Origin of the sequence: Microcoleus sp., from assembly GCF_041354475.1 — a bacterium.
GTDB lineage: Bacteria > Cyanobacteriota > Cyanobacteriia > Cyanobacteriales > Microcoleaceae > Microcoleus.
In genome coordinates, this window is record NZ_JBGJZU010000053.1 from 1 (window position 1) to 44,573 (window position 44,573).

A 44,573-nucleotide genomic window follows, 5' to 3' on the forward strand; every position below is an offset into this window, starting at 1 on the left:
AGACTGCGCCAACCGTTATTTCCTGAGCTTTGTTGTAGAGATTAATTCCGATATTGTCGAAGCTAAAAACCACAGCATCGGCATCGATCTGGGTATTAAAACCTTTGCAGTGATGAGCGACGGAAGAGCGGCTAAAAGTCCAAGCTACAAACAGTTAGACCGAAAAATTCGCAGACTGCAACGCAAGTTGGCAAGGCAGCCCAAAGACTCAAAGCGCCGCAACAAAACTCGCATTCAGATTTTGATACCCATAACTTGCCAAAAGAGGCGATCGACCCCCCACAGCAAGCGCAGGGTCGTGACACACTCTTGAATAGGGCGGTCAGGATGATTCAGACCCCAGACAGTTGTATTTTAATCGCTCAACAGCCACAATTGCTGGCTATGTTTAGAAAAAACGATATTGTAAAAACAATTGCTAGCAAAATACCTCTTTTAGATGTGGCTATATATTTAACCAGGCTTGTGATGCAAAGTACCTTGCAGCCAACCTTAGATCCACCAAAAATGCAAGGGAAAGTCAAGGTTTTGCAGCCCATAGTTGCCGAAAAAAACCAGGAGTCGATCGCAGTGAACGAACAATTGCAAAAAGAAACGAGCCCAAGCCTAGAAATAGCAGAAGATTTACGGCTTTTAAATGAAAATTTAGAAGCACAAATTAAGCAGCGAACTTTAGAATTAATCAGTGCCAACAATCAATTGAAATCCGAAATACAAGAGCGTGCCGCCGCAGAAGCCGAAGTGCGACGTCTCAATGCCGAACTCGAACAACGAGTCCTGGAACGCACCGCTGAGCTAGCATTGAGCAACGAAAAATTGCAGCAAGAAATTAACGATCGCCAATTGCTCGAAGCAAAGTTGCACTTTTCTGAAAATAAAGTCCGCGCCGTGTTTGAAGCGATGACAGACATCGTACTCGTCCTCGATAGCCAAGGGAATATAGAAGTTTTGCCGACAAATACGGCGGGGTTTGCCGAAGCAGATAGCGATATTGTCAGCCTCACCATAGAACATTTTTTTGACGACGAAAACCCCGATGATTGGTGGATGTTAATTCAACAAGTTTTAAAGACTGAGCAAACACTTAATTTCGACTACAGCTTCACAGTGGGCGATCGCGAACTGTGGTTTACAGCCTGTATTTCTATGTTTTCCAAAGATGCGGTGATTTGGGTAGCCCGCAATATTAGCGATCGCAAACTAGCGGAGTCTGTTTTATCAAAAAGAAATGAAGAACTCGCTAACACTCTTCAAGAACTCAAGCGCACCCAAAAAGAACTGGTTCAATCCGAAAAAATGGCTGCTTTGGGACAGCTAATAGCCGGAGTTGCTCACGAAATCAATTCTCCTCTGGGTGCAATTCGATCATCTGTGCAGAATATCGGCGAATTCTGGGCAGAAAATCTGGCTCAGTTACCAAAATTTTTCCAGCAACTGTCCCTAGAACGCCTGGAGGATTTCTTTGCTCTCCTAAACAGATCCAGTCAAGAACAAGATACATTATCTAGCAAAGAAAAACGTCAATTAAAAAAAGCAGTACAACGCCAGTTAGAAACCGAAGGAATTGAAAGCGCTGACAGCCTTGCTTGTACTTTATTGGATATCGGTATTGGCAGTGATATAGCACCTTTTTTAGATTTATTTAAAGCTCCCGATAAACACCAAATTTTACAAACAGCTTATCAATTTGCTACAGTACAAAAAAGCACTAAAAATATCGCGACAGCGATAGATAGGGCGGCGAAAATAGTCTTTGCTTTAAAAAGCTACGCTCGCTATGACCAATCGGGGACCAAGGTCATCGCTAAGATCACGGACGGTATAGAAACAGTATTGACCCTTTACCATTATCAAATCAAACACGGAGTAGAAGTAATTAGAAACTATGATACTAATTTACCTTATGTGTTATGCTATCCTGATGAACTAAATCAAGTCTGGACCAATTTAGTTCACAATGCTTTACAAGCGATGGATAATAAAGGAGTGTTAAAAATTGATGTCAGGTACCGAAATAATGCAGTCTCAGTTAGCATTACCGACAGTGGCAAAGGTATTCCCCCAGAAATTATGCCCCGAATTTTCGAGCCTTTCTTTACCACTAAACCTCCTGGGGAAGGTAGTGGCTTGGGATTGGATATAGTTCTGAAAATTATTGACAAACATGAAGGTAAACTGCAAGTAGAAAGTGTACCTGGTAAAACGACATTTAGTGTATCCTTACCAGTGTCCACCACCGACGGTAATTAAGGAGAAAAAATTTTATGGGCAAATCCACAATTTTCATAAAATCACAGGGATAAAAGTTTATGAGAAAACCAGTAATTTTGTGTGTTGACGATGAAACAGTTGTTTTAAACAGTTTAAAAATCCAATTAAAAAAAGAATTTGGGGATACTTACCTTTATGAAATAGCAGAAAATGCCGATGAAGCTATGGAAATTATTCAGGAAATTGAAGAAGAAGCCGAAGCCAGTCATATTTTGGTAATCGTATCTGACTGGTTAATGCCCGGTATTAAAGGAGATGAATTTTTGATAGATGTCCACAAAAAATATCCGAACATTGTGAAAGTCATCTTGACCGGTCAAGCCGATGCCTTAGCCATAGAACGGGTAAAAAAACAAGCAAATTTGCACCGATGTTTATATAAACCCTGGGATGGCAAAGAATTAGTAGAAACAATAAAATCTGGTTTAGCAAAAGCATGAACAACAAACCTGTGATTATTTGTGTCGATGACGAACCTATAATCCTTGAAAGTTTAAAGATTGAGTTAAAAAAAGCCCTCGGAGAAGAACATTTATTAGAAACTGCTGAAGGTGGCGAAGACGCTTTGGAATTGGCCGAGGAACTGCTTGCAGAGGGAAGTGAAATTGTGGCGGTGATTTCCGACTATTTGATGCCTAATATCAAAGGGGACGAGTTACTAAAACAGATTCACCGCATTTCACCAAAAACTATCAAAATTATGCTGACAGGACAAGCAGACCTGGAAGCAGTAGCGAATACTATTAAACACGCCAAATTGTACCGCTACATAGCGAAACCTTGGCAGTCAGAAGACTTGAAGTTGACCGTAAAAGAAGCGATTAATAGCTATTTTATGGAAAAACAATTAGCGGAACAAAACACTAAACTACAAAAATTAAATCAAGAATTAGAAAGTTTAGTAGAAGAACGGACTGCACAATTGCGTTTTTCGGAAGAAAAGTTTGCTAAAGCTTTTCGTTCTTCTCCTAATCCAATTACGATTACCAGACTTAAAGATGGCAGCCACCTGGAAATCAATGATGCTTTTTGCCAAACCATAGGTTATTCGGCAGCCGAAATAATTGGTAGAACTGCTCTTGACTTGAATATTTGGGTCAGCCAAGAAGCTAGAAACAACTTATTTTTAATCTTAAAAGAAAAAGAAATAGTACGTAATTATGAGTTGAATTTTAGAAATAAAAAAGGTGACATAAGAACGGCTTTATTGTCAGCAGAAATAATTGAAATTAATAATGAAACCTGCGTAATTTCTGTGAGTCAGGATATTAGCGATCGCAAATTAGCAGAAGAAAAACTCCGGGCTTTAGCTACTTCTCTCGCCGCAGCCCAAAGACTGGCCCACGTCGGCAATTGGGAATGGGATTTGTCCACAAACACAACTATTTGGTCCGAAGAATTATCCCGCATTTTTGGTCTGGATTCAAGCCAGCCAGCACCCACAGTAGCTGAGTTTGCTCAATACGTTCATCCAGACGATCTAGAAAAGTGGCAAAGCAGCATCAATGCTGCGATGACTACTGGGGAACCATACACGTTGGAATATCGAATTTTGCAGCCGGAATCAATAATTACCGATGGTAATTTACCTTCCCAAACCAATCAAGGAAGCTTCATTCGCTACATCGAAGCCAGAGGAGAACCAGTGGTAAACCCGCAAGGAGAAGTGACAAATATCTTCACAACATTGATGGATATTACTCTGCGCAAGTTGGCAGAAATAGCCCTGGTTGAAAGTGAAGAAAAATATCGGCACTTAGTCGAAACTTCGCAAGATATCATTTGGTCTTGCGATGCGACAGGACACCTTACTTTTGTCAACCAAGCAGTAAAACAGATTTATGGTTATGAACCTGAAGAAATGATTGGTTGTTCTTTTAGCGATTTTTTTGCACCGGAATCAACAGCTCCCGATTTGGAACTTCAGCAGTATTTATTGACTGGTAATTCAGTATTTCAGTATGAAAGTATTGTATTAGGTAAAGATGGCAGAATAATTGATATAAATACCAAGGCGATCGCCCATTTAAACTCCGAAGGAAATGTCATGGGTGCGACAGGTACTGCCAGTGATATTACGGAAAGAAAACAAGCAGAAATAACTTTGCGGCAAGCCAAAGAAGAAGCGGACAGAGCAAATAAAGCTAAAAGTGAGTTTCTCTCGAATATGAGTCATGAATTGCGTACTCCTCTCAACGCGATTCTGGGTTTCAGTCAACTGCTATCTCGCGACACAGGCTTGGGTGAAGAGCAACAGCAATACTTAAGTATTATCATCCGCAGCGCCGAACATTTGCTGATTTTAATTAATAATATTTTGCAAATGTCAAAAATTGAAGTGGGTCTGGTGACAGTTAACAACAGCACTTTCGATCTGCAAAAAATGCTGAATAATACAGAAGAAATGCTGAAAATGCAAGCACAAAAAAAAGGATTGCAGTTAATTTTTGATTGTGCACATAATTTGCCTAAATATATAGAAACAGACGAAAGTAAATTGCGTCAGATTTTGATTAATATTATTGGTAATGCCCTCAAGTTTACCTCGGAGGGTGGGGTGAATTTAAGGATTAAACATGAAATATTAAACAGCGAGTATACACTTACTAATTCACCACAGATTAATGATTGCTGTTTGCTATTTGAAGTAGAGGACACGGGACCGGGAATTTCTCCTGAAGAAATGGATAGTTTATTTAAACCTTTTGCACAAACTGAAAGCGGGAGAAAAGCTCAAGAAGGAACTGGTTTGGGCTTGCCAATCAGCAAACAGTTTGTGAATTTAATGGGAGGGGAAATGAGTGTGGTGAGCACTGTGGGTGAGGGCAGCATTTTTAAGTTTGATATTAAAGTTTCTCTCCCTGATACAGTGGAAATTCAGATAACCCAAACAGCTCGTCGTGTCGTCGGTATTGAGCCGGGACAGCCGGAATACCGAATTTTGGCTGTTGACGATCGCCTGGAAAGTCGCTTATTGCTAGTGAGAATGCTTTCATCTTTGGGTTTTGCGGTTCGGGAAGCGGAAAATGGGGTTCAGGCGATCGAGGTTTGGTCGAGTTGGGAACCTCATCTGATTTGGATGGATATGCGGATGCCCGTGATGGATGGTTATGAAGCTACGAAACGGATCAAAGCGCATTTGAAAGGTCAAGCCACCGTAATTATTGCTTTGACGGCTAGTGCTTTTGATGAGGAGCGATCGGTGATTTTGTCTGTGGGTTGCGATGATTTTGTCGCGAAGCCTTTTCGAGAGCAGGTGATTCTGGAAAAGATGGCAAAATATCTGGGAGTCCGCTATGTTTACGATCGCGAACTTGCGGGTAATTCTCACGGTAGCCAGTCTGCTGGGGGTTTGTTTAGTGGCGAAATGGGTGAAAATGAAAATATGGGAACAGCGGATTTACCTTTTACGCTGAGTGCTTCGTCCTTTGAAGTGATGCCTGGTGAATGGATTGATAAATTGTATGAGGCGGCGGAAGAAGTGGACAATGATTGGATTTTCCGGTTAATTTTGGCGATTCCTCCTATTCATGCTAATTTCGGCAGCGCGATCGCAGAACTGGCTAATAACTTCCGGTGCGATCGGATTATTGATTTAATTGAAGAATTGAGAAATTATTAAAATTAGAAATATGCCAGAATAATTACAGCTTGTGCTATGATATCCAATTGATAACTTTTTTATACTGGCAATTACATAACAAAAATCAACAATCGATGACTCAAAATATTACCAAAGAGAATAGAGGCAACATATTAATTGTTGACGACACTCCAGAAAATTTGCACGTTTTATCAGCCACACTGTTAGATCGCGGATATAAAGTTCGGGGCGTAATCAATGGTAAAATGGCAATTAGAGCTGCCAAATCTGGTTCTCCCGATCTAATTTTACTCGATATCAAAATGCCGGAGATGAACGGCTACGAAGTCTGTGCCAAACTCAAAGCCGATGGGGAAACAGCAGAAATTCCTGTGATTTTTATTAGCGCTTTAGATGAAGTTTTAGATAAAGTAAAAGCCTTTCAAATTGGTGGGGTGGATTACATCACCAAACCATTTCAGGTAGAAGAAGTTTTAGCAAGAGTTGAACACCAACTGACTATAAAAAGATTACAAAAAGAACTAATCGCTCGCAATAATCAACTGCAAAAAGAAATAGTTGAACGCAAAAAAGCCGAAGAACAAGCAGCCGCAGCTTCTCAAGCAAAAAGTCAATTTGTTGCCAATATGAGCCACGAATTAAGGACTCCCCTGAATGCGATTCTGGGTTTTAGTCAAGTAATGAGTCGTGATTCTTTACTGAGTAATGAAAATATCGAAAATCTCAGAATCATTAACCGTAGCGGTCAACATTTGCTGGAATTAATTAATGATGTTTTAGACTTGTCAAAAATTGAAGCTGGGATAGTTGCCTTAGATGAAAGTAGTTTTGATTTGTATCAACTCTTAGACACTTTGGAAGAGATGTTTCAAATCAAAGCGGAAACTAAAAATTTGCACCTCAAATTTTCCGTGCAATCCCAGGTTCCCCAATATATTAAAACCGATGAAAAAAAACTGCGCGTCTGCTTAATTAATCTGCTGGGAAATTCCATAAAATTTACTGAAAACGGTGGTGAAATTTTGCTAAGAGTGGGTCTGGAAACAGTTCCATTCCAGTCAGAAGAAACAGAAATTGATTCTAACTCGATTTCCAACGAACGATGTGTAATATTTTTTGAGGTTCAAGACACGGGAGTTGGCATAGCAGCCGAAGAAATGGAGACTTTATTTAATGCTTTTGTGCAAACTGAAGCGGGGAAAAAAGCTGCTGACGGCACGGGTTTGGGTTTAAATATTACCAAAAAATACGTGGAAATTATGGGGGGTAATATTGAAGTAAGTAGTATTTTAGGTGAGGGAACTACTTTTAAATTTAATATTAAACTATGTGCGGTGGCTCCCTCAGAAGTAAATATCACGAGATTGCAACGGGTGCTGGGGCTAGAACCAGAGCAGCCAATTTATCGAATTTTAGCAGTGGATGATAATACTGAAAATCGACTGCTGCTAATTAAAATGCTCGCACCCATTGGCTTTGAAGTCAGAGAAGCTGAAAATGGTAGACAAGCAATTGAAATCTGGGAAAATTGGCAGCCGGATTTAATCTGGCTGGATACGCGAATGCCAGTAATGAATGGTTTTGAAACTGTGGCAGAAATTAGAGCTAGGGAGACAAATACTCGATCGCATACTGTAGTTATTGCTCTGACTGCTAGCATTTTTGAGGAAAGAAGAGGCGAAATTATCGCAGCAGGCTGCGACGATTTTGTGCGTAAACCTTTTCAAGAACAAATCATTTTTGACAAGATTGCTCACTATTTGGGAGTGCGCTATATTTATCAAGAGTTGTCTGTACCTTTTGGGGTGGGAGGGAGGCGTTATTTGAACGGCGAAAAACCCGATTCATTTTTTTTACCACTGTTGGCAGAGATGCCTAAAAGTTGGTTAGAGGAACTGGACGAAGCTGCTAATGATGTTAATGAAGAGTTGGTGATTCAAGTTGTCGATCGCATTTCCGAAAGTCATCCAACTTTAGCTAATGCTTTAAAAGATTTACTTGAGGATTACCGACTTGACAGAATAGTGAATTTAACTCAATCAATTTTAGAATAAATGGATAATAGCGGAATTAAAATATTGATGGTTGACGATCAACCGATTAATCTGCGTTTTTTATCTAATTTACTAAGCTCTCATGGCTATCAAGTTTACAGAGCTATTTCTGGACAACTAGCTTTGAATGCTGCCATCGCCTATGCTCCTGATTTGATTTTGTTGGATATCCGAATGCCAGAAATGGACGGATATGAAGTCTGTGAGAGGCTAAAAAAAATACCAGAAACAGCGCAGATTCCGGTGATTTTTTTAAGCGTGTTAGATGATATTAACGATAAAATAGAAGCTTTTCGAGTGGGCGGATTAGACTACATTACTAAACCTTTTCAAGTGGAAGAAATTTTAGCAAGAATCGAAAAGCAAATTGATTTACAAAAACTGCAACAGCAATTAAAAAAGCAAAATGTTCAACTGCAACAGTCGCAATTATTGCTAGCAAGCGTCTTGAATAGTTCCCTAGACGGTGTGGTAGCTTTTTCTGCTGTTCGCAACAGTCAGGGAAATATTGTTGATTTCAAATGGATTTTGCTGAACCGGGCTGCGGAAAAAATGCTGAGTATGGTGTCTCAGGATTTAATAGGAAAGTATTTGTTAGAAGAAATTCCTCAAGTCTGCAAAAATGGTCTATTTGATGTCTACGTTTCTGTGGTAGAAACAGGAGAAACTTTAGAGCGAGAATTTTATTACGAACACAATCGCAAATTCAGTGCTTGGCTGCACATTGTCGCTGTCAAATTAAATGACGGTTTGGCTGTCACATTTCGGGATATTAGCGAACGCAAACAAGCAGAAATTTCTCTCACTCGCTATGCTCAAGAATTAAGTCGATCTAATGCAGAATTACAACAGTTTGCTTATATTGCTTCCCATGATTTGCAAGCACCTTTGGGAACGATTTCGGGTTACGCTAAATTATTAGAAAGGCGCTGTCAAGACCAATTTGATTCTCAAACTTATAAATTTATTAGTAATATAATTAGTTCTTGTACAAGGATGCAAAACTTGATTGATGATTTACTGGAATATTCACGAATTGGCAGAAGCCAGAAACCTTTTGGCTTGACTGATTGCAATTTAGTTTTTGAGGATGCTTGTGCTAATTTACAGTGGGCTATTCGTAAGAATCAAGCTATTGTTAGTAGGGCGGATTTGCCGATGGTTGTGGCTGATAGTTGTCAATTAGTGCAACTATTTCAGAATTTAATTGGCAATGCTATTAAGTACCGGGGGGGCGATCGACCGATGGTTCACGTAAGTGTTTCCCGACAGGGGGATAACTGGCTGTTTTCTGTAGAGGACAACGGTATTGGTATTGCAGAACAGTATCAGGAGAGTATTTTTCAGATTTTTCAGCGCTTGCATACTCAAAAAAACTATTCGGGAACGGGTATTGGTTTGGCGATTTGTAAAAAAATTGTCGATCGCCACGGCGGTCGCATTTGGGTGCAATCAGTACCCAATCGAGGAGCGATTTTTTATTTTTGTCTTCCTGTAGGGGAGTGAAGGTAGAAGTTATAAGCTATAAGCTATAAGCTGCTGCGGTTTGGCTCCCCTTAAAAATCCGGATGGAGGAAGCAACAGAAAGGAAATAGTAATTTATTTAGTGATTTTGGGGGATTATTTATATTTACTTTACAGAATTGCGATCAAAATGTAGCATATTTACTGATGACAAAAAACAAATAAAGAGTTCATAATCAATTTATTAACTCAAATCTTGTAAAAGTTAAACATCAGCGGTGCACGGCATAATTTTCAATTTATTTCAACTGTATCGAGAGTATCTGACTTTCCCCTACAGTAATTTAGAGTATATTTCGGAGGCAAGCCTTGGCGATAGTTCTAGTTGTGTGGGTTGTGCATTTTTTAAAGAAATGCTAAGTGAAACAAGCATTAATGACAAAGGTTTGCCTGCAAGGCAAACAAAAGAATTTTTGCTACACACACTCAGCCTGGTTGGTCAAACCAGCAAAATTAGGACAACAGATATTGGCATATCCTCGGATATTTGTGCAATTTATACCAGGTCACAGCATTCGTTGGTAGTGAGTCAAAGCAGTGAATAATCAAAACAAAACATTCACTATTTTAATGGCTAATGATGACGAAGATACCCGCTTTTTCGTGCAGGAATCACTCCGAGAGATTCCCATAGCAATTAGAATCGAATTTGTGGAAAATGGGGAACAAATGCTAGACTATTTATACTGTCGCGGCTCCTATGCTGAGGCTAGCAATTGGCGCTTCCCCGACCTGATACTTTTAGATCTGAATATGCCGAGGCTTGACGGGCCAGAAGCACTAACTTTGATTAGATCGGACCCCGACTTGCAACATCTCCCGGTCGTGATACTGACTACATCGCAAAGCAGCGGAGATATTTTGCTTTGTTACCGCTTGGGTGCGAATTCTTTCATATCCAAACCAGTGACTTTTGAAGGATTGGTTGAAGTAATGAAGACTTTGTGTCAGTATTGGTTTGAAATCGTTTCGCTCCCGTCGGAGGCTCTATAAGCTAAGTTGTAGGGGTAAGGATTCGGGGAATTAATCTCTGAGTAAAGCCCAAAGTTTTCTGCCCCCATCCAATTTTCCCTAGGGGAGGTTTCCAAAAATGAGATGGTTTCTATTGCTAGTGGCTATGTCGGTTATTAGTTAGAATTTCTAAATAGTTGTTGTCAACCCGCTCGAATTGCTATAGTTGTGTTAACGTCTAACCACTCGATAAAAGTTTTGTTGGTGGAGGATAACCTCGCAGATGCGACTCTGATTGAAGACCTTTTAGGGTCATTCAGTGACGCTACATTTCTTCTTGAAATTGTTAAGTCTATGGAGCAGGGAATACAATGTCTGCAAACAGCAGAGTTTGATGCCATACTATTAGATTTGTCCGTGGAAGATTGTTTGGAGGGAAGCGATCCGATCGCGATGCTGAAAGCCCGATCGCCCACAGTGCCAATTGTGGTACTAACAGATATGAATGATGAACATACGGCACTGTCAGTATTGCGATCGGGCGCTCAAGATTGTTTGGTGAAGGGCAGATTTCATAGAACTCTTCTGGTGCGGGCAATCCACTATGCGATCGAACGGCAACGCATAGAGGAACAATTGCGACAACAAGCCCAAAGAGAGCGACTTTTGGCTAAAATGATCGAAAATATTCGATCGTCCATCGACGTTACAAGTATTCTCCACAGTACCGTGGCAGAAGTACGTCAATTTCTGAAAACAGACCGGGTTTTAATTTATCGCTGTCACAATTCTGGGACACAACTCGACAGCGAAGAGCAAAAATGTGAGATTGTCGCAGGTGACGGATTGCCACAAGGTTATATTGAAAACCAAAATATTTGTTCTGCTTTGGCGGTATCCTGTCTTTTTTTGGCGGAGTCTCAGTCGGTACAAGCAATATCTGATGTGAGTGGGACGGAATTGACGGGTAGTTGTAAAAAATTGCTGACTGATTGTGAAATTGCAGCAGTTTTAAGCGTTCCAATTTGGCAATTTGAAGACAAGGAAGCGACAAAGAAAATATCTTCAGGCTCTAGGGGGGAAGAAGAACAAGAGGAGGATTATCCCGAAGATTTAATGACGCTGCTGTGTGGTGGGACACCGCAGAGAATGCTCAAAAATGAATCTGAGTCGGGTACAGAAAATAAAAATTATTTGTGGGGAATCCTGACAGCATATAATTGTACTGGAGCTAGGCAGTGGCAGGCATGGGAAATAGAATTTTTAACACATTTGGCAAATCAAGTGGCGATCGCGATCGAACAATCTGAACTTTACTGCAAGTTAGCAATTGCCAACCAAAAATTGCAGCAACTAGCAACTACAGACGCACTGACACGGATTGCTAACCGCCGCCAGTTCGATCGCATTTTGATGTTGGAGTGGCGTAGGCTAGCAAGAGAGGAATTGCCACTGTCTTTAATCCTGCTTGACATCGACTTTTTTAAATCTTACAACGACTTTTACGGGCATCTTGCCGGCGACGACTGCTTGTATCAAGTGGCTGGGGCGATCGCCTCTGCTGTCAAGCGGGCTGGAGATTTGCCAGCCCGTTATGGTGGCGAAGAATTTGCCGTACTACTACCCAACACTGGAGCCGAAGGAGCCCACGTTGTCGCCCGGACAATTTGCGATTGCCTCGATGCGCTAAAACTCCCCCACGCGCGATCGGAAATCGATCCCTACGTTACCCTCAGTTGTGGGATTGCTACCACGATTCCTGCTCCCGATCGCTCTCCCGACAGCCTAATTCACAGTGCTGACAGTGCTCTCTATCAAGCTAAAACTGAAGGCAAAAACCGCATTTGTCACGCCAGCAGCAACCCTCACTCCTCGGCTAACAAACCCCCAGATTTATCCCTAGAGTCCGTTTCTTCAATCTGAAATCTCAAATCCCTCGACTGTCTAAAATCTGAAATCACAAATCTAAAATCGCTTGACGAATCGGTATTTCGATCGCAAATTCTGTCCCCACCCCTAACTGAGAATTACACTCCAAAGTTCCGTGATGTTTTTCAACTACGATTTCATAACTAATAGCCAATCCCAATCCCGTACCTTTTCCCACAGGTTTCGTAGTAAAAAAAGGATCGAACAACCGCTGCTTTACTGATTCGGGAATGCCAGTACCGCTATCTGTAAACGTAATTCTCACCCGCTCCTCCTCCACAACTTCTGTGTGAATCTTAATTGTATAAACAGAGGATTTATCCTCGGCAGATTCCAGTTCTTTAGCCTTTTCTTCCAAAGCATCTATCGCATTGCTCAACAAGTTCATAAACACCTGATTTAATTGACCAGAGTAACATTCAACCAAGGGTAAATTGCCGTACTCTTTAATTAGCGAAATAGTAGCTTGTTCCCGTTTTTGCTTCAAACGGTGAGCCAAAATCATCAAAGTGCTGTCAATGCCTGCATGAATATTAACCGCCTTAAATTCTGCTTCGTCAAGGCGAGAAAAAGTCCGTAAAGATTTAACAATTTCCTGAATTCTCTCGGCTCCAACTTCCATGGAATCCAACAGCTTCGGCAAATCTTCACGGATAAAATCTAATTCGCATTCTTCAAGTTCTGCCTCAATTTCTGCCGTAGGTTTAGGGTAAGCTACACGGTAAAGTTCCAGAATTTTTAGCAAATCCTTGGTATAATCTTTGGCATAGGTAATATTACCAAAAATAAAACTGACAGGATTATTGATTTCGTGGGCGACTCCAGCAACCAATTGACCCAAGGAAGACATTTTTTCACTTTGGACGAGCTGTGCTTGGGTATTACCGAGAGTGTTAAAAGCTAATTCTAATTCCACTGCTTGTTCTCTGAGTCTAGCTTCGGATTCTCGCAGTGCCATTTCTGCTGCTGTGCGCTCGGTAACATCGACACCAATTCCCCAAAAATCCCAGCCGGGAACCGAAAATTCAGCGGAAATATTAGACCAAGCAATTGTTTTTACAGTCCCGTCAGCGGCCTGTATTTCTACTTCTAAATCTCGAAAATTATGTTCGAGTTTGACAACTTCTTTAAACACTTTTTGGCGGTATTGAAAATCCGGTATTAGTAGTTGTATTGCTTGCTGATTGGCGACCATTTCTGATGTACTGTAACCCAAAACTTGTTCGCATTCTCGGTTCCAGACTATGATATTGCGTTCGGCATCAACAGCGCTGAGCATGACTGGCATATTTTCGAGAATTAAGCGTAGCCTTGCTTCACTTTCCCTGAGAGCTTCTTCAACTCGCGCCCTCTCCGTGATGTCCACAGAAACAGCAATTAATCCTAGAATTTCTCCTTTTTCATCGAAGATTGGGGTGCCACGAGTTTCGTAAATGTGACCAGAGAATTCAGCCGACCAAATTTTTTCTTCGCCAGCCAAAACCAAATTAATATTTTCGATAATTTGGGGGTACTTTTCGTACAGTCCGTAAACCGATAAGCCCACTACTTGTGCTGGAACTAATCCTAAAGGTTCTAACCCTTTTCCTTCCGAAAGTGTAAAGATGCCTCGGCGGTCAATGCAAGACAAAATTATGGGTGCATTGTTGACAACGGCACGGAGGCGTTTTTGACTCATTTGCAGGGCTAATTCTGCTTGTTTGCGATCGGTAATATCGAGGGCCGCTCCGAATAATTTGATGACTTCCCCTTGATGGTTTTGGACAATTTGTCCCCAACCGATTAGATATCTCATTTCTCCGTTTAAACGGTAAATGCGGTGGTCAATTTCGTAGGGTTGGCGGTGGGCGATGGCGTCGTTTATAGTTTGTTGAAAGCGTTCTCTATCGTTAGGATGAATTTGTTGCACCAGTTCTGGATAACTTGGTGTTGGTGCGTTTATTTCTAGATCGTAAATTCTTTTTAATTCATCAGACCAAGTAACTTCGCCAGTAGTGAGGTCGAATTCCCAGTTGCCGATATGGGCAACTTTTTGAGTTTCTTCTAATTTTTGCTGGTATTCTAAGAGTTCGTTAGTGGCTTTTTTACGTCCGCTAATATCCGTCGCCGTACCTATAAATCCTTGAAATTTACCTGCTGGTGTCAATTTAGGAACTACTGTTTCTTCAATCCACCGATATTCGCCGTCGGCTCTTTTTAGGCGGTATTCTCTCTGGAATTTGCTAGGGGAATTCCCAGCAGTTGCATATATTTGTTCCCAGCTATCTAAATCTTCGGGGTGGATGTTTTGCGTCCATCCGCGGGCTGAAATTTGTTCCTGACTAAGCCCTGTAAATTCTGTCCACTGAGAATTAAAGTAATGACAATTGCTATCTGCATCTGCTATCCACAGCATGGTTGGTACTAGATCTGCCCACTCGCGCCAAGAATTTTCGCCGACATCTGAAAAATTGGCGATCGGGGCTTGTTTGGGTAGTTTAGCTTCCCTGGGAGAACCAGTCATAACTTGACAAGGGGTAAGTTGACATTTGCTGTTTTTATTGTGACACTGAGATGCAATTTCATGTAAAAAATTATCGGCTTTTCATAACCAATATATCAATCCAAATTCCTCTAGGTTAAATTTTGCTGGACTGGAATCTCAACCAAAAACTCCGAACCCTCTCCCACCGTGGAACTACAGCTCAATTTGCCACCATGTCGATCGACTATAATTGAATGAGAAAAAGTATACCTACGAGCTGGTCCTAAATTGCAGTGAATAAAGCTGATAGGATTATTTATTTCATGAGCTACACCAGCAACTAACTGCCCCAAACTTACCATTTTTTCATTTTGCACAAGCTGAGATTGAGTTGTTTTGAGCTGCTTAATTGCTGTTTCTAATTCTAGGGCTTTGGAACGTTCTCGCGCTTCCGATTCCTGCAAAGCAAACTCTGCTTGTTTGCGATCGCTAATATCTTGATGAGTGCCGTTCATCCGCAGTGGTGCGCCCCATTCGTCGTATTCTACTACCTTACCCAAAGCCATAATCCATTGCCAATTTCCCGATTTATTTAGCATCCTAAATTCAATTTTATAAATATCATTTTCCCCTTCAAAATATGAATTTAAAGCTGCCATCACCTTGACTTTATCTTCGGGATGTAGCAAATCTTCCCAATATTTAACATTATTTTCAATTTCATGTTCTTCATAACCAATCATTGCTTTCCACTGCGAGTCAAAATAAGTAGCGCCTGTAGCAATATTCCAATCCCACAGCCCCAGGGAGCTGCCAAACACTGCTAATTGCAATCTTTCTTGACTAAGTTTCAAGGCGGATTCTGTACGTTTTAGTTCTGTGAGATCGGCAATAATTGCCATCATTCCTATGGGTTGATTACTGCTTCCTTCCCCCCTTGGGGGGGATGACTTCTTCCTTCTTGGTTCCCCCCTTGGGGGGGGTAGGGGGGGTTCTTCTTCCTTCTTCCTTCTTGCTTCTGCCTCCTTCTGTCTTCAATCTTACTGCCGTTTTGGCAACACAACTGTAAATATGCTACCCTTGCCGAGATTACTGCTAATAGCAATCTCGCCCTTAAAAGGTTTTAGCAGTTCAATACAAGTATAAAGTCCCAGACCAGTTCCTGTGGGTTCACCCTCTTTTTGTTCCTCGCCTTTAGCGGGTTTTGATGTGTAAAAAGGATCGAATATTTTTGACAAATCTTCTGGTGCTATCCCGCATCCAGTATCCGCAATCTCCAGATAAATTTTCGATTCATCTTGTCGAGTCACAATAGTTAGTTCTCGGCTTTTTTTATCCCACATAGCATCCATTGCATTATTTATTAAGTTGTAAAATACTTGAGAAATATAGGAATAAATTAAGGGAATATTTTGCATTTTATCGTCATAAAAATATTTTTTCTTGATTTTATTTTTAAAATACAGATTTCCTTCCAATAGCTGAATCTCTCGCTGCACTAATTCGTTTATATTCACAGGCTGCAAATCTTGCTCTTGCTCCTTTCTGCTTTTCACCATCAGAGTGTCCATAATCTGATTGACTTTTGTGATGGCTTGTAAAATATACTTAGTGTAACTAAAAAACGAGTAGTCGTTAATTTTTGTGGCTTTTGTTTCAATGAGATCGACGCTAGTCTGCATAACTTGCAGCGGACTTTTCAAGTTGTGTACCATGCCCTGAGTCAAGCGACCGATGATGGCAGTTTTTTCTTGGTCGATGAGTTGCTTACTTTTTTGTTCGACAAGTCTTTCGAGATTTTGGTTGAGGTGAGCAAGCTCTTCGTTTTTTTCTTCGAGTTTTTTTTGTAAACTACGAATAGTCAAGTGAGTTTCAATTCGGCTCAATACTTCTTCGTGCTGGAACGGCTTAGTGATGTAATCAACTGCTCCTGTTTGAAAGCCTTTTACTTTGTCAAGGGTATCGGAAAGGGCGCTCATAAATATGATGGGAATGTCTTGCGTCGGCGGGTCTGCTTTCAAGCGACGGCAAGTTTCAAACCCGTCAATTCCCGGCATCATGATATCTAAAAGGATCAGGTCTGGATGGATATATTCAATTTGCTCGATCGCACTTTCGCCGTCCTGGGCTACTAATACCTTAAACCCATAATTTCTCAACAACTCGAAAAGTACATCCAGATTGGTCTGGTTGTCATCGACAATTAGTATAATGCTTCTTTCGGAATTTTTATCGTTCATATTCAAGGAAAAAAATCAAGTTGAATAGTATAGTTGTGAATTTTGACTTGTGAAGTGTGACTTGTGAATTAAAATCCCCGTCGAATGATTTTGATTTGTTGGTCACAATCTTGACTGTCAACTTACAAAGTTTTACATAACTTTAATCCTAAGACAAATGTTCCTTCAAAAAAGATCGAATTTGCTTGATTTGAAATCCCTTAGCTAGTTGGCGGACGTGGTGAGCGAAAGGCACTAATTTCGGGTCAGAATTTTCAAGTTTAGCAATTTCCTCCAGAATAGCTTCTATATCGCCCATTGCACACAGTCTTAACAAAGCCAAGACTGACTCACAGGCGGGAGATGGGATCTTGTCCGCAGCAGCCAAGTCTGATGCTGTTTTTGGGGTTGGAGCTTTGCGTTTGTTAGCCGATGCTCCGTCTTCGTAAACCCATTCTAGTCCCAAATTAACTCGCAACGATTCTAAAAGCTCGTTGTTTTGAAGAGGCTTACTGAGAAAACCATTGCAGCCTGCAAGTATGCTCTCTTGCCTGGTAGTCTCATAAACACTAGCAGACAAAGCAAGGATAACCGCATCTTTTAATTCCGGCAAGTGTCGCAGCCGCCTGGTAGCTTCCCAGCCGTCCATTACTGGCATCAGCAAGTCCATTAAAATTAGATCGGGTTGAAATTCCAGTGCTTTGTGCAAACAGTCTTCGCCGTCTGTGGCTTCTACAATTTCCAAGCCCAAACGAGAGAGCATTTTATGCAGCATTGCCCGATTTGCTTCGTTGTCGTCTACTACCAACACTTTGCGCTTGAGGCCTACGAAACCAACAATCCGATGTTTTTCGGGTGGAGAGGGGATTTCTGAACACTGGGCGACGGCGGGCAAATCTATATCTAACCAAAAAATGCTGCCTATGTCGGAGGTACTTTCGACGTGAATTTGGCTGCCCATCATGTTTACTATTTTTTGACTGATGGAAAGGCCCAATCCGGTACCTTCCACCACGTTGCTACGATCGCCCACTTGATGAAAGGGCAAAAATATTTCTGCTAATTTGTTCTCTCTGATACCAATGCCGCTATCTTCGACTTGGAAGCGGATTTTAGTTGGTGGTAATTTTGCTAAGTTTGGTGCTTCTGTGGCGTCACCAGGGGCGATGGACTGCTTCTGTGGTTCTAGATTAGGGGTCAAAGTTGCCATTCCATCACGATTTGCCGCCGTTAAACTGGAATTTATGGAGTTGATGGGACTGGCATATTCAGCGACATTATCCACGTAACCGACTTTCAATGTCACTCCACCACGATCGGTGAACTTAACAGCATTGCTGAGCAAATTAATCAAAACTTGTCGGACTCTTTTTTCATCAGCTAAAACGTAGTTAGGCAGAACAGATAGCTCCTCGTAATTAAATGCAATTCCTTTTTGATCGGAACGCATCTTAAACAAGTCAACAATGTTTTTGATTAAATTTCTAAAATCTACCTCGCTCACAGAGAGTTCCATTTTATTAGCTTCTATTTTTGCCAGATCTAAAATGTCATTAATCAGCGTCAGTAAGTGATTGCCACACTGTAGAGCGTTAGTCAGGATATCCAGTTGTTCCGTTGTTAAATTCCGATCGTTTTTGAGGAGTTGAATGTATCCTAAAATGCCGTTCAAAGGTGTCCGCAATTCGTGGCTCATATTGGCGAGAAAGTCGCTTTTAGCGCGGTTAGCAGCTTCAGCGGCTTCTTTAGCTAATTGCAGGGCGGCTTCTGCTTGTTTGCGATCGGCAATTTCAGTTTGCGCCTTTTGAAACAAAGTAGATTGTTGGATGGCGATCGCCAACTGCACGGCTAATTGTTGCAGACACTCTGCCTCAAATTTCTGCCAAGGACGGGGGCCCGTGCAGTGGTGGGCAATTAGCAGCCCCCACAATTTTTCGCCTTGCAAAATCGGTACTACCAGATTAGCTCTGACCTGTAGCTCAGTTAACAGATTCAAGTAGCATTCAGCGATACCAGCGTTGTAAACATCATCTGTAGCTCTAATTCTGCCATCTTTGTAAAGGTCAACGTAGGCTTCGCCAAAACAGGGGTCGTAAATTTCCCTTCCCGCAATTGCCATGCAATCTTCCTTTACCGACTCCACAGCGATAAACCCGCTCCAACTAGGAGTAAATTGGTAAATCACTGTGCGGTCTACTTGCAAAAATAGCCGGACTTCTTCGACAGTTGTGGTTAAAATTTCTTCTAAGTTTAAAGAAGCTCGAATGCGTTCGAGCATGGCAACTGCTAGTTGCTCCCGATTTAATTGCTGGCGCAAAGTTTTTTCTACTTTTTTGCGTTCGCTAATATCGGTAATTACTCCCACAGAACCGATAAAATTGCCATTTTCATCCTTGATATTATCGGCTCTCACCAGAGTAGTTACTGCTTCACCATTCTTAGTTTTTAGTTCAATTTCATCACTCCATGACAAGCCGGTGCGAATGGTTTTATAGATTTGTTTATAAATTTTAGGTTGGACGTACATCACCTCGGCTGCATTAAGCGTGTTGAGTTCTTCGACTGTGTAGCCGTACCGTTGAATGAAGGATTGGTTGTGGTAAATAGAGCGTCCTTTCAAGTCGGTAATCGCGATCGCGTCGCTGGTACTTTCAACAGCTTGAGTAACTTTCAACAGCTCTAATTCTGCTTGTTTGCGATCGCTGATATCAGTCATGGAACCCACCATCCGCAGGGGATTTCCGGCTTGGTCCCACACTGCTTGGGCCCTGGCTAGTACCCACTTGTAGCTGCCGTCTTTGCATAGCAGACGGTATTCAGAGGCATAATTCGGGGTTTTGCGATCGAGGTAATCTTGGATAGCAGTTTGCACGCGCCCAGCATCTTCCGGGTGAATTCGCTCAGTCCATTCGTGGTTGTTAGTGTCAATTTCCGTTTCTGAGTAACCGATAATTTCCTTCCAGCGAGCCGAGCGAAAAACTTCATTAGTTTGGAGGTTGAAATCCCAAATTCCGTCTTGATTTCCCTTCAGAACTAACTGCCAGCGTTCTTCGCTTTTCCTTAATTCTTCTTCGGCTTGTTTGCGCTGAATATGAGAACCCAATTGAGTGGCTACTGCTTTTACTAAATCTACTATACGGCCCTCTAGAGGCGAGCGGTTCCGCTGGTAAAATACTAAAACTGCCAGCACTTCTCCCTCAGCGCGAATTGGTATGCCGAAACAAGCTTTTAATCCACTTTCTTTTGCCAGTTCCCATCGCGAAAAAACGGGATTTACGCCATCGGATATATCCTCTCTCCACTCCATTTGTTTAGTCAGCCAAATGCGCCCCGGTAGTCCGACGCCCAGTCCAAATACAAACTGATGGCTTTCACGTCCAAAGGCCTGCAAAGTCGGGTCGCTAGCATACCAACTTTGGCTGTGTTCTAAAACAGTGCCATCAGCAGCAGGTATCCAAGCTTCGGCAAAATTCCAGCCGATGGCGTTGCACAAAAAGCGCAAAACATTGGCGATCGCGCTCTCGAAGTCTGGCGACTGACTAATTGCTTGAGTTGCTGCTAACAATAACTTGATTTCATCTTCTGTTTGCTTACTTTCAGTAATATCAGTTCCCGCGCCCAAAATTTGTTTTAATCGACCGGCTGGGGTTTTCATAAATACAGTATCTCGGCTGACAATCCAGCGCCAAGAACCATCCTTATGCTGCATTCTGTATTCAACTTCAAAGATATCGCCTTGGCCACCTGTTTCTACTTGTTGTAAATAATCAGGAATTTTGCTCAAATCTTCCGGGTGCATCAATTGAGAAATCATCTCCACACCCATAGCCTGAAGCTCTTCTACTGTATAGCCTAAAACGTGATAAATGGAAGCATTAGCATAAATGATTTTACTTTCAATCAAATCGTAAACATACAAAATATTAGGACTAGCTTCAGCAATTTTTTCAGCGAACCGCTGACTATCTTGCAGCTTTAGTTCGGCTTGTTTTTTAGCAGAAAGATCGCGAACAATAGAAATAATTTCGCCCCCTGCCAGCATGGTTAGGGACAGTTCTTGAGGAAAGTTGGAGCCGTCGCGGCGACATCCGATGGCTTCGGTGTTGCAATATCCTTTTGTGGTTAAAGTGGGGAGGATTTCTTGCTCCAACCTTTGTAGTTCTGCACTTTCATAGCATATTTTCCAGCTTTGAGCGAACATGGCTTCGGGAGATTCGCAACCATACATTTTGAGTTGAGCTGCGTTGCAATAAATGAACTCTCCGCCGGCGCCGATGATGGCGATGCCCTCGGAAGCGGCGGACATGGCGGCGGCTTGTCGCTGGATTGCCGACTCAGAACGTTTGCGATCGGTGATATTACGGACGATCGCGATAATGTCGTCATCGCTACAAAATACAATTCTGGCTTCAAAATCGTACAGTTCACCATTAACTGACATGGGATATTCTACGATTTGAATTTCACCATTGTCGATCGCTTGTTTGTTACCAGATACGATCTTGTCAGCAAAAACCGACGGTAGAATGTCTTGGACTTTTTTGCCGATAAAAATACTTTCTTTAAGTATAATATTCGGTTCTTTTGCAGGTTTGAAGTCTACAAAAGTGCCATCGGCGCGACAGCGAAACATCATGTCGGGTATGGCGTTTAAAAGGGCTCGATTGGTGGCTTCACTTTTGCGTAATTCTGCTTCGGCTTGCTTGTTTAATGTAACATCGCGGGCCACTGCATAAATTAAACCTTCTTCACCAAAGGGCGATGCCGTCCAGGACAGCCATTTATAAGTACCATCTTGGCAAAGGTAGCGGTTTTCTAAGTTAATAACTGGGTTGCCACTTTTGAGTGTTTCCAGTTTAGCTATGGTTATTGCTCGGTCTTCGGGATGCACAAATTCTATAAAAGGTTTGGCTATAAGTTCCCCTTCCCTGTAACCTAAAGCATTTGACCAAGAAGGATTTAAGCGTCTGAAATAGCCGTCTAAACCCGCAATGCAAAGTAAATCGAGGGAAATATTAAAGAAGCGATCGCGCTCTTTTTGAGTTTGTTTTAATTCGGTGATATCCATCACCAAGCCATCCCAAACTAAATCGCCATTGGCTTGCTTTTCCGGTTTGGCAGCGCCTTGCAGCCACTTCACTTTGTCCGGCATAATTTGCCGCCACTGCTGATGCCATGGCAGCAGCGTATTCGCCGATTTTATTATTGATTTGTGGAACTCTTCTAGGTCATCTGGATGAATATTTTCAAAACCCAATTCTGCATTTTGTTCTAGCTGTTTAGGTGCTAATTCGTAAATTTCATTACAACCGGAAGAAACGTAGCAAAAATTTTTTTCTCCATCCTTATTAATGCGGAATTGATAAATCATTCCCGGTACGTTAGCTGTCATTTTTTCCAGCCGAGAGCGGGTTTGCCTCAATGCTATTTGCTGCCGCTTGTACTCGGTGACATCTCGGATAGTACCTACTAACATTTTACTGCCTTCGGCTGTTTTAAAAATTATCTTTTTGGTAGATATAATTCTTTTTTTACCGCTGCTATCTATAAATTTTTCTTCGGTTTCATCAGGGATTCCTGTTTTCAATACCGCTGCGTCTTTTTGTAAAAACAAGCTAGCTGTTTCTTCCGGTAAAAAGTCGTATCCACATTTACCTATAAGTTCTGTTCGCGGTTTTCCCATTAATTCGCAAAAAGCATCGTTTAATACTACCCAACGGTGTTGTTCGTCTTTGACAAAAATTGGGTCTGGTGTCGCATTAATCGTGTGCTTTAAAAATTGTCGAGATGCTTTGAGTTGAACTTCATAGCGGTGGCGATCGCTCACATCCAAGACCACTTTAATCATCCGATCGATCGACCCGTCTAGGCTGCGGATGCAGCGCAGCGACACTCTAGTATAAACTATTCCACCGTTTTTTTTGCGCCATCTTTTGTCTAAAACGTAACCTTGACTCTTACCTGTTAAAATTTTCTTGAGCTGCTCGGAACTAGCTTGCCAATCTTCAGGAAAAGTCAATTTCTCCCAATTACACTGCAACAGTTCTTCGCGCTCGTATCCCAGCAAATTGCACAAAGCATCGTTGACTTCCAACCACTCACATTTTTCTGGTTGTGAGGGAGAAACTGGCGCTGCCAGAATGGCGATTCCGACTAGGCAATTCTCCACTACCGATCGATATTTTGCTTCACTTTTTCGCAAAGCTTCTTGGTTGTGTTGTCTTTCCACTGCGTAACGCAGCGATCGCATTAACACTTCGCTGTCTATTTTTCTTTTGACTAGATAATCTTGAGCTCCTGTTTGGATCGACTGCACGGCTAGTTCTTCATCGTTGCTGGCCGTGAGCACCACGATCGGAGTATTGACGCTGTATTCTTGAATTTTAACAATTGTACTTAAGTCTTGGGTGTCCGGCAGTGACAGATCTAGTAATATGACATCAAATTTTTCCTTTAGTAAAAGCTCCTGTGCTTTACTGAGACGATCGGCGCGACTTATCAATAGCCTTTGGGGCAACGATCGGGAAACATTGGTTTCTAATAATAATTCTTCGATCAGCTCAGCTTCGGCCCGATTGTCTTCGACGAGGAGAACCTTAAAGCCATGGCGCTCTGCGGTTGGGTTCAAAACTGATATCATAAATACCCAGATTTTTATCGTAAAGCAGTCGTAGTAACCATTATAGCATATAAGCAATTCAATGCTGAAATATACAACTAGGAATAGTTTAAAACTGCTTGACTGAATTCTCTCTGACTCAGCAGAAATTGGCGACTCTCTCTCCTAAGTAAGAAAATCGTTGACACACCTTTAAAAGCGATCGTCCCATGAAAATCCACAGGACGGATGAATACGGGGGTTGTGACCTAGTTCTTTTGTCTTTGCTTGATGATAGCTGATATTTCCTAGTCGCTGCCATCTTTTTACTTGTGGCAACCCAGGAAAATTTTCTCTGGTCTATTGTGTTTTCCCAAAAAAGTGATAATCTATAAATAGAGGCCATAAACGATATTGAGCTAGAAAGCCTCTGGCACGATCTGTGCATAAATACACTTAAATTCACTTTGAGGAGCCGGGGATCAAGGTTTTAGTGATAATCAAAATAGTTTTACTTGGAGAAAATATTAGCTGTTAAGGTGAGTAATTCATGGGAGTGAATGATTAGCAGGCAGGATACAGCTAATAAATAGTGACGGAAAAATCAAGAAGTCGGGATATTTAGAGATTGACTTTGTAAGAAAACTAAGTTCAAACTTTTTGCTGTCCTTTGACCGAAATGAGCTAAAAAGTAGAGGAAAAAGCAATGACCCACAAATTAGCAATTCCAGAAAAGCAGCTTCAAATTCCCAAAGACAAAGCCTTAATATTATGGTTCGATGAAGTCGGCATCGCTGACATCCCCTTAGTCGGTGGCAAAAATGCTTCCTTGGGAGAAATGATTCAACAGCTAACTCCCAAAGGAGTGAATGTTCCCAACGGGTTTGCAACTACAGCATACGCTTACCGCTACTTCATCGAGTCGGCGGGTTTAGATAGTAAACTGCGCGAACTTTTTGCTGACTTGGAAGTCGAAAATGTCAACAACCTGCGCCAAAAAGGCAAGCAAGCACGATCGCTGATTTTGGAAACGCCGTTTCCGCGAGACTTGCAAGCGGCGATCGCCAGCGCTTACGATAAATTGTGCGATCGCTATGGCGAGAGTACAGATGTAGCAGTCCGTTCCTCCGCCACCGCCGAAGACTTACCAGACGCCAGCTTCGCCGGACAACAAGAAACCTACCTCAACGTACATGGCTGCACCAGCGTGCTCGAATGCAGCCACAAATGCTTCGCTTCCATATTCACCGACAGAGCGATTTCCTACCGTCAACTCCGAGGCTTCGACCATTTTGATGTCGCCTTATCAGTAGGTGTGCAAAAAATGGTGCGATCGGACTTAGCATCCTCCGGTGTCATGTTCAGCATCGACACCGAAACCGGTTTCAAAAACGCCGCCCTGATCACCGCAGCCTATGGATTGGGGGAAAACATCGTTCAAGGGGCCGTAAACCCCGACGAATACCTAGTCTTCAAACCAACCTTGAAACAAGGTTTCCGCCCAATTCTCGACAAACGCCTCGGCACCAAAAAAATTAAAATGGTGTACGATATTGGCGGTTCCAAATACACCAAAAATGTCTCAGTAGCAACCACAGAACGGGAAAAATTTGCCATTAACGATGACGAAATTCTGCAATTAGCACAGTGGGCAGTATTAATAGAAGAACACTACTCCCAAGTGCGCGGAACTCCCACGCCCATGGACATCGAGTGGGCAAAAGACGGCAATACTGGCGAATTATTCATCGTCCAAGCGCGACCGGAAACAGTACAATCTCAAAAATCAGTTACAGTTTTGCGGAGTTACAAACTGCAAGGTTCTAGCGCTATTTTGGCGAAGGGACGGGCTGTGGGCGAGGCCATTGGACAAGGGAAAGCCCGCGTAATTTTAGAAGTTAGCGAAATCGCGGAATTTGAAGCAGGGGAAGTTTTAGTCACCAACAAAACAGACCCCGATTGGGAACCCATTATGAAAAAAGCCAGTGCGATTGTCACCAACTCTGGCGGCCGCACTTGTCATGCAGCAATCATTGCGCGAGAAATGGGAATTCCGGCAATAGTTGGCACCGGTGATGGGACAAAACTCTTAAAGAATGGTCAAGAAATCACTGTTTCTTGTGCCGAAGGAGAGGAAGGCAAAGTTTATGCTGGTTTGGTGCCGTTTGTAGTACAAGAAAGTGCGATCGACAATTTACCCCGCACTCGCACTCAAATCTTAATGAATGTCGGCAACCCCGAAGAAGCCTTTGGTTTATCAGCAATTCCTTGCGACGGTGTGGGATTGGCGCGACTGGAATTCATCATTGCCAATCACATTAAAGCACACCCGTTAGCACTGATTCACTTTAACAAATTAGTAGATAAATCCGTCAAACGCGAAATTGCCAAACTCACAGCGCTTTACGAACACAAGCCCGATTTCTTTACCGACAAATTAGCCCACGGAATTGGTACAATTGCCGCTGCATTCTATCCCAATCCTGTCATCGTGCGGATGAGCGATTTCAAGAGCAATGAATACGCTAATCTGTTAGGAGGGCGACAGTTTGAACCCAAGGAAGAAAACCCGATGATTGGGTGGCGGGGCGCGTCTCGCTATTACGACCCAAATTACCGCGAAGCTTATGCTTTGGAATGCAAAGCCCTGAAGCGAGTTCGCAATGAAATGGGCTTGACAAATGTGATTCCGATGATTCCATTTTGCCGCACCCCGGAGGAGGGGCGAAAGGTGTTAGCGGAGATGGCGAAACACGGTTTAGTCAAGGGCGAAAATGGCTTACAGGTGTATGTGATGTGCGAATTACCTAGCAATGTCATATTTGCTGATGAATTCGCCCAGGTATTTGATGGATTCTCGATCGGCTCTAACGATCTGACTCAGCTAACATTGGGATTAGACCGGGATTCTGCTTTAGTTGCGCACATTTTTGACGAACGGAATGAAGCTGTGAAGCGGATGGTGGAAATTGCAATTAAAGCGGCGAAAAAATACGGCCGCAAGATTGGAATTTGCGGTCAAGCCCCTAGTGATTATCCTGAATTTGCTCGGTTCTTGGTTGAGTTGGGAATTGATTCGATTAGTTTGAATCCTGATTCTGTTTTGAAGACTTTGTTGGATGTTGCTAAGGTTGAGAGTACGGCTTCGATGATGGACTTGGTGATGGATGTAGCGCCTGTTTAACAGAGAATTTTATCTCTGTGAGACATCTCCCATAATCCCTAGGGAGGATTGTAGAGGGCGATGCACCCTCAAGCTACTGTTGCATGATTTTGGATAACTGGCCTTGGAACCCCGACTTCACCCTCAGAAGTCGGGGTTTTACTGTCATATCGTTTTCGGTTGCATCGGAATGATTTAACCACAGAGAACACAGAGAACACAGAGAGATCGGAGAGAAATGAATAATTCCGATGAAGAGAGGAATTGATATGAGGTGATTGTTGACTGCTATCTGCAAATTCTCTTGTGGGAGCTCAACTCGCAGCCACGCACGCGGACGATTAAGACTCTACTTGATGAACCTGCAATATGCTGTATGACTTATAACTAATGACTGATGACTTATAACTAATGACTGATGACTAATGACTATCGCATCTTTTTTTTTTCAATAAATCCGGTTACAAATCCCATAATTTATTGTTCTAATTAGGTGAGTAAAAAGCTTGTATAGTATAACTTTAAAGGCTTTCAACTGCCCAGAGATTGAGGGGGAATCAACCCGGATTTTAATTAGGTTTTATACTCCTATAAACTCAACTATAAACGGGCGTTCTAATTTATATAGAAGGCATCGGTTAGGCGATCGCAGATATTACTTCCGAAACTATTGACGTCCCCCTTTAAAAGGTCTAACTTATATAAGGGATTGCATCTACGAGTATTTGCGGATAGGCTAATTATCAGTTACTATGTACTTACGTGTGAAGAGTTTTGTTTCAAATTTTTATGAATAAGGTGTTCTACAGTTTTAGAACCTCTAAAAATTGTTCAAAAAACTGATCTGATCCACCAGAATATTCAAGATTACCGATGACCGTTGCCTCCAGGACTGAATCAGCGCCAAAAATTACCGAACATCTACTTTACCGAAAAAAATGATGGAATACTCTACCTTTATATTTGGAACAATTGCCTGTTAGCGAAACTGTTGTGTACTCGCCGGCGTCGTGTCCCAATTTAAACCATAGATTTTGCTTTTCCAGGCTACAATCGACCAAGTTTTGAGCATCCTCATCGATACAGGGTACATCTATTTCCAGAGGATGAATTATCAGCAGCCTAATTTTGAGCATCCTCATCGATACAGGGTATGTCTATTTCCAGAGGATGAATTATCAGCAGCCAACTTTTGAGCATCCTCATCGATACAGGGTACATCTACTTCCAGAGGATGAATTATCAGCAGCCAACTTTTGAGCATCCTCATCGATACAGGGTATGTCTATTTCCAGAGGATGAATTATCAACAGCCAAGGGTGAAATTAGGTCAACGGATTCTGCAAGGTAGCAATCGTAACCATTTAATTTTCCGTGTAGCACTAAGGCAAAAAAAGCCGTTTTATCCGAAATATCGTGGATATGTCCGAGAGATATGGATGCACAAACCGGGTTTTTGAGCTCCTGTTCGTAAATTTGTGGTAATTATTGCTACCTGTTTGTGGACATCAGGTGGATAGCTATTTTCAAGACATGGAAGTAGGAGTCGATCGCTCGCCAATCACCGATGATACCAAATCCTGCCTTGTTACCCCCTCTATGATTCGGCGGTTGAAACCGCTACTACACTAACAAAGTCCGCCGACGCGGACTAAGAAATAAAGGGGGTTTTTAACCCGGATTTGGTATGAATTGTTACCTAGAACACCAGACCTAAATCTGACAGTCTATGGTAGAGCCTAACGAGGAAGAATATCATCAAAAAGTTTTTGATAATTCCTGTTTTTGCCCACTGTTGGACGTAATAGATCTATGTTCAACCCAACTCCACTTCCAAACAAAATGTAAACAGCACTAATAAATTGATAGCAATAAATCCAACTTGGGGCTTCGGCTTCTAAAATATTCTCCCTCGTTTGGCAATACTTGCAAAGCTATCAAATCCCAATTAATAGACTGTTGATTTGAATCTTTGAATTCATGTTTCGATTAGTCACCCACAACTCAAAAGAGCTGAATATATTACTTTCAATTCCGACTAAATCTGTTGTCCAACAAATAGTTTATTTTAGATAATTTGTGAGTTTTTTTAATCATGAAAAGCATCTGCAGCACCCTTTCCACAACCCAAAACCTTGGTAAAAACACCAACCTTGTAGGGAACAAGCGTTCCCATCCTGTTAAAAATCTACTGATAGTCGATACAAAAGTAGAAAATAGTGACAGCTTGGCAAAAGGAGCAACGGAGGGTACAGAGGTATTCATGCTTGACCCTACCCTGGATGGAGTCAAGCAAATTACTAGAATTTTGGCTAATTGGAGAGATTTAGAAAGCCTTCAGATAGTTTCTCACGGCCAAGAAGGGCGACTACAAGTAGGGTCGATAGAACTCAATAGCAACAACATAGAAAGCTACAGCGATTTGTTGCAACAGTGGGGAAAATCTCTCAGCGAGAGAGGGGATATTTTGTTGTTGGGATGCAGCATTGCAGCAGGGAAAAGCGGCCAAGCTTTCCTGGGGAGACTGAGTGAAATTACTGGTGCAGATATTGCAGCTTCCGATGATTTGACGGGGAGTGCGGCCCTTGGTGGCGACTGGGAATTAGAATTTGCGATCGGCCAAATAGAAGCTAGCATCGCGATCGATCGCCAAGTACAGCAAGAATATAGCGGTATCCTGGGGACATTAGTCAGCGAAACATTCAAAAACGATACAGTCATAGGCCCCTGGATTTATCGAGGCACTAACGGAGCACTTTACGATCCCACAATCCCCATCACCAGGCAAATGGTTCCTGGTATTACCGGAGGAACCATATCCGGCGTAATTCCTGCTTTGGGTGGAGACACACCAGGTAACGGAGTCCTGCGGCTGACTCCATCAGTTAGAAGACAGGAAGCTTTTGTACTCTATGACAAGGCTATCCCAGCTACTGAAGGTCTAAAAGTTACTTTTGATTTTTTTGCTTATAACACCGTCGCCGCAGAGGATGGTACTCTTTTTGGTGCTGATGGTATTAGCTTTTTCCTGGTGGATGGAACAGCTACACCAACAAAAGCAGGAGGCTTTGGAGGGTCCCTTGGCTATGCCCAAAACACCAGTAGTACCCCTGTTTCCGCCGGCATTTCTGGAGGTTATTTAGGGGTTGGGTTAGATGAGTTTGGTAATTTCTCAAATCCTACGGCCGGGCGAGTTGGTGGCACGGGATTTTCCCCGGATTCTGTAGGTATTAGGGGTAGCGAAAAAAATTCTTACCAGTTTTTAACCAATGCTTCTATTGCTATTGGTATAGACAATAAAGATACAACGATTCGGAGTGCAGCCAAAAGAAGCGTTCAAATCACTCTGTTTCCGGTGCGTTCTGCAACACCGAACCGTCTTACCGTTGGCTTCGATCTCAATGGTAATGGAGTATTTGAGCCTGGGGAGACGGTTATTGATATACCAGATTTAAAGGCCGTAAATGGAGAAGTACCATCTACGCTGAAGTTTGGATTTGCGGCGGCTACAGGAGGTAATACTAATATCCATGAACTCAACAATGTAATTGTAGAAAGTATTAATGAGTTAACTTTGACCGCCGATCTTTCTGTGGTCAAAACAGGGCCAGTATCAGCGAAAGCTGGTGAGACGGTGACTTATACGATCGCCACGGTGAACAAAGGGCCAAGTCCCGCAGCAGGAGTGACGATTACAGATAGTATCATTCCGGGATTAACTGGAGTCACGGCATCGGATGGTGGAACCTACGACGCAGTGACGGGGATAGTGACTTTTCCAACAGTGGCGATCGACAATGGCGCTACCATCACTCGGACGGTTGGGGTAGTGGTGCCAGGGACCCTGAGTGCGATTAGTAACACGGCTAGAAGCAGTGCTGTTACCACGGACCCAGACCTGAGCAATAACAACGGTACGGACCCCAAGGCTAAGGTGTCTACGACGATTGGGGCTGTGGCAGACCTGGTAACTACTAAAACTGGGTCTACTTCGAGTCGGGCGGGCGAGACGGTGACTTATACGATCGCCACGGTGAACAAAGGGCCAAGTCCCGCAGCAGGAGTGACGATTACAGATAGTATCATTCCGGGATTAACTGGAGTCACGGCATCGGATGGTGGAACCTACGACGCAGTTACGGGGATAGTGACTTGGAAACCAGTGGCGATCGACAATGGTGCTACCATCACTCGGACCGTTGGGGTAGTGGTGCCACCGACCCTGAGTGCGATTAGTAACACCGCTAGAAGCAGTGCTGTTACCACAGACCCAGACCTGAGCAATAACAACGGTACTGACCCCAAGGCTAAGGTGTCTACGACGATTGGGGCTGTAGCAGACCTGGTAACTACTAAAAGTGGGTCTACTTCGAGTCGGGCGGGCGAGACGGTGACTTATACGATCGCCACGGTGAACAAAGGGCCAAGTCCGGCAGCAGGAGTGACGATTACAGATAGTATCATTCCGGGGTTAACGGGAGTCACGGCATCGGATGGTGGCACCTACGACGCAGTTACTGGGATTGTGACTTGGAAACCCGTGGCGATCGACAATGGTGCTACCATCACTCGGACGGTTGGGATAGTGGTGCCACCGACCCTGAGTGCGATTAGTAACACCGCTAGAAGCAGTGCTGTTACCACAGACCCAGACCTGAGCAATAACAACGGTACTGACCCCAAGGCTAAGGTGTCTACGACGATTGGGGCTGTAGCAGACCTGGTAACTACTAAAAGTGGGTCTACTTCGAGTCGGGCGGGCGAGACGGTGACTTATACGATCGCCACGGTGAACAAAGGGCCAAGTCCGGCAGCAGGAGTGACGATTACAGATAGTATCATTCCGGGGTTAACGGGAGTCACGGCATCGGATGGTGGCACCTACGACGCAGTTACTGGGATTGTGACTTGGAAACCCGTGGCGATCGACAATGGTGCTACCATCACTCGGACGGTTGGGATAGTGGTGCCACCGACCCTGAGTGCGATTAGTAACACCGCTAGAAGCAGTGCTGTTACCACAGACCCAGACCTGAGCAATAACAACGGTACTGACCCCAAGGCTAAGGTGTCTACGACGATTGGGGCTGTAGCAGACCTGGTAACTACTAAAAGTGGGTCTACTTCGAGTCGGGCGGGCGAGACGGTGACTTATACGATCGCCACGGTGAACAAAGGGCCAAGTCCGGCAGCAGGAGTGACGATTACAGATAGTATCATTCCGGGGTTAACGGGAGTCACGGCATCGGATGGTGGCACCTACGACGCAGTTACTGGGATTGTGACTTGGAAACCCGTGGCGATCGACAATGGTGCTACCATCACTCGGACGGTTGGGATAGTGGTGCCACCGACCCTGAGTGCGATTAGTAACACCGCTAGAAGCAGTGCTGTTACCACAGACCCAGACCTGAGCAATAACAACGGTACTGACCCCAAGGCTAAGGTGTCTACGACGATTGGGGCTGTAGCAGACCTGGTAACTACTAAAAGTGGAGTGACATCGGCATCGCCTGGACAATCGGTCACTTATACAATTACTACGGGCAATATCGGGCCAAGCGATGCGTCTAATGTTGTCATCAGCGACAGTATAGTTCCAGGGTTAAGGGGAGTTGTGGTTTCTAACGAGGGAACCTACGATCCGGTTTCTGGGCTGGTGAATTTTCCGGCGATCGCCAAGGTGTCCAGGGGTGAAACCATCACTCGTACCGTTAGCTTAGTAGTTCCCGACAGTGGCAGCATCAGCAATGTTGCCAGCAGTAAATCAACGACGGCAGACCTTAACCTCAGCAACAACGACGGTTCCTCTGCCACTGCTAAAGTCACTACCAGTGTGGTTGCGGGTCCTACTATTCCTACTGCGGATTTAGTAACTACCAAAACCGGTCTCACATCTGCGACTGTTGGTAGTTCTGTTACCTATACTATAAATACCTTGAACAAGGGGCCTGATGCTGCGGTGGGGGTGGCGATCGCTGACAGCATTGTTCCTGGTTTAACCGGAGTCAAGGTATCTGATGAGGGTACTTACGATCCGGTGTCTGGGATTGTCACTTTCCCGGCTATTTCCAGTTTGCCCAGCGGTGAAAATGTCAATCGTTTCGTGACGTTGGTGGTTCCAGGGACTGGTATCAAAAATACTGCTTCGAGTCGATCGACTACGACAGACCCCAATCTGAATAATAACAATGGTTCCGAACCAAATGCGACTGTCATCACTACAGTCATCCCGACTGCGCCGACCAACCAATCTCCCATAGCCGACAAAAACACCACTATAATTTTGCCGAAAAACACGATCGCCATCGGTGGACTCGGAGGCAGCGATCCAGATGGCACTGTGGTTTCTTTTACGGTGAACACTTTGCCGCCAACCAATCAAGGTGTTCTCTTCCTGGGAAATCCCGATCGAGGTGGGGTGCCGGTGAGTGCCGGTCAAGTCCTGACACCGGATCAAATTAGCCAGTTGTTTTTCCAATCGGCGGGAACATTCACAGGGGCAAGTTTTAGTTACAGCAGTAACGACGATCGGGGAAGCAGCAGTCAAGCAGCGGTAGTTTCTCTGGCTTTGCCACAGTTCAATGAACCGCCGGTGGCTGCGAACACAAATACTGCGGTGACACCGAATGCTGTGGTGAAGCTGGCAGGACTGGGGGCGAAGGATGTAGATGATGCGATCGCCTCTTATACAATCGATAGTCTGCCTCTCAATAGCCAAGGCATCTTGTTCTTGGGCGATCCAGCCAAGGGCGGAGTCGCAATTACTGCCGGTCAAGTTCTGAACCCCGACCAAATCAACCAGTTATTTTTTCAAGCAACTGATACTTTCGCGGGGGCTAGCTTGACTTACAGTGCCAAAGATAGTCGCGGTGCGCTCAATCTCACCCCTGCCACGGCTAGTCTGTTCTTGCCTGTGGTTAACCAACCGCCAGTCACCAACAATTCTAGTGTGAGTCTGTTGCCAGAAACCACTGTCAAAGTCCCCGGATTGGGGGGGAAAGACCCCGACGGTGAAATTGTTTCCTATACAGTCAATACTGTTTTACCACCCAAGGAAGGTACATTGTTCTTGGGAGACCCGACTCAGGGGGGAGTCGCGATCGCCTCTAATCAAGTCTTGACTCCGAGTCAAATTACCGACGTGTTTGTTCAGTCTAGTAGTAGTTTTACAGGAGCAGTTGTCACCTATACTGCTAAGGACAACACGGGCGATATCAGTCCGACGGTGGGCATAGTTTCTACTACTCTGCCACAAATTACCCCAACACCAGCACCTGTACCAGCACCTACACCCACACCCACACCAGCACCGGCACCGGTACCGGAACCTGTACCAATCACCACGCCCACACCGGTACCGGAACCTGTACCAATCACCACGCCCACACCTGCACCGGAACCTGCACCAATCACCACGCCCACACCTGCACCAATCACCACGCCCACACCGGCACCAATCACCACGCCCACACCGGCACCTATATCTACGCCCACACCTGCACCAACACCTACATCAACATCAACCATAATGGTTGCGCCGGTATCGGAACCGGATACAGGTTGTGGCTGTCAGCCTCTGCCTGTCTTGCCTGGGATAACTTTTTCGCAAGCGCAGCCGGCCCCAATTCTCAACTTCGACTCAAATGCAGCAGAGTCGATCGATATTAACAACACTGTCCTTGGGACTGCGGGAAATGATTATTTAACTGGTTCCGATGCCAATGAAATGTTTGTTGCTGCCCTGGGAGATGATACGGTTTTGGGTGAAGGTGGTTCAGATATTGTTTTTGGCGATCGACAACAGGATTTCATTGCTGCGGGCTGGGGTAACGACATTGTTTATGCCGGGAAGGAAAGCGATATTGTGTTCGGAGGTAAGAATGCCGATCGCATTTTTGGCGATCGCAGTTCCGACACCCTTTATGGCGATCGCGGTCCCGATACGATCGTCGGTGACAATGGTAATAGTGTTGATTTGACTGGGAATGACGGCGACTTAATTTTTGGTGGAGAAGGTGCTGATGCGATCGCTGGCAACCAAGGCAAGGACACTGTGTACGGGGGTAAAGGTGCAGATATCGTCTATGGTGGCATGGAAAATGATGTGATTTGGGGCGATCGGGGTGCCGATACTTTGTTGGGTGACAACGGAGACGATTCCCTGTTCGGTGGTGTCCTCAATGCCCTAGCCAAGGACTCAGAAGGACGTGATTGGCTATTTGGAGGGGACGGTAACGACTTACTCAACGGTCAAGATAATGATGATACTTTAGTTGGTGGTAATGGTCGCGATTTGGTGTTTGGCGGAAAGGGAGGCGATCGCATTTTCGGCGAAGGTGATTCCGACACTCTCTACGGCGGCCTCGGTTCTGACACCATACTAGGCGACTATGGTAAAGCTGTTGATAGCACGATCACTACTTCCGAAGGTGACTTAATTTTCGGTAATGACAATGACGATATCATCGGCGGTGGCAGTGGCAACGATACCCTGTTGGCTGGTAAGGGTAATGACTTAGTTTATGGTGGCAAAGATGCTGACATTATTTGGGGCGAACTGGGGGCTGACACTCTAGTCGGCGATGACGGAGATGATTCCCTTTATGGTGGTTTACAAAACCCGTTAGTTAGTGATGTTGATGGCCGCGACTTATTGTTTGGCGGAGATGGGAATGATTTTCTCGATGGTGGAGATAGTTCTGATTCTTTGGATGGTGGTTTTGGTAACGATTTTGTTCGTGGTGGAAACGATGATGATTTGGTCGATGGAAATGCTGGAGACGATTTAATTTACGGTGATAATGGGAGCGATATTTTATGTGGCGATGATGGTAATGATACCATTTTTGGGGATGGGGGCGACAACGGAAAATCTGTAGGTGCGATCGGGCAACAAGACTGCATCAACGGCGGCAGCGGTGATGACTTGCTTTATGGCAACGAAGGGCAAGATACTCTCAACGGCGATGGCGGCAACGATACTCTTTACGGAGGGAAAGATAACGATATTCTCAACGGAGGTGCAGGAGATGACTGGTTGCGTGGTGATGGGGGAGATGATACTTTGATTGGCGGTGTTGGGGGCGATCGCTTTATGCTAAGTGCTAACAGCGGTATCGATACTGTGCTCAATTTTGAAGTAGGAGTGGACAAGTTTGCTCTGACTGGGGGGTTGAGTTTTTCACAATTGCAAGTTGCTCAAACTGGCAATGAATTTTTACTACAATTAGCTGGAACTAATCAAGTTTTGGCTAAGGTAATTGGGGCTAATAGTTTGATTACTGCTGCGGATTTCTTGGCGGTTTAAGTAGTATCTGGTTGCATCGGAATGATTAAACCGCGAAGACGCAAAGAACACGAAGTCAGAATTGCATCTTCCTCTTTCCCCCCTTGGGGGGGGCAGGGGGGGGTTCTTCCTTTGCGTTCGCGTGCCTCGCGGTTCATATCGTTTCCGGTTGTATCGGAATGATTAAACCACAGAGAACACAGAGGACACAGAGAAAGAGAAGATAGAAATCATAATTCCGATGTCAACGGATTTGATATCATTTAATCTTACTCCCTCAAAATGCCCCCCAGTAAATTGAAGATTCACCCCTAGAATTTTTCGCCAATTTACTAATATTATCTTCTGGATTTTCCGATTCAGTAGCAGTAACAAGCGATGGTAAAGACCTAATTCGCAACTCGTCTAGTAAACTATTAATCATACTCGGTTTAGCATCAATTATGGTGGCTAGTGGCAGCAAATTTTTAACCGCATATTCTCCGAGTCTAACATTGACGCTTTCTGCTAAAAAGCAGAGCATAATATATCTGTTAGCGCTGCTGATAATCTGAAAAGTTTTATTAAATTCGTCAAAGTGTTGAGTACCCGGTATATCTGTGGCAATTAGGGTTTCATCGCTCAAAAATAAATCTACATTAATTTGACTAGCGGCCGAAACTTTAGCTTTAGCCAGCCAGATTAAATCTAAAATTGGTTCGGATTCGCGATCGTGAAAAATCAACCGCTTCAAACCAGATCTAAATTCTGCTGAATTTAATGTATTTTGCCATTCTAGACACCAATCGCAGCTTTTGATGTTCCGGGCTAATTTTACTGTTTTCGGGCTTTCTACTGCATCCTTGAGCAAAGAAAGACAGCCAACGGATTTAGCAAATTTAGTAGAAACTAGCTCGTGCAGTATCCGGTTAGAGTCAATATAATCCTTGCGCCAAGGTGCGTCTGCTATGAAAACTTGGTCAGCCACACCCAGCGTGTTGTTAGCAGTAAGTATCGGTATATTTTTAAGGGTGACTCCTTCTAAAAACTGTTGAGATTCCAGACGGCTAATTACCTGAATCGCACAGTTTTTATCCGCTTCATTTAACGAGTTGTTGTGGTCACTGAGCGTAGTCGAAGTGTGGTACTCTTCTGCTAGTTCGGTGAGAAAGTCTAAGTAGTCTTGTACGACGGGCGATCGCCTTTGTCCTAACCACTGATAAACTTCGCAATAAGCATGAGAACTAGCTATGGTTGTGCGACGATTTCCGAAAAATGGTACATCATCTAAAAAGACGTGTTGTGGTTGCCAAAACTTGCCTGTAGACTCATCCCACAGGCATTTACGCCGAGCAAAACGCTGTTGAACTTGTCTCTGGCGATCGCCGGAAATACCGCCTTTTACCAAAGTATCATAAAAATACTTGTAAATTGTCTTTACTGATTCTAATAGTATATTTTGAGTGTTGGATAATTTAATTTTATCATTTTCGCCAAGTTTTATGATAACATCAAAATGTTCGATGACTGTATTTGGTTCGACAGGCTCAAAACCCAGGGCATTCCTGATTTCTACCTTCAGCAAATCCCGCTGAGGACGTGCAAATATGAACTTTTGGCTGGCTACTAAACAAGCATCTTGAATGAAGCATAAATCTTTAGCGCGGTAAAGTCTAGCTTCAGGTATTGCCGATCCAAAATATTGGCTTAACTTCTCAGGATTTGCCTCAACAGGAAGCCAAGGTTTATCTGCAAGTGCTTCTGGTAGTGTCTTATTACTATTGGCAATTCTGGTGTTTTTTAGCACCTCCCAGTTGTCAACAATATAGTTGAAAACAGCAATGCAGGTATGACTAACAGCATCTGCACCCGTTCGATTTGCGGTTTGAATTAAATTGTCAACGCAGGCTAAAATGTCGTCAGCATTGGGATTTTGCCTCATCCCTAACTCGGAGAAAAAATTCAGCCAACTTTCAGAATCCTGGGAGTAAAATTCCATGTCTGGAATCGCTGCTACATTGCCGATAATATCCCTAACTACCTTACTTAAAGGATTGTAAATCAATTGAACCGATCGCAATCTCCTGTCACTACAACGTATCAGACGAGCATTTTTCAACTCTTCCTGGAATCCCCAAGCATTTTCTCCTCCCTTTTCTAACTCTTGGCTAGCTTTAGTCAAGTTATCCCGAATCCAAGTTAGCGCGATTAACTGTTCTTCCGGGGAAAATGAGGCATATTCTGGCAACAAACAGTCGCGAATCAGTCTCGCGCGGTTGAGTATTGGCACTTGCAAATATTGGAAGAGCGACATCCATTCCCTAGATTTTCCGATGCGTAAAATCCGTAAACTACCTGCAATGTCTGGCGGTTCATATCCATCACCCGGAAGGTAGACATTTTCACTATTGAGAGAAACTATTTCGCCGGAGGTTGTGGGGTAAATTGGCAGTTGGCGCAGCTTATTTTGCCTAGTTTCATCGTAATTTCTTTGCTCTGGATTTGCCAGGAAATTCAGCAGATGTGTATAATGCTGTTCGTTGTAAGCTGGCAAACCCCGATCGCACCGCGAATATACTGTGTCTAGAATATCCGGGCCTGTGATAGCATAGACTAACTGATTTTTGTGGCGATCGGCAAATAGTGCGATCGCGCCCTCAAGTTTTGCAGGTGCTTTGACGATAGTCGCCCCAAAATACTGCACCGCTGCAATTGTTTCCGCCTCAATTTTAGCGTCGCGCAACAAAGGAGTGTCAAAACATCCTCCTTTATAAAGCTTAGCATGATTTCCCGGAACCAGCGCTACTTTTTTCAAGTTTTCGACGGTTTCTTGCGATAGATATCTGGGGCCGATATTGTAAAAATATTGATAAACTAAAGTCAACCATTCTGCATTAGGAGGATGCGTTGCATCGGGATTCCAATCAATTTCTGACTGACTTGAACCAATGACATTCACCAACTTCTTTGCTACTTCCGCAGCACTCATGGTTGAGATGCCATTTAGATTGTATCCCGGCAATAATTTAGTTAAATCTTGGTGGAGAAACCATTCTGGAGAATTGGCAAATATTTCCCTCTGCGCGTCGTCTGCAATGTAGATAGTGCCGATCGCATTATACCCAAATACCTGTAAAGTATTGTCAGCCAGAATCGCTAACGGCAAACCGCGCAAATCTTGCCAATTGTCGCTGAGACAATAGCGCAGCATATTCCCAATCCATTGGCGATTTCGTAGGCTGGCTTTCGGTGCATCCGACAGCGAAACCCCTAGGGATTTATTTTCGGTTAAGTGCTTTCGCAAATTGGCAGCAGTGAATGTTGCCAAGGGCAAACCAGCATCTTTAAAAGCTGCTAAAATCGAGTCGGGCAAGGGCGGATTTGGAATATCAATATTATCGGCACACAGTGGCGCTGATAACTCGTCCCAACAATTTTTTGAGGGTAAATTTTTGACTGTCGGAGGTGTCACCCATCTTGTCGATGACATCACAGCCCTGTTAATTTGAGCCTGAGTTACAATGTATTTTACAGCCGATCGCACAACTTGCTTGTGGTACAATAACTGCATCACAAAGTTGTGCAACTCTTCCAGAGCTTTGCTAGTAGTAATTTTGCTAATCGGCCAAAATTCGTAAAATTCCTCTGCCCCAAACCGTCCGATATCTTGCACTAAATCGACAATTAAGTTAGCATAAGCGTGAGACAAAACATGGCGGGCTAGTAGCCCATTCCAAATAGCTCTAGGCCGGTCTTTTCCCGTTTGTCCGCTGTCGCTACTGAGGTTATCCCGCGAACTATTTAAGTTGAAAAAACCGTTGATGTGAACCGGCAAACCAGTTTCCAGAGGAAGCGGCAAAAAACAGTAAACTTTGCCAGAAACAGGCGGCAGATTTCCCTCGGTACTAGCAGCACTAATTCTAGCAGCAGCACCGGCCCAAGGCACTACTTTCTCTTGACTTTGGTGCATGGCTGTGATATTTTGTGCTAAATCGCCCCCTTCGTCGGTGCGAATTAAACTGACTATTCTCCAAGTAGACTTGATAGTGCGATCGCAACTAATCGTTTCTATCTCATGGCGGTAAGAAACTGAGACTAAACCATCAGGATTGCTGCTGCACAATTCCAGTAACTTGTCGGGAGTATCGGGAATTGCATCCAGGAGTTTTTGTCGCGCCTCTCGGACTTCTAGGGGATTTTTGGTCAAAATTGCCAGAATCTCTTGTCTGGTTTCTTGACTGTTTGCCGGAATTTCATAAACTCTAATTTCCTGAACCGATTTCAAAAACAGCAAAAGTTCTTCACCAGACTGTCTCAATTCATCTAGCAGTTCCTTGACGTTTGATTCAGTAAAAGCTTGTTTACGAATCTCGCTATTTTTCGCGCTTTCTGTTGTTCTCAAAGGTAGCCGAAACAGAGTACCTTGAAAGTTATTATCTCCAAAGGGCAATCCTCCCGCTGCGTAGACTTGCATAAAACCAGGATATTTTTCGTACCATTTCGCCTCTGCCAAGTTCCACTCACGCCCAGGTTCTTGCCGAGAAGTGCCCGGAATCGCCGCCCCGTGAGGGTCAAAAAAAATCAGGCGATCGCGCGACACAAAACTGGGAAAATCTGTAACGTGATAAATTGCATTAAACCCGACGCCAAACCTACCCGTTTTCTGCAAGTCTCCTGCTTTTTCGCTTTGTCCCAAACTGCGAATGCTGTCAAAATCTTTGTCTGTAAATACGCGATCGTTGTAGACTAACATCGCCGGCCCCATTAACCGTACCATGCGATCGTCAGGCAATTCTTTGACTTCATGGTTTCGCCAATCGAGGGTTATTTCTACTCGCGTGGCTTTCGCATCGTCAGCATTTTGAATTAATTCCTTGAGAATCCCCACACCTTCGGGATAATCGCGAATAATTCCCCTCAATCTGGCGATTAAAGGTTCCGATTGATAGAAAGATTTTCCCTCAAGTTCGCTGTTGCTGTAAGTCATAGGTGTTCTGACGGCAGGAATTTTAGGCGATCGCGATTCCGATTATACCAATTTAATGGGTCGTTGCACATATCTCGATCCCCCTGACAATCCTCCTTCCCCCCAAGGGGGGCTGGGGGGGTTCTTCCTTCGCGTTCTTCGCGCCTTCGCGGTTCATTTAATCTTATATAGTTTAAGGAGCAGCCATGCACTACCAAAAATTTTGGCAACACTTACAAAAATTGACTTTTAATTCTCTAGCACTCAGATTGTTAGCCAGCTTGTCACTGAGTCTGAATCTAGCCGTCGCCACCGCAGTTTTGATGCCAATCGGACAACAACAAGCCACGGCTTCCACTGTTCCCCTTTGGCAATTCGATCCAGCCACCAATGAGTTAATCATTAGCCTCCCAGAAGGCGTAACTCCCAAATATTCTGTATTAAACCCCAATCAAATTGCTGTGGATTTACCCAATACTGAAATCTCAGTAGATGCAACTCAGTTATATCCAAAAGGATTAATAAGTTCTGTGGGAATGAGTCAAATTCAACCGGGAAGGGTGAGAATTGTGATGGAGTTAGCACCAGGATTTGCTGTCAGGCCCGATCGCACTCAATTCCAAAAAATCGGTGCCGCCAATCGCTGGGTGTTAGTTCCCGCCATCGCCCCAAGTGCGATCGCCAACACCAGGGAAACCACAACCCCCTCAGCCACAGCCATAGCACAGCCCCAGCCCACAAAAACTCCCAACTCGACACCCACTCCAGAACCTGTTTCACCAAGTGCGATCGCTACTCAAACTTACAATCGCCCTCCTGCCCAACAAACAACCCAAAACGACCAAATCCGACCCATAACAGTGCCTTTAGTAAGGGTGGCAGTGGAGGAACGGCGGGGGATACGTTTAGCTCCCATACCACGTCCTGCTGCACCCAACCAGGGGATAATTAACTTTGGCGAACCGCTACCCAATATCGATCGGATTAATTGAACCGGGAAGGCGCTAAGGAATAGAAACAAAAAGATGCTGTTCTTGCTTCGCGCTATTACCCTGTTCCCGGTTAAATCATCTGACGGTGCCACGGGATTTGATATGATATCAATTCCTGCACTCTCAGGTGATTGTTGACTGTTGACTGTTTTATCATTCCGATGCCACCGGAAACGATAGGATGCGTCCTAGCCTTCCCCAACAATAAGCTCTAGACTTTTAAAACAATCCACAAGTCTCCAAGACCGGACTTGACCTAACATTAAAAAACATTATGTTTCCCACACACCGTCCCCGCCGCCTCCGCAACCATCCCCAACTCCGCCGGATGGTGCGCGAAAACATCTTGACAACCAGCGATTTAATTTACCCCCTATTTGCCGTACCGGGGGAAGGTTTTGCTAAAGAAGTCACATCAATGCCAGGAGTTTACCAGCTCTCGATCGACAAAATAGTCGAAGAAGCAAAAGAAGTTTACGACCTCGGCATTCCGGCAATTATTTTATTCGGAATTCCCGCGGATAAAGACACAGACGCCACCGGTGCTTGGCACGATTGCGGTATCGTCCAAAAAGCGACAACAGCAGTCAAAGAAGCAGTACCAGATTTAATCGTCATGGTCGATACTTGTCTGTGCGAATATACCAGTCACGGTCACTGTGGCTATTTGCAAGTCGGCGATTTAACCGGTCGTGTTTTGAATGACCCAACCCTTGAATTGCTTAAGAAAACTGCGGTTTCTCAAGCTAAAGCCGGTGCAGATATTATCGCCCCTTCTGGGATGATGGACGGTTTTGTCGGAGCAATTCGGGAAGGATTGGACGATGCTGGATTTGAAGATATTCCTATCATGTCCTACGCGGCAAAATATGCTTCAGCTTATTATGGCCCGTTCCGAGATGCGGCGGATTCTGCACCCCAATTTGGCGATCGACGTACCTATCAAATGGACCCCGGAAATGGTCGTGAAGCTCTCAAAGAAATTGCTCTCGATATTGCCGAAGGTGCGGATATGCTCATGGTTAAACCTGCTTTAGCCTATATGGATATCATCTGGCGCGTTAAGGAAGCAACTAATCTGCCAGTTGCAGCTTACAACGTTTCGGGAGAATATGCGATGGTTAAAGCCGCTGCTCTCAATGGTTGGATAGATGAAGAAAGAGTAGTGATGGAAACTTTGACAGGATTCAAACGTGCTGGTACTGATTTGATTTTAACTTATCACGCCAAAGATGCCGCCCGCTGGTTAAAAGGCTGAGGAAATCTCCGCGGTTAATACCCCGTCGTAGTTGAAGCGTGGAAGGGCTACCCAACCTACTTCATCTATTGGAAAAAGGTTATATAGACTTTCTCAGACACTGGGAGGGCCGGCACGGGGGCACGGCCCCTACAAGCGAAGGAAACCGCCCTGGGCGGCACGGCTGTTTCATTGTCCAGAAAACGATGATTCTGTAGGGGTAGTGCTCCCCGCCTACCCCCCTCACTTACAACCCTTGAGAATCGCCTTAATAGCCTTGGCGGTGGCTGTTAAGGCTACTTCTATACATCCAGAGCGAGGACTTTTTGTGTAAAGTAGCGGCTCTGATAGCGATCGCATTTTGTTAGTAAAAAGTATTAATGATTACGGAAATTAGTCAGATAATATGGGTGAATTAATTTATGTTTGTATCTTTAGAATTAAATACAATTTACGAGCCGATTTAGAATGACATCAACGACTAGAGATTCCAGTCACATTCAATTTTGCATAGGTCACGATCGAGTAGACCTCGAACAACTTCAACATCTATTTAAAGTAGCTGCATTTTGGGCTAGGGAACGCAAGATAGAAGATTGGAAAATCGCGATCGCCAATAGCGAACCAGTTGTCACCGTCTGGGATGGCGAAAGGGCGATCGGTTTTGCCAGAGCCACATCAGACGGCATCTATCGAGCTACCATTTGGGATGTTGCCATTCACCCAGATTACCAAGGTGCAGGACTGGGACGCAAATTAGTCCAAACAGTTTTAAGTCATCCTATAATGAGCCGAGTAGAGCGAGTTTACCTGATGACAACTTACAAACAAAGCTTCTACGAGCGCATCGGTTTTCAGCATAACGCCAGCACGACAATGGTACTCGAAAATCTGCCCTTAGAAGAGAATGTCGAATTAGAAATTATCAATCAAGAACTCACCGTCAACCCGTTCCGGGTATGACGGGAGCTTGTAAGGCGGGCAAAAGCCCACCCTACTGATTTTAGCCGATCGGTATGCCTCTAATCATTAATTTATTGGACAAGACTGAACAATGCGTACATGGTGAGCCATAATACTAATATGGCTAAATATGTGAAACCAAATGAAGCAGCTAACACTTTGGGAGTTTGCCTCCGAACCCTCAGACGATGGGAAGCAGAAGGTAAAATCAACACAATCAAAACACCGTCAGGTCAAAGACGTTACGACATCGAAAAGTTCATCAAAAAAGAATCAGAACCAGAGGGAGGACGCGCCACTGTTATCTATGCTCGCGTCTCTACCCGACCTCAAAAAGCAGACCTCGATCGACAAGTTGAACGACTATCAA

At 43.9% G+C, this 44,573-nt stretch carries 19 protein-coding genes; 14 read left to right on the forward strand and 5 right to left on the reverse strand.

The genetic code is table 11. The features are described 5' to 3' along the window. The 8 genes from ACBR23_RS18940 to ACBR23_RS18975 form a co-directional block, all read left to right on the forward strand. The coding region (locus ACBR23_RS18940) for a transposase (protein ID WP_371117715.1) at positions 1-313 on the forward strand (313 nt) is incomplete at its 5' end. A 14-nt stretch (positions 314-327) separates the two neighbouring features. Further along, positions 328-2,250 carry an ATP-binding protein gene (locus tag ACBR23_RS18945; protein ID WP_371120255.1) on the forward strand — a complete coding sequence of 641 codons (1,923 nt, stop codon included), beginning with the start codon at positions 328-330 and terminating at the stop codon, positions 2,248-2,250. Positions 2,251-2,309: 59 nt separating this feature from the next. Then, the gene (locus tag ACBR23_RS18950; RefSeq protein WP_341735621.1) at positions 2,310-2,711 is read left to right on the forward strand and encodes a response regulator; all 402 of its coding nucleotides are present in this window, start codon (positions 2,310-2,312) and stop codon (positions 2,709-2,711) included. Beyond that, positions 2,708-5,893: a PAS domain S-box protein gene (locus tag ACBR23_RS18955; RefSeq protein WP_371120254.1), complete on the forward strand. Its 3,186-nt coding sequence runs from the start codon at positions 2,708-2,710 to the stop codon at positions 5,891-5,893. Before ACBR23_RS18950 ends, ACBR23_RS18955 begins: the two co-directional genes overlap by 4 nt. Positions 5,894-5,988: 95 nt before the next feature. Next, a complete protein-coding gene (locus tag ACBR23_RS18960; RefSeq protein WP_371117710.1) occupies positions 5,989-7,929 on the forward strand; it encodes a response regulator in 1,941 nt (646 codons plus the stop codon). Next, positions 7,930-9,435: an ATP-binding protein gene (locus tag ACBR23_RS18965; protein ID WP_341735618.1), complete on the forward strand. Its 1,506-nt coding sequence runs from the start codon at positions 7,930-7,932 to the stop codon at positions 9,433-9,435. It begins immediately after the preceding gene. Positions 9,436-9,990: 555 nt separating this feature from the next. Beyond that, positions 9,991-10,446, forward strand: coding sequence for a response regulator (locus tag ACBR23_RS18970; RefSeq protein ID WP_371120253.1), 456 nt, complete (start codon positions 9,991-9,993; stop codon positions 10,444-10,446). 186 nt (positions 10,447-10,632) lie between these two features. Continuing rightward, positions 10,633-12,327, forward strand: coding sequence for a diguanylate cyclase domain-containing protein (locus ACBR23_RS18975; RefSeq protein WP_341735616.1), 1,695 nt, complete (start codon positions 10,633-10,635; stop codon positions 12,325-12,327). Between the two features lie 34 nt (positions 12,328-12,361). Here the strand turns inward: ACBR23_RS18975 and ACBR23_RS18980 are convergent, their stop codons facing one another. From ACBR23_RS18980 to ACBR23_RS18995, 4 genes are all read right to left on the reverse strand, one after another. After that, positions 12,362-14,836 (reverse strand): PAS domain S-box protein, encoded by a 2,475-nt coding sequence (locus tag ACBR23_RS18980; protein ID WP_371117708.1) that lies wholly within the window; start codon positions 14,834-14,836, stop codon positions 12,362-12,364. 110 nt (positions 14,837-14,946) lie between these two features. Continuing rightward, positions 14,947-15,702, reverse strand: coding sequence for a PAS domain-containing protein (locus ACBR23_RS18985; RefSeq protein WP_371117707.1), 756 nt, complete (start codon positions 15,700-15,702; stop codon positions 14,947-14,949). A gap of 135 nt (positions 15,703-15,837) precedes the next feature. Further along, the gene (locus ACBR23_RS18990) at positions 15,838-17,037 is read right to left on the reverse strand and encodes a response regulator (protein ID WP_341735613.1); all 1,200 of its coding nucleotides are present in this window, start codon (positions 17,035-17,037) and stop codon (positions 15,838-15,840) included. 148 nt (positions 17,038-17,185) lie between these two features. Then, positions 17,186-23,656: a PAS domain S-box protein gene (locus ACBR23_RS18995; protein ID WP_371117706.1), complete on the reverse strand. Its 6,471-nt coding sequence runs from the start codon at positions 23,654-23,656 to the stop codon at positions 17,186-17,188. Positions 23,657-24,320: 664 nt separating this feature from the next. Here ACBR23_RS18995 and ppsA point away from each other — a divergent pair. Continuing rightward, a complete protein-coding gene (gene ppsA, locus ACBR23_RS19000; RefSeq protein ID WP_371120252.1) occupies positions 24,321-26,798 on the forward strand; it encodes a phosphoenolpyruvate synthase in 2,478 nt (825 codons plus the stop codon). Between the two features lie 2,074 nt (positions 26,799-28,872). After that, positions 28,873-36,087: a DUF4347 domain-containing protein gene (locus tag ACBR23_RS19005; RefSeq protein WP_371120251.1), complete on the forward strand. Its 7,215-nt coding sequence runs from the start codon at positions 28,873-28,875 to the stop codon at positions 36,085-36,087. 256 nt (positions 36,088-36,343) lie between these two features. On the opposite strand, the gene ACBR23_RS19010 is transcribed toward ACBR23_RS19005, so the two are convergent. Then, positions 36,344-41,032 carry a sacsin N-terminal ATP-binding-like domain-containing protein gene (locus ACBR23_RS19010; RefSeq protein WP_371120250.1) on the reverse strand — a complete coding sequence of 1,563 codons (4,689 nt, stop codon included), beginning with the start codon at positions 41,030-41,032 and terminating at the stop codon, positions 36,344-36,346. A gap of 185 nt (positions 41,033-41,217) precedes the next feature. Between ACBR23_RS19010 and ACBR23_RS19015 the strand changes: the two genes are divergently transcribed. From ACBR23_RS19015 to ACBR23_RS19030, 4 genes are all read left to right on the forward strand, one after another. Continuing rightward, the gene (locus ACBR23_RS19015; RefSeq protein ID WP_371117953.1) at positions 41,218-42,003 is read left to right on the forward strand and encodes an AMIN domain-containing protein; all 786 of its coding nucleotides are present in this window, start codon (positions 41,218-41,220) and stop codon (positions 42,001-42,003) included. Positions 42,004-42,277: 274 nt separating this feature from the next. After that, positions 42,278-43,261 carry a porphobilinogen synthase gene (gene hemB / locus ACBR23_RS19020; protein WP_371117954.1) on the forward strand — a complete coding sequence of 328 codons (984 nt, stop codon included), beginning with the start codon at positions 42,278-42,280 and terminating at the stop codon, positions 43,259-43,261. Between the two features lie 447 nt (positions 43,262-43,708). Continuing rightward, complete coding sequence (locus ACBR23_RS19025; RefSeq protein WP_371120249.1) at positions 43,709-44,203, forward strand: GNAT family N-acetyltransferase; 495 nt, start codon at positions 43,709-43,711, stop codon at positions 44,201-44,203. A 99-nt stretch (positions 44,204-44,302) separates the two neighbouring features. Further along, positions 44,303-44,573 (forward strand): recombinase family protein (locus ACBR23_RS19030; RefSeq protein ID WP_371120248.1); only part of this gene is annotated, 271 nt, incomplete at its 3' end.

Bases quoted from the DNA above. Each gene is read 5' to 3' on its own strand.
- ACBR23_RS19010 (WP_371120250.1), bottom strand. From the start codon at position 41,032: ATGACTTACAGCAACAGCGAACTTGAGGGAAAATCTTTCTATCAATCG.
- ppsA (WP_371120252.1), top strand. From the start codon at position 24,321: ATGACCCACAAATTAGCAATTCCAGAAAAGCAGCTTCAAATTCCCAAA.
- ACBR23_RS18960 (WP_371117710.1), top strand. From the start codon at position 5,989: ATGACTCAAAATATTACCAAAGAGAATAGAGGCAACATATTAATTGTT.
- ACBR23_RS18985 (WP_371117707.1), bottom strand. From the start codon at position 15,702: ATGATGGCAATTATTGCCGATCTCACAGAACTAAAACGTACAGAATCC.
- ACBR23_RS18945 (WP_371120255.1), top strand. From the start codon at position 328: ATGATTCAGACCCCAGACAGTTGTATTTTAATCGCTCAACAGCCACAA.
- ACBR23_RS18965 (WP_341735618.1), top strand. From the start codon at position 7,930: ATGGATAATAGCGGAATTAAAATATTGATGGTTGACGATCAACCGATT.
- ACBR23_RS18995 (WP_371117706.1), bottom strand. From the start codon at position 23,656: ATGATATCAGTTTTGAACCCAACCGCAGAGCGCCATGGCTTTAAGGTT.
- ACBR23_RS19025 (WP_371120249.1), top strand. From the start codon at position 43,709: ATGACATCAACGACTAGAGATTCCAGTCACATTCAATTTTGCATAGGT.
- ACBR23_RS18955 (WP_371120254.1), top strand. From the start codon at position 2,708: ATGAACAACAAACCTGTGATTATTTGTGTCGATGACGAACCTATAATC.
- ACBR23_RS19005 (WP_371120251.1), top strand. From the start codon at position 28,873: ATGAAAAGCATCTGCAGCACCCTTTCCACAACCCAAAACCTTGGTAAA.
- ACBR23_RS19015 (WP_371117953.1), top strand. From the start codon at position 41,218: ATGCACTACCAAAAATTTTGGCAACACTTACAAAAATTGACTTTTAAT.
- hemB (WP_371117954.1), top strand. From the start codon at position 42,278: ATGTTTCCCACACACCGTCCCCGCCGCCTCCGCAACCATCCCCAACTC.
- ACBR23_RS18990 (WP_341735613.1), bottom strand. From the start codon at position 17,037: ATGAACGATAAAAATTCCGAAAGAAGCATTATACTAATTGTCGATGAC.
- ACBR23_RS18980 (WP_371117708.1), bottom strand. From the start codon at position 14,836: ATGACTGGTTCTCCCAGGGAAGCTAAACTACCCAAACAAGCCCCGATC.
- ACBR23_RS18950 (WP_341735621.1), top strand. From the start codon at position 2,310: ATGAGAAAACCAGTAATTTTGTGTGTTGACGATGAAACAGTTGTTTTA.